49 protein-coding genes and 3 pseudogenes (2 of these 52 running past the window's edge) are annotated in these 56,924 nt (G+C 72.7%); 28 read left to right on the top strand and 24 right to left on the bottom strand.

The features are described 5' to 3' along the window. The 7 genes from HEP81_RS30010 to HEP81_RS30045 form a co-directional block, all read left to right on the top strand. A protein-coding gene (locus tag HEP81_RS30010; RefSeq protein WP_037658274.1) for an FAD/NAD(P)-binding protein crosses the window boundary here: on the top strand, window positions 1-1,365 show its 3' portion. Its footprint begins 393 nt before the window's first position; only the last 1,365 of its 1,758 coding nucleotides appear in the window; the start codon falls outside the window, past its left edge; its stop codon occupies window positions 1,363-1,365. Window positions 1,366-1,394: 29 nt separating this feature from the next. Then, entirely contained in the window at window positions 1,395-2,156 is a 762-nt protein-coding gene (locus HEP81_RS30015; RefSeq protein ID WP_037658275.1) for an amino acid ABC transporter ATP-binding protein, read from the top strand. 983 nt (window positions 2,157-3,139) lie between these two features. Next, window positions 3,140-3,922: a DUF1684 domain-containing protein gene (locus HEP81_RS30025; RefSeq protein ID WP_037658339.1), complete on the top strand. Its 783-nt coding sequence runs from the start codon at window positions 3,140-3,142 to the stop codon at window positions 3,920-3,922. A 213-nt stretch (window positions 3,923-4,135) separates the two neighbouring features. After that, window positions 4,136-5,035, top strand: coding sequence for a S1 family peptidase (locus tag HEP81_RS30030; protein ID WP_037658277.1), 900 nt, complete (start codon window positions 4,136-4,138; stop codon window positions 5,033-5,035). A gap of 352 nt (window positions 5,036-5,387) precedes the next feature. After that, complete coding sequence (locus tag HEP81_RS30035; protein ID WP_037658279.1) at window positions 5,388-6,470, top strand: S1 family peptidase; 1,083 nt, start codon at window positions 5,388-5,390, stop codon at window positions 6,468-6,470. 222 nt (window positions 6,471-6,692) lie between these two features. Beyond that, the gene (locus HEP81_RS30040) at window positions 6,693-10,145 is read left to right on the top strand and encodes a DNA polymerase III subunit alpha (protein ID WP_037658281.1); all 3,453 of its coding nucleotides are present in this window, start codon (window positions 6,693-6,695) and stop codon (window positions 10,143-10,145) included. After that, window positions 10,142-11,170: a DNA polymerase Y family protein gene (locus HEP81_RS30045; protein ID WP_051850314.1), complete on the top strand. Its 1,029-nt coding sequence runs from the start codon at window positions 10,142-10,144 to the stop codon at window positions 11,168-11,170. The genes HEP81_RS30040 and HEP81_RS30045 overlap by 4 nt, the downstream gene beginning before the upstream one ends. Here the strand turns inward: HEP81_RS30045 and HEP81_RS41685 are convergent. Continuing rightward, window positions 11,148-11,298, bottom strand: a pseudogene (locus HEP81_RS41685) (cupin domain-containing protein); the annotation flags it as partial. The gene HEP81_RS30045 and the pseudogene HEP81_RS41685 overlap by 23 nt on opposite strands. A gap of 5 nt (window positions 11,299-11,303) precedes the next feature. Between HEP81_RS41685 and HEP81_RS30050 the strand changes: the two are divergent. Next, window positions 11,304-11,729, top strand: a pseudogene (locus tag HEP81_RS30050) (MarR family winged helix-turn-helix transcriptional regulator). A gap of 158 nt (window positions 11,730-11,887) precedes the next feature. Further along, entirely contained in the window at window positions 11,888-12,748 is an 861-nt protein-coding gene (locus HEP81_RS30055) for an alpha/beta fold hydrolase (RefSeq protein WP_037658283.1), read from the top strand. Window positions 12,749-12,763: 15 nt separating this feature from the next. Here the strand turns inward: HEP81_RS30055 and HEP81_RS42210 are convergent, their stop codons facing one another. Then, entirely contained in the window at window positions 12,764-12,898 is a 135-nt protein-coding gene (locus tag HEP81_RS42210; protein ID WP_086808153.1) for a hypothetical protein, read from the bottom strand. A 110-nt stretch (window positions 12,899-13,008) separates the two neighbouring features. Between HEP81_RS42210 and HEP81_RS30060 the strand changes: the two genes are divergently transcribed. Next, the gene (locus HEP81_RS30060; RefSeq protein WP_037658285.1) at window positions 13,009-13,629 is read left to right on the top strand and encodes a class I SAM-dependent methyltransferase; all 621 of its coding nucleotides are present in this window, start codon (window positions 13,009-13,011) and stop codon (window positions 13,627-13,629) included. Between the two features lie 19 nt (window positions 13,630-13,648). Here HEP81_RS30060 and HEP81_RS30065 read toward each other — a convergent pair whose 3' ends face one another. Next, window positions 13,649-14,149 (bottom strand): ribonuclease FAU-1 family protein, encoded by a 501-nt coding sequence (locus HEP81_RS30065; protein ID WP_037658287.1) that lies wholly within the window; start codon window positions 14,147-14,149, stop codon window positions 13,649-13,651. Next, the gene (locus tag HEP81_RS30070; protein WP_037658289.1) at window positions 14,130-15,059 is read right to left on the bottom strand and encodes a GNAT family N-acetyltransferase; all 930 of its coding nucleotides are present in this window, start codon (window positions 15,057-15,059) and stop codon (window positions 14,130-14,132) included. Before HEP81_RS30070 ends, HEP81_RS30065 begins: the two co-directional genes overlap by 20 nt. A gap of 71 nt (window positions 15,060-15,130) precedes the next feature. Here HEP81_RS30070 and HEP81_RS30075 point away from each other — a divergent pair, with 71 nt between their 5' ends. Next, window positions 15,131-15,499, top strand: coding sequence for a GntR family transcriptional regulator (locus tag HEP81_RS30075; RefSeq protein WP_037658290.1), 369 nt, complete (start codon window positions 15,131-15,133; stop codon window positions 15,497-15,499). 33 nt (window positions 15,500-15,532) lie between these two features. Here HEP81_RS30075 and HEP81_RS30080 read toward each other — a convergent pair whose 3' ends face one another. Together HEP81_RS30080 and HEP81_RS30085 are read right to left on the bottom strand one after the other, a co-directional pair. After that, window positions 15,533-16,303 (bottom strand): DUF72 domain-containing protein, encoded by a 771-nt coding sequence (locus HEP81_RS30080; protein WP_037658292.1) that lies wholly within the window; start codon window positions 16,301-16,303, stop codon window positions 15,533-15,535. A gap of 15 nt (window positions 16,304-16,318) precedes the next feature. Further along, on the bottom strand, window positions 16,319-17,413 hold the full coding sequence (locus HEP81_RS30085) for a DUF5925 domain-containing protein (protein ID WP_037658343.1): 1,095 nt from the start codon (window positions 17,411-17,413) through the stop codon (window positions 16,319-16,321). 119 nt (window positions 17,414-17,532) lie between these two features. On the opposite strand from HEP81_RS30085, the gene HEP81_RS30090 reads away from it, so the two are divergent. Beyond that, a complete protein-coding gene (locus tag HEP81_RS30090) occupies window positions 17,533-18,894 on the top strand; it encodes a glycoside hydrolase family protein (RefSeq protein WP_037658294.1) in 1,362 nt (453 codons plus the stop codon). A 3-nt stretch (window positions 18,895-18,897) separates the two neighbouring features. Here the strand turns inward: HEP81_RS30090 and HEP81_RS30095 are convergent, their stop codons facing one another. From HEP81_RS30095 to HEP81_RS30115, 5 genes are all read right to left on the bottom strand, one after another. Next, complete coding sequence (locus HEP81_RS30095; protein ID WP_037658296.1) at window positions 18,898-22,389, bottom strand: lipopolysaccharide biosynthesis protein; 3,492 nt, start codon at window positions 22,387-22,389, stop codon at window positions 18,898-18,900. Next, a complete protein-coding gene (locus tag HEP81_RS30100) occupies window positions 22,382-23,191 on the bottom strand; it encodes a polysaccharide deacetylase family protein (protein WP_037658298.1) in 810 nt (269 codons plus the stop codon). The genes HEP81_RS30095 and HEP81_RS30100 overlap by 8 nt, the downstream gene beginning before the upstream one ends. After that, window positions 23,184-24,176, bottom strand: coding sequence for a glycosyltransferase family 2 protein (locus tag HEP81_RS30105; protein WP_037658300.1), 993 nt, complete (start codon window positions 24,174-24,176; stop codon window positions 23,184-23,186). Before HEP81_RS30105 ends, HEP81_RS30100 begins: the two co-directional genes overlap by 8 nt. Continuing rightward, complete coding sequence (locus HEP81_RS30110; protein ID WP_037658302.1) at window positions 24,173-24,994, bottom strand: glycosyltransferase family 2 protein; 822 nt, start codon at window positions 24,992-24,994, stop codon at window positions 24,173-24,175. The genes HEP81_RS30105 and HEP81_RS30110 overlap by 4 nt, the downstream gene beginning before the upstream one ends. Before the next feature lie 391 nt (window positions 24,995-25,385). Next, window positions 25,386-25,760 carry a hypothetical protein gene (locus tag HEP81_RS30115; protein WP_051850315.1) on the bottom strand — a complete coding sequence of 125 codons (375 nt, stop codon included), beginning with the start codon at window positions 25,758-25,760 and terminating at the stop codon, window positions 25,386-25,388. 274 nt (window positions 25,761-26,034) lie between these two features. Between HEP81_RS30115 and HEP81_RS30120 the strand changes: the two genes are divergently transcribed. Continuing rightward, the gene (locus HEP81_RS30120; RefSeq protein ID WP_037658304.1) at window positions 26,035-26,838 is read left to right on the top strand and encodes an SGNH/GDSL hydrolase family protein; all 804 of its coding nucleotides are present in this window, start codon (window positions 26,035-26,037) and stop codon (window positions 26,836-26,838) included. A gap of 606 nt (window positions 26,839-27,444) precedes the next feature. Next, entirely contained in the window at window positions 27,445-27,714 is a 270-nt protein-coding gene (locus HEP81_RS30125; protein WP_037658345.1) for a hypothetical protein, read from the top strand. Between the two features lie 114 nt (window positions 27,715-27,828). Here HEP81_RS30125 and HEP81_RS30130 read toward each other — a convergent pair whose 3' ends face one another. From HEP81_RS30130 to hmgA, 4 genes are all read right to left on the bottom strand, one after another. After that, entirely contained in the window at window positions 27,829-29,049 is a 1,221-nt protein-coding gene (locus tag HEP81_RS30130) for a CaiB/BaiF CoA transferase family protein (protein WP_051850316.1), read from the bottom strand. Window positions 29,050-29,213: 164 nt separating this feature from the next. Next, window positions 29,214-30,371, bottom strand: coding sequence for a type ISP restriction/modification enzyme (locus HEP81_RS30135; RefSeq protein WP_037658306.1), 1,158 nt, complete (start codon window positions 30,369-30,371; stop codon window positions 29,214-29,216). A gap of 26 nt (window positions 30,372-30,397) precedes the next feature. Then, window positions 30,398-31,147, bottom strand: a complete 750-nt coding sequence (locus tag HEP81_RS30140; RefSeq protein ID WP_037658309.1) for a GntR family transcriptional regulator — start codon at window positions 31,145-31,147, stop codon at window positions 30,398-30,400. Window positions 31,148-31,191: 44 nt separating this feature from the next. Beyond that, window positions 31,192-32,502, bottom strand: coding sequence for a homogentisate 1,2-dioxygenase (gene hmgA, locus HEP81_RS30145; protein WP_037658311.1), 1,311 nt, complete (start codon window positions 32,500-32,502; stop codon window positions 31,192-31,194). Window positions 32,503-32,676: 174 nt separating this feature from the next. Between hmgA and HEP81_RS30150 the strand changes: the two genes are divergently transcribed. From HEP81_RS30150 to HEP81_RS30180, 7 genes are all read left to right on the top strand, one after another. Beyond that, entirely contained in the window at window positions 32,677-33,267 is a 591-nt protein-coding gene (locus HEP81_RS30150; RefSeq protein ID WP_037658313.1) for a hypothetical protein, read from the top strand. Between the two features lie 65 nt (window positions 33,268-33,332). Beyond that, window positions 33,333-33,950, top strand: coding sequence for a TetR/AcrR family transcriptional regulator (locus tag HEP81_RS30155; protein WP_037658315.1), 618 nt, complete (start codon window positions 33,333-33,335; stop codon window positions 33,948-33,950). Between the two features lie 92 nt (window positions 33,951-34,042). Continuing rightward, the gene (locus HEP81_RS30160; protein WP_037658317.1) at window positions 34,043-36,289 is read left to right on the top strand and encodes a molybdopterin oxidoreductase family protein; all 2,247 of its coding nucleotides are present in this window, start codon (window positions 34,043-34,045) and stop codon (window positions 36,287-36,289) included. A 137-nt stretch (window positions 36,290-36,426) separates the two neighbouring features. Further along, window positions 36,427-37,086 carry a hypothetical protein gene (locus tag HEP81_RS30165; protein WP_037658319.1) on the top strand — a complete coding sequence of 220 codons (660 nt, stop codon included), beginning with the start codon at window positions 36,427-36,429 and terminating at the stop codon, window positions 37,084-37,086. After that, window positions 37,073-37,708 (top strand): class F sortase, encoded by a 636-nt coding sequence (locus HEP81_RS30170; protein WP_037658321.1) that lies wholly within the window; start codon window positions 37,073-37,075, stop codon window positions 37,706-37,708. The genes HEP81_RS30165 and HEP81_RS30170 overlap by 14 nt, the downstream gene beginning before the upstream one ends. A gap of 87 nt (window positions 37,709-37,795) precedes the next feature. After that, window positions 37,796-39,187, top strand: a complete 1,392-nt coding sequence (locus HEP81_RS30175) for an aldehyde dehydrogenase family protein (RefSeq protein WP_037658323.1) — start codon at window positions 37,796-37,798, stop codon at window positions 39,185-39,187. 16 nt (window positions 39,188-39,203) lie between these two features. Next, window positions 39,204-40,286 carry a Zn-dependent alcohol dehydrogenase gene (locus HEP81_RS30180; protein ID WP_037658325.1) on the top strand — a complete coding sequence of 361 codons (1,083 nt, stop codon included), beginning with the start codon at window positions 39,204-39,206 and terminating at the stop codon, window positions 40,284-40,286. Window positions 40,287-40,392: 106 nt separating this feature from the next. Here HEP81_RS30180 and HEP81_RS30185 read toward each other — a convergent pair whose 3' ends face one another. Together HEP81_RS30185 and HEP81_RS30190 are read right to left on the bottom strand one after the other, a co-directional pair. Next, entirely contained in the window at window positions 40,393-41,115 is a 723-nt protein-coding gene (locus tag HEP81_RS30185) for an ArsR/SmtB family transcription factor (protein WP_421673941.1), read from the bottom strand. 47 nt (window positions 41,116-41,162) lie between these two features. After that, entirely contained in the window at window positions 41,163-41,804 is a 642-nt protein-coding gene (locus HEP81_RS30190; protein ID WP_037658348.1) for a TetR/AcrR family transcriptional regulator, read from the bottom strand. 67 nt (window positions 41,805-41,871) lie between these two features. Here HEP81_RS30190 and HEP81_RS30195 point away from each other — a divergent pair, with 67 nt between their 5' ends. The 3 genes and pseudogenes from HEP81_RS30195 (at window position 41,872) to HEP81_RS30205 (ending at window position 44,088) form a co-directional block, all read left to right on the top strand. Then, entirely contained in the window at window positions 41,872-43,023 is a 1,152-nt protein-coding gene (locus HEP81_RS30195; protein WP_037658349.1) for an acyl-CoA dehydrogenase family protein, read from the top strand. A 59-nt stretch (window positions 43,024-43,082) separates the two neighbouring features. Then, window positions 43,083-43,367 (top strand): annotated as a pseudogene (locus tag HEP81_RS41695) (YiaA/YiaB family inner membrane protein); the annotation flags it as partial. A gap of 97 nt (window positions 43,368-43,464) precedes the next feature. After that, entirely contained in the window at window positions 43,465-44,088 is a 624-nt protein-coding gene (locus HEP81_RS30205; protein WP_037658327.1) for a TetR/AcrR family transcriptional regulator, read from the top strand. Between the two features lie 26 nt (window positions 44,089-44,114). Here the strand turns inward: HEP81_RS30205 and HEP81_RS30210 are convergent, their stop codons facing one another. After that, window positions 44,115-44,576 carry a MaoC family dehydratase gene (locus tag HEP81_RS30210; RefSeq protein ID WP_037658329.1) on the bottom strand — a complete coding sequence of 154 codons (462 nt, stop codon included), beginning with the start codon at window positions 44,574-44,576 and terminating at the stop codon, window positions 44,115-44,117. Window positions 44,577-44,828: 252 nt separating this feature from the next. Further along, complete coding sequence (locus HEP81_RS30215; RefSeq protein ID WP_182786078.1) at window positions 44,829-45,938, bottom strand: IS630 family transposase; 1,110 nt, start codon at window positions 45,936-45,938, stop codon at window positions 44,829-44,831. 48 nt (window positions 45,939-45,986) lie between these two features. Between HEP81_RS30215 and soxR the strand changes: the two genes are divergently transcribed. After that, the gene (gene soxR, locus HEP81_RS30220) at window positions 45,987-46,445 is read left to right on the top strand and encodes a redox-sensitive transcriptional activator SoxR (RefSeq protein ID WP_037661899.1); all 459 of its coding nucleotides are present in this window, start codon (window positions 45,987-45,989) and stop codon (window positions 46,443-46,445) included. A gap of 45 nt (window positions 46,446-46,490) precedes the next feature. Here the strand turns inward: soxR and HEP81_RS30225 are convergent, their stop codons facing one another. The 3 genes from HEP81_RS30225 to HEP81_RS30235 all read right to left on the bottom strand — a co-directional run bounded on the left by HEP81_RS30225 (window position 46,491) and on the right by HEP81_RS30235 (window position 49,105). Beyond that, the gene (locus HEP81_RS30225) at window positions 46,491-47,555 is read right to left on the bottom strand and encodes an RNA ligase (ATP) (protein ID WP_037661901.1); all 1,065 of its coding nucleotides are present in this window, start codon (window positions 47,553-47,555) and stop codon (window positions 46,491-46,493) included. Between the two features lie 98 nt (window positions 47,556-47,653). Continuing rightward, window positions 47,654-48,382: a 3-keto-5-aminohexanoate cleavage protein gene (locus HEP81_RS30230; RefSeq protein WP_037661903.1), complete on the bottom strand. Its 729-nt coding sequence runs from the start codon at window positions 48,380-48,382 to the stop codon at window positions 47,654-47,656. Window positions 48,383-48,502: 120 nt separating this feature from the next. Then, the gene (locus tag HEP81_RS30235; protein ID WP_037661904.1) at window positions 48,503-49,105 is read right to left on the bottom strand and encodes a hypothetical protein; all 603 of its coding nucleotides are present in this window, start codon (window positions 49,103-49,105) and stop codon (window positions 48,503-48,505) included. A gap of 220 nt (window positions 49,106-49,325) precedes the next feature. Here HEP81_RS30235 and HEP81_RS30240 point away from each other — a divergent pair, with 220 nt between their 5' ends. Beyond that, window positions 49,326-52,127, top strand: a complete 2,802-nt coding sequence (locus HEP81_RS30240) for a penicillin acylase family protein (protein ID WP_037661912.1) — start codon at window positions 49,326-49,328, stop codon at window positions 52,125-52,127. A 34-nt stretch (window positions 52,128-52,161) separates the two neighbouring features. On the opposite strand, the gene HEP81_RS30245 is transcribed toward HEP81_RS30240, so the two are convergent. After that, window positions 52,162-53,454, bottom strand: a complete 1,293-nt coding sequence (locus HEP81_RS30245; protein WP_037661914.1) for a lipase family protein — start codon at window positions 53,452-53,454, stop codon at window positions 52,162-52,164. Window positions 53,455-53,541: 87 nt separating this feature from the next. Then, window positions 53,542-54,801 (bottom strand): exo-beta-N-acetylmuramidase NamZ family protein, encoded by a 1,260-nt coding sequence (locus HEP81_RS30250; protein ID WP_037661917.1) that lies wholly within the window; start codon window positions 54,799-54,801, stop codon window positions 53,542-53,544. A gap of 123 nt (window positions 54,802-54,924) precedes the next feature. Here HEP81_RS30250 and HEP81_RS30255 point away from each other — a divergent pair, with 123 nt between their 5' ends. Both HEP81_RS30255 and HEP81_RS30260 read left to right on the top strand, forming a co-directional pair. After that, a complete protein-coding gene (locus tag HEP81_RS30255; RefSeq protein ID WP_106980052.1) occupies window positions 54,925-55,698 on the top strand; it encodes an SDR family oxidoreductase in 774 nt (257 codons plus the stop codon). After that, a protein-coding gene (locus HEP81_RS30260; RefSeq protein WP_037661919.1) for a class I adenylate-forming enzyme family protein crosses the window boundary here: on the top strand, window positions 55,695-56,924 show its 5' portion. The gene runs 444 nt beyond the window's last position; only the first 1,230 of its 1,674 coding nucleotides appear in the window; it begins with the start codon at window positions 55,695-55,697; its stop codon lies off the right edge, out of view. The genes HEP81_RS30255 and HEP81_RS30260 overlap by 4 nt, the downstream gene beginning before the upstream one ends.

The following is a 56,924-nucleotide window of genomic DNA, read 5'->3' on the forward strand; positions in this document are numbered from 1 at the left end:
GCGCTGCGCGTCGGCGGCCCCCGCGAGGGGCGCCAGCAGGTCTGGCTGGAGGGCAGGGCGCGCCCCCTCCTCGCCGACCTGGTGATCCTCGCCGTCGGCCACCTCGACGCCGAACTCGACCAGGAACAGGCCGCGTTGGCCGCGTACGCCCGGACGCACGACCTGGTCCACCTGCCGCCCGACTTCACCGCCGACACCGACCTGTCCGCGCTCCAGCCCGGCGAACCGGTGCTCGTGCGAGGCTTCGGGCTGGCCTTCGTCGATCTGATGGTGCTGCTCACCGAGGGCCGCGGCGGCCGGTACGACGGGGACACCTATCTGCCCTCGGGACGGGAGCCGGTGCTGTACGTCGGCTCCCGGCGCGGGGTGCCGTACCACTCGAAGATCGGCTACGACTGGAGCGGCGACCGGCCCCCGCTGCCGCGCTTCCTCGGTCCGGCCGAGATCGCGGAACTGCGGTCCAGGCCGGGCGGGTTCGACTTCCGGCGCGATGTGTGGCCGCTGGTCGAGAAGGAGCTGGGCTTCGCCCACTACCACCGGCTGTTCACCGCCCACCCGGAACGCACCACGAGCGGCTGGGCCGACTTCGAGGAGAAGTACGCGGCCGCCGACGGCTCCGCCGAACGGGACGCGCTCGCCGCCGCCTCCGTACCGGACCCGGCCGACCGGCTCGACCTCACCGCGCTCGACCATCCGCTGGCCGGGGTGCGGTACGCCTCGCACGAGGACCTCCAGGACGGGCTGCGCGCCTATATCGAGGCCGATCTGTCCAGGCGCCACGACCCCTCCCACAGCGCCGACCTGGGCGTCTTCCTCGGGTTGCTCTCCGTCTACGGGCAACTGGTGCGGCTCGGGGGCATCGGGCCCTGGTGGCACGGGTTCTTCAGCTATCTGGCGTCCGGGCCGCCCGGCCCCCGGCTGCGGCAGATGCTCGCGCTGTCCCGGGCGGGGCTGCTGAGGTTCCTCGGCGCCGAGATGGCCGTCACCGCCGAGGACGGGGTGTTCCGGGCGGCCGGACCCACCGTGCCCGGGTACGCGGTCACGGCACGGGCACTGGTCGAGGCCCGGCTGCCCGAGCCCACCGTCGCCCGCGCCCGCGACCCCCTGCTGCGCGAACTGCACGCCGACGGCGCCGCCGAGACCCCGGAGGGGCTGCTGCGGGTCGACCCCCGCGACGGCCGCCTCCTCGACGGCGCCGGGCGCCCGCACCCCCGCCGCTTCGCGCTCGGCCCCTACACCGACGCCCGGACCCCCGGCGCCTTCACCCGGCCGCGCACCGGCGGACCCGCCTTCCGGCAGAACGACGCCACCGCGCGGGCCGTACTGGCCTTCCTGCGCGCCGGAGCCGGCCGCGCAGCCGCCTGAACTTCCCCTATATATAAAGGAATTGACCCATGACCGTCATGGTCGACATCCGGTCGGTGCACAAGAGCTTCGGCCCGCTCGATGTCCTCAAGGGCATCGACCTCCAGGTCCGCACCGGCGAGGTCACCGTCGTCCTCGGCCCCTCCGGCTCCGGCAAGTCCACGCTGCTGCGCACCATCAACCACCTGGAGAAGGCGGACCGGGGCGAGATCACGGTGGACGGCACTCCGATCGGCTACCGGCGCGCCGGTGACCGGCTGCACGAGCTGCCCGAACGCGAGGTACTGCGCCGCCGCACCAAGATCGGCTTCGTCTTCCAGAACTTCAACCTCTTCCCGCACCTCACCGTCCTGGACAATGTGATCGAGGCGCCGGTGTCCGCGCTGAAGCGGCCCCGCAAGGAAGCGGAGGAGGACGCGCGCCGGCTCCTCGCGCGGGTGGGGCTCGCCGACAAGTCCGCCGCGTATCCACGGCAGTTGTCCGGCGGGCAGCAGCAACGCGTCGCCATCGCACGGGCGCTGGCGCTGAAGCCCCGGCTGCTGCTCTTCGACGAGCCGACCTCGGCGCTCGACCCCGAACTGGTCGGCGAGGTCCTCGACGTCATCCGCGATCTCGCCGCCCGGGGCACCACGATGATCGTCGTCACCCATGAGATCGCCTTCGCACGGGAGGTCGCCGACACGGTGGTCTTCATGGCCGACGGCCGGATCGTCGAGCAGGGCCCGCCCGCCGCGGTGCTGGACGCGCCGCGTGAGGAGCGGACCCGGGCGTTCCTCGCGAAGGTGCTGTGAGGATGGGCGGGCGGTACCGCCGAGGGATGCTGCATCTCGCCGCCGCCCTCGACCTCGCGGACCACCCCGGCACCGGCCCCCGCACCGAACTGGTACGGCTCGCCGAGCACGGCCGGCTGGACTTCGTGACCCTGGACGGCCCCGGGGGACGGCCGGGACCCGAGACGCTGGACCTGGTGTCGGCGATGGCGGCGGCGACCCGGCGGATCGGGCTGGTGCCGAGGGGGACGGAGATGTCCGGCCTCCTGGACCGGGTCGCCCAGGGGCGGGCGGGCCGGTGGATCGAGGCGCCCGACGCGGGGTCGGGGTCGGGGTCGGGGGAGGCGGGCCGGGCGGCCGGGGTCGCTGAGGCGGGCGAAGCCCCCTTTCTCGCCGGTGAGTCGGGGGACCGTCCGGCGGATGGCGCCGGAATCCGTGACGAGGGATCCGGCCCCGATCCGTCGTACCGCCTCGCCCCGCTCCACATCGTCGACGCGAGCACCCGGGGCGCCCGGGCCCTCGCCGCCCGGTACGCCGATGTGGCCCTGGTCCGCGCCGCGACCCCGGCGGGGGCCGCCGCCGTACGCGAGGAACTGCGGGTCCTAGCGGCGAAGTCGGGGCGGGAGCCCGGCGCCCCGCGGGTCCTGGTGAGCCTGCGGGTCGACCTCGGCGGCGGGGAGTGCGCGGCCGAGCCGGGCCATGGCGGGGGCGGCCCCCGGCCCACCGCGCAGGGCCCGCTGTACCGGGGCGGCCCGGTCGATCTCGCGGACCTGCTCGCCGCCTGGCACACCGAGGGCGCCGCCGACGGCTTCCACCTGGTCCCCGTCGAACCCCGCCGCGACCTGGAACGGCTGGTCAACGGCACGGTGGCGTTACTCCAGCACCGCGGCCTGTTCCGCACCTTCTATCCGGGGGGCACCCTGCGCGAGCACCTGGGCCTGGCCCGCCCCGCCCCGCACGCACCGGGGCCGAAGAAGACACCGCACACAAAGAGATGGAACGGCATGGCAATCGACGCGTTCGACGCATGGAAGCAGTGGCGGGAGAAGCGGGAGGAGTCGGTCACCGCACCCTATGGACCGCTCGCGCTGACCGGCACCCACTGGATCGAGGACCGGCCGGAGGGGCGACTTCCGGACATTCCAGGGATTTGGCTGGCGGATGGCGAAGGCATTGTGCTGACGGCCACCGAGAGCGACGGACTCCAGGTGGACCGCCGCCCCTTCACCGGGGAGATCCGGCTGACCGCCGACACCGGCCCGGAGGCCGCAGCCCGCGTCTCGCTCGGCGAGAAACGGCTGGTCGTCCTGGTACGTGAGGGCAGTTGGGGGGTGCGGGTCTACGACCCCGGCGCCGAGGCCCGCCGGGCCTTCCGGGGCATCGCGGCCACCGAGTACGACCCCGGCTGGTCGGTGCCGGGCCGCTTCACACCGTACGAGGCGCAGCGCGTCCTGCGGCTCGGCAACGCGGACGGCAGGACCCGCGGGTTCGCCCTCGCCGGTGAACTCTCCTTCACCCTGGCCGGCCGGGAGCGGACGCTGGCCGTGGCGCGGCAGGGCGAGGGCCCGCTGTGGGCGGTGTTCGCCGACGCCACCAGCGGCGACACCAGTTTCCGGTTCCGCTTCCTCTACCCACAGGCGCCGGACGCGCAGGGCCGTACGACCGTCGACTTCAACCGCGCCCAGCTGCCGCCCTGCGCCTTCGCCGATCACTTCCTCTGCCCCCTCCCGCCGCCCGGGAACACGCTGGACACAGCGGTGGAGGCGGGGGAGCGGACACTGCGCTGACGCCAACGGGAGTTAAAGCGACGGCCGTTGGGCAAAGGAGGGCTAAAGTCCGACGGCCGAAAGGCACCCTTGTGCGTACCGGGCGGTCGGCCGAATACTCCCCTCAGCGCTTGTCAGGGACATGTATAACCGCAACCCGGTCTCGACCCTGACTGCGCCTCACCGGGCCCCGACCCCACGCGGGCCCCCGACTCCCCTTGGAGGGAACGAAAAGTGAGGATCAAGCGCACCACTGCCCCGACCGGCTCGGCGAGACGGACCCGGCTGATCGCCGTGGCCGCGGGCTTCCTGGCCGCCGCGGCGTTCGCCGCCCCCACGGCGAACGCCAGCGACGCCCACACCTTCAGCGCCGCGCAGCTCACCCAGGCGAGCGACTCGGTGATGAAGGCGGACATCCCCGGCACCGCCTGGGCCGTCGACGCCAAGAACAACCATGTCGTCGTCACCGTCGACGACACGGTCTCCCAGGCCGAGATCGCCAAGATCAAGAAGCAGGCCGGCGCCGACGCGGGCGCGCTCACCATCAAGCACACGGCCGGCACGTTCAACAAGCTGATCAGTGGCGGCGACGCCATCTACGGTGGCCAGTACCGGTGTTCGCTCGGCTTCAACGTGCACAGCGGCAGCACGTACTACTTCCTGACCGCCGGGCACTGCGGCCAGGTCGCCTCCACCTGGTACAGCAACTCCGGGCACACCACCACGCTGGGCACCAATGTGGGCTACAGCTTCCCGGGCAATGACTTCGCTCTGGTCAAGTACACCAACTCCTCGATCGCGCACCCGAGCGCGGTCGGCAGCCAGACCATCTCCAGCGCGGCCACCCCGAGCGTGGGCCAGACCGTCTACCGGCGCGGCTCGACCACCGGTACGCACAGCGGCAAGGTCACCGCGCTCAACGCCACCGTCAACTACGGCAGCGACGGCATCGTCTCCGGCCTGATCCAGACCACGGTCTGCGCCGAGGGCGGCGACAGCGGCGGCCCGCTGTACAACGGGTCCGTGGCCTACGGTCTGACCTCCGGCGGCAGCGGCGACTGCACCTCCGGCGGTACGACCTTCTTCCAGCCGGTGACCGAGGCGCTGAGCTACTACGGCGTCACGCTCCCCTAACCGGCCCCGGCTTCGGCCCGGCCGATGTGAGCCCCCGCACATATGCGCCTGTGCGGGGGCTTCTTCATGTCCGGCTTGTGAAGGAAGGGCGACGGCGGCGAAGGAAACAAGCCATGTGCCGTCGTCACGTTCCGATGAAGACCACTCGCCCGTCGTGTTTGCGCCCCGAAATTTCCTCGGTGGTGACGGTGGATCATCGGTGAACGGACGTGCGAGGTCCGTTCCTCGGTGCGTCCGGAACTCGGCCTTGTGGGTTCCCTGTGGGTTTCGGAAGAGTGGGCGCCCGTCAACCAGCCTTCCGGTCGTCGGGTCCCCACAATCCGGCGGTCGTCCCCCCACAGGAGGACATGAGTTGAAGCACCGACGCATACCCAGGCGCCGGCTCCTGATGGCCGGCGCGGGTGTCGCCGCGCTGGCCGCAGCGGGTGTCACCTTGCAGAATGCGAACGCCAGTGAGCCCGCGAAGCCCGCTGTCCAGGCCCGGCCGCTGTCCGCTCCGGCGGCCGCGACGCTGGCCTCCGACCTGACCGCGCACCTCGGTTCGGACACGGCGGGCAGCTACTACGACGCCAAGGCCAGGAGCCTTGTCGTGAACGTGCTCGACAAGACCGCCGCGAAGGCGGTCGAGGCCAAGGGCGCCAAGGCCAGAATCGTCACCCACACCCTCGCCCAACTCGACGGCGCCCGTACGACGCTGAAGAAGGACGCGACCATCCCGGGCACGTCCTGGTCCATCGACCCGGTGTCGAACAAGGTCGTCGTCACGGCCGACAAGTCCGTCACCGGGGCCCGGTGGGACAAGCTGAGCAAGGTGGTCGACGGGCTCGGCGGCACGGCCGAACTCAAGCGGTTCCAGGGCGAGTACAAGCCCTTCATCGCCGGCGGCGACGCCATCAACGGCTCCGGCGGCCGCTGCTCGCTCGGCTTCAACGTGGTCAAGGACGGGCAGCCGTACTTCCTGACCGCCGGGCACTGCACCGCGGACATCTCCAGCTGGTCGGACGCGGACGGCCAGGAGATCGGGCAGAACGCGGAGTCCCACTTCCCGGGCACCGACTTCGGCCTGGTCAAGTACACCTCGGACGCCGCCCACCCGAGCGAGGTCGACCTCTACGACGGCTCGACCCAGAAGATCACCGGCGCCGCCGAGGCCACGGTGGGCATGAAGGTCACGCGCAGCGGGTCCACCACCCATGTGCACGACGGCACGGTCACCGGTCTGAACGCCACCGTGAACTACCAGGAGGGCTCGGTCAGCGGACTGATCCAGACCGATGTCTGCGCCGAGCCCGGCGACAGCGGCGGCTCGCTGTTCTCCGGTGACAAGGCGATCGGCCTGACCTCAGGCGGCAGCGGCGACTGCACCTCCGGCGGGGAGACCTTCTTCCAGCCGGTCACCGCCGCCCTCTCCGCCACGGGCACCACCATCGGCTGACCGAAGCACCGCACGACGTCCCGTCCCGGATCCTCGGGGCGGGATGTCGTGTTTCAGGCCATCGGTCACTCTCCCTCACCCTCGGGTGAAGAATCACTCATCTGTTCGAACGGGCTCGCCGACCAGCGCCGACGAAGCTAGAGTATTCGAAGTATTCGAACGGGCGTACGATGAACGTATCGGGCGTATGGCTGAAAAGGGGTGGAGTGAGGGAGGTGCGGCATGGCGGGCTTCGCCCATCTGCATGTCGCGTCCGGCTACTCCGCCCGCTACGGCGCCGCGCACCCGGAACAGCTGGTGCGCCGCGCGGCCGAGCGGGGCATGACGGCGCTCGCGCTGACCGACCGGGACACGGTCACCGGCGCTGTTCGATTCGCACAGGCGTGTGCGCGGGAGGGGGTGCGGCCGGTCTTCGGCGTCGATCTCGCGGTGGAGGCCCTCGCCCCACCGCCACCCGCCCTGCGCCGCCGCACCCCGGCGCGCGGCGGCGCCCATGTGATCGAGCCGCCGCTGCGTGTCGTGCTGCTCGCCCGGAGCCGGGAGGGCTGGGCGCGGCTGTGCCGGATCACCTCGGCCGCCCACGCGGACGCGCTCGGCAACCGGGCGCCGGTGGTGCCGTGGTCGGCGCTGCGGGAGCACGGCGGCCCCGGGCTGCTGGCCCTGCTCGGCCCTCTCTCGGAGCCGGCGCGGGCGCTGTCGGTGGGCCGGGAGGATGTCGCGGTTCGGCTGCTGGCGCCGTGGCGGGAGGTCTTCGGGCGGGAGGTCCGGCTGGAGGCCGTCGCGCAGAAACGTCCCGGCACGGGTCCCGGCTCCCTTCGCCTCGCCGCCCGCACCCTGGCACTGGCCGACCGCACCGGTACGACCGCCGTCCTCACCAACGCCGTCCGCTACGCCGACCCCGCCCAGCACCGCCTCGCCGATGTCCTGGACGCCGCCCGGCTGCTGCGGCCGATCGACCGGCGCCGCCTGGACAGCGGGCAGCGCTGGCTCAAGGACGAGCGGGCGATGACGGTCCTCGCACGCATGATCGCCGAGTGTGCCGGAGCCGATGAGCGCCGGGCCCGCCGACTGCTCGCGGACACCGCCGCCACGGCCGCCGAATGCGCCCTCGACCCCCGCGCCGACCTGGGCCTGGGCACCCCGCACTTCCCCGAGCCCGCGCTCTTCGGCGCCGACCCCGGGGCGGACGGCGCCGCCCGGCTGCTGCGCCGGCGCTGCGCGGAGGGCCTGGCCCGCCGGGGCCTCGACCGCGACCCGGTGGCGCTCGCCCGCCTCGACGAGGAACTCGCCGTGATCTCCCGGCTGCGCTACGACTCGTACTTCCTCGCCGTCGGCCAGGTCGTCGCCGATATCCGGGCCAAGGGCATCCGGGTCGCGGCCCGCGGCTCGGGCGCCGGCTCGCTGGTCTGCCACGCGCTGGGCATCGCCACCGCCAACCCGCTCGAACACCGGCTGCTGTTCGAACGGTTCCTCAGCGACCGCCGGGTCTCGCTGCCCGACATCGACATCGACGTGGAGTCCGCGCGGCGCCTGGAGTGCTACGACACGATCTTCGAGCGGTTCGGCAAGGAGCGGGTCGCGGTCACCGCGATGCCCGAGACCTACCGGGCGCGCCGGGCCCTGCGCGACACCGGCCTCGCCCTCGGCATCGCGCCCGCGGAGGTCGACCGGATCGCCAAGAGCTTCCCGCATCTGCGCGCCTGCGACATCACCGGCGCCCTCGCGGAACTGCCCGAGCTACGGCAACTGGCCGCCGAGGCGGGCCGGTTCGGACCGCTGTGGGAGCTGGCCGAGGGGCTCGACTCGCTGGTCCACGGCATGGCCATGCACCCCTGCGGCGTGGTCATCAGCGACGCGACCCTGCTGGACCGGCTGCCGGTGCAGCCCACCCCGCAGGGCGACTACCCGATGGCCATGGCCGCGAAGGAGGAGATCGAGGCGCTCGGCAACATCAAACTCGACGTCCTGGGCGTGCGGATGCAGTCCGCGATGGCCCACGCCGTCGCGGAGCTCGAACGGACCACCGGCGACCGTATCGACCTGGACGACCCCGAACAGGTGCCGCTGGACGACGTGTTCGCGTTCAAACTCCTCCAGGAGAGCCAGACCCTCGGCCTGTTCCAGCTGGAGTCGCCCGGCCAGCAGGACCTGCTGTCCCGGCTCCAGCCGCGCAACCAGCAGGACGTCATCGCCGACATCAGCCTCTTCCGCCCCGGACCGGTCGCGGGCGGCATGCCCGAGCGGTACATCGCCGCCCGGCACGGCGGCACCCCGCGGTACGCCCACCCGGACCTGGAGCCGGTGCTCGCCGACACCTACGGCGTGACCATCTGGCACGAGCAGATCATCGAGACGCTGGTGGTGCTGACCGGCTGCGACCGGGCCTTCGCGGAGATCACCCGGCGGGCGCTCGGCGACAAGGAGCGGCTGCCCGAGATCAGGGACTGGTTCCAGCAGCGGGCCCGTGCGCGCGGCTACGGCACGGCGGTCCGTGAGGAGGTCTGGCGGACGATCGAGGCCTTCGGGGCGTACGGCTTCTGCCGGGCGCACGCGGTCGCCTTCGCCGTACCGGCCCTCCAGAGTGCCTGGCTCAAGGCGCACCATCCGGCCTTCCTGCTGGCCGGGCTGCTCGAACACGACCCCGGGATGTGGCCCAAGCGGGTGCTGGTCGCCGACGCGCGCCGGCGCGGGGTGCCGGTGCTGCCCGTCGACGTCAACCGGTCCGCGACCCGGCACACCGTGGAGAAGACCGACGGGGACCGATGGGGGGTGCGCCTCGCGCTGTCCGCCGTGCACGGCATCGGCGAGCAGGAGTGCGCGCGGATCGAGGCGGGGCAGCCGTACGGATCGCTGTCCGACTTCTGGCAGCGGGCCCGGCCCAGTCGCCCGGTCGCCGAACGCCTCGCGGAGATCGGGGCGTTGGGCGCCCTGCACGACGGCCGGCTCACCCGGCGCGATCTGCTGCTCCAGCTCGCCGAACTGCACCGGGCCGCCCGCAACCGGTCCGCGGGCACCGGCCAACTGCCCCTGATCGCGGGGGCCGTCGGCGGTTCCGAGCCGAGCGGGCTGCCGGAGATGACCGGACGCGAGGCGCTCGGCGCGGAGTTGAACACCCTCGGCATCGATGTCTCCAAGCACCTGATGGAGCACCACCACCGGCTGCTGCGCGAGATCGGCGCGACCGACGCGGCGCATCTGGCCGGACTGCGCGCCGGGCAGCAGGTCCTGGTCGCGGGTGTCCGGGCCTCCACCCAGACCCCGCCGATCGCGAGCGGCAAGCGGATCATCTTCGTCACCCTGGAGGACGGCTCCGGCCTGGTCGACCTGGCGTTCTTCGAGGACTCCCACCCGGCCTGCGCCTACACCGTCTTCCACAGCGGGCTGCTGCTGGTGCGCGGCACGGTGCAGGTGCGCGGCACCCGTCGTACCGTCGTCGGCTCGATGGCCTGGGACCTGGACGAGATCGCCGCGGCCCGCCGGGACAACGGTCCCGAGGCCGCGCTCGCCCTGCTCGGCCGGAGCCGTCCGCATCCGACGCCCGCCCAGCCGCGGCGCACCCTGGCCAACGGCACCACCGGCGCCCGGCTGCACCCGTACGCCGATCTGCTGCCCGCGGGCAGCAGATCGGCCGACCTGAAGAAGTTCGGTTACACCAGTCCGGGGAGCGCGGGATGAGCATCCGTCAGCGGCACATCGCCCAGTTGTATCTGCACGGCTCGCTGAACGAGGAGCAGTACGGCCATGTAATCGAACTGGTGTCTGATATCACGCCCCATGTGCAGGAGATGCCGCCCGACGCCGTGCAGTTGGACCTGACCTCGGCGCTGCGGTACTTCGGCCTGTCCCCCTATGACGTGGTCCAGATGACGATGATGCGTCTGAAGGCCCTCTACGGCATCGACAGCAGCGCGGGGCTCGCGGGCAACCGGATGCTCGCGGCGATGGCGGCCGATGTGTCCGCGCCCGGCGAGACCACCTGGGTGCCCGCCGAACAGGCCGCCGCATGGCTGCGCCCCCGGCCGGTCACCGCGCTGCCGGGGATCGGCCGCGGCACGGCGGCGACGCTCGGCCGGTACGGACTGCACCACATCGGCCAGCTCGCCGACCTCTCCCCGGCCACCCTGCAACGCCTGCTCGGCGCGGGCACCGCCCGACTGCTGGCCGAACGCGCCCGCGGCCACGACCCGCGCCCGGTCCTGCCCCGGGAGGCGGCGGACCGGCTGACCGCCGATCTCGTGCTGGACCGGGACTGCCTCGATCCGGCGGAGCGGCACCGGTCCGTCCTCGGGCTCGCCGACCGGATCGGCCAACTCCTGCGCGCGGAGCGGCGGGTGGCGGGCCGGGTCACCCTCACCGTGCGCTACGCCGACCGCAGCTCCAGCACCCGGGCGCGCACCCTGCCGGAGGCCACCGACCACTCGCCCGCCCTCGCCGCGGCGGCCCTCGGCCTGCTGTCCGCCCTCGGTCTGCAACGGGCCCGGGTGCGCGCCTTCACGCTCCGCGCCGACCGTCTCCGTCCGGCCGCCGACGCCTTCCACCAGCTCTCCCTGGACCCCGCCGACACCCGCGCCCGCGCCGTCGAGGCCGCCGCCGACCGTGCCCGCAGGCGCTTCGGACCGGACGCGGTACGGCCCGCGGCGACGGCGCGGCCGGCCCGTGACTCCCGTGGCGGCGGGGTCAGTTGGTCCATGGCGGGGTGAGCAGGCCGCCGTCCGCCGGCTCGGCCGTGAGCCCGACGGAGGTGGTGACCCAGGAGATCGCGGTGTGCTCGGTCCACGCCCAGGGTGGACCCGGCGTTGACGATCACCGTGTCGCCCGCAGAACTCCGAAGCCATGGCCCTGTCCGTCGCCCTGCTCGCCGAGGAGGGCGATCTCACCCAGCGCATCCATGAGGGGGTCGTGGCGCGCGGCTTCGCCGGTCTGCGGCCCGCGCACGGATCGCCTTCGCGCGGCTCGCGCCGGACGGCGCCACCGTCACCGAACTCGCCGCGCACCTCGGGGTGGCCAAGCAGGCGGCGAGCCGGCTGGTGGACGAGGTGGTGCGCAGGGGGTACGCCGAGCTGCGGCCGCATCCGGGGGACGCGCGGGCGCGGTTGATCGTGCTGACCGAGCGCGGACGGGCCTGCACCCGGGCGGCGGAGGCGGCGGCCGAGGTGGTCGGCGGCCGGCGCGAGCTGCTGGGCGAGACGGAAGTGCGGGCACTGTGGGGGGAGTTTGGCGAAGCTCTCGCCCTATGGGCCGGTGCGGCGCGTGTGGTGACGGCACGTCAGGCGGGTGGTTGAGGCGGGAAGTTTTACTTGCGCGTAACTTCCCCCGGAGGCTACCCGCCCGTAACTTGACGAATGAACAGCATCCTCGTGATCCGGATCACAGGGCCAGTCCGCCGTATCCCCCTTGAGCCGCAAGGAGATCACCCGATGCTGCCCTGGAAGCGAGTCCTCAGACCCCTCACCGCGCTGCTGCTGTCCGCCGCCGCGATCGCCCTGCCCGCCACGGCCGCGCACGCCGACACCGCCACCCACAGCGGCTGGAACGACTACTCCTGCAAGCCGTCCGCCGCGCACCCCCGCCCCGTCGTGCTGGTCCACGGCACCCTCGGCAACTCGGTCGACAACTGGCTCGGCCTCGCCCCCTACTTGGAGGCCCGCGGGTACTGCGTCTTCTCCCTGGACTACGGCCAGCTCCCCGGCGTCCCCGTCTTCCACGGGCTCGGCCCCATCGACCAGTCGGCCGCGCAGCTCGCCTCCTTCGTGGACCAGGTGCGCTCCGCCACCGGCGCCGCCAAGGTCGACCTGGTCGGGCACTCCCAGGGCGGCATGATGCCCCGCTACTACCTGAAGTTCCTCGGCGGCGCGGCCAACGTCAACGCGCTCGTCGGCATCGCCCCCGACAACCACGGCGCCACCATCAGCGGCCTGACCAACCTGCTGCCGTACTTCCCCGGCGCCACCGACCTGGTCAAGGCCACCACCCCCGGCCTCGCCGACCAGATACCCGGCTCCGCCTTCCTCACCAAGCTCAACGCGGGCGGCGACACCGTGCCCGGGGTGCGCTACACGGTCATCGCGACCCAGTACGACGAGGTGGCCACCCCCTGGCGCAGCCAGTACCTCAGCGGCTCCGACGTGCGCAACGTCCTGCTCCAGGACCTGTGCCCGCTGGACCTCTCCGAGCATGTGCTGGCCGGCCTGAGCGACCGCATCGTCTTCCACGAGGTCGCCAACTCCCTCGACCCCGCGCACGCCGGCACCACCACCTGCGCCTCCGCCCTCAGCTGACGGCCGGGCGCGGGGTCAGCCGTCGGGCCACCAGGTGCGCGCGATGTCCTTGCGCACCTCGGGGCGTCCCGCCGGACGCTCCTCCGCCTCCTCGCGGATCCGGTGGCCGTCCGTCCTCTTCAGCGGCTTCCGCACGGTCGTACGGCGCATGGCTGCCTCCTTCGGTGCCTACCGGATCCCGCGCGGGGCGGAGGTAGACGCTTGAGGGGAGAGTTCCCCAATTGTCCGGGGCTGTCAGTGGTGTGTGTCACTCTCCGGTCATGACCGATGAGCGTGCGCACAGCGAGACGACCGCCCAGCCGCCGGACTGGGACGCGCGGGCCGCCGGCTTCGACGAGGAGCCGGACCACGGCCTGCGCGATCCCGCCGTGCGGGCCGCCTGGGCGGCCAGACTCCGCTCCTGGCTGCCCGGGCACCCCGCCGATGTGCTCGACCTCGGCTGCGGCACCGGCAGCCTGTCGCTGCTCGCCGCCGAGCAGGGACACCGGGTGACGGCCGTCGATCTGTCCCCGGCCATGATCGAGCGGGCCCGCGCCAAGCTCGCCGGGCACCCGGCCGAGGTGCTGTGCGGACCGGCCGAGACCCCGCCGGTGGGGGAGCGCCGCTTCGATGTGGTCCTCGTCCGCCATGTGCTGTGGACGCTGCCCGACCCGGCCCGGGTGCTGCGGCACTGGCGGGAGCTGCTGCGCCCCGGCGGCCGGTTCGTGCTGGTCGAGGGCGTCTGGGGCGAGTCGCACCCGGTCGGTATACCCGCGGACCGGCTCACCGCGCTGCTGGCGCCGCTGACGGCCGGGGCGCGCGTGGAACGGCTGTCCGGTGACGCCGTGCTGTGGGGGAAGGAGGTGACGGACGAGCGGTACGCGGTGGTGGCGGGCGTCTGAGCGCCGCCGGGCGGGCGGTTCAGGCCAGCAGGTCGCCGAAACCGCCCGCGCGGGCGAGCCGCTCCAGCTCGTCGAGGGCGGCCACGGCGGCCGCGGCCGCCCCCGGATCCCGCTCGGCCAGGCCGCTCGCGGCGAACTCGTCCTCGTCCAGCCGGCGTACGTCCCCGCCGTCGGCGGAGCGCCACAGGTCCAGGTCGAGATCCTCCACCACCAGGTCCGCGCCGGTGCGGACCGCGGGCCGGGTGATGTCGCAGTACCAGCCCTTGACCCGGCCGTCCGCGGCACGGACCTCCTTCACCGCGTACCACCGGTCGCGCCAGTAGTACTCGGTGAACACATCGCCCGGCTCGAAGCGCACGAACCCGAAGTCACGGGTGCCGTCGCCCGCCCAGGGGGCGCGGACCACGACCCGGGTGCCGTCGTCCCCGAGCAGCCCGGCCGGGTAACGGATCTTCGTACGGCCGCCCTTGACCAGGCTGACGCTCAGCTCGGCCGTAGGCTCAGCCGAGTTCGCGGACATGGCGGACCTCCGTCGCACAGATCTCGTAGCCGAGCCACTTGTTGATCGCGATCATCGGATCATTGCCCGCGTCATTGCCCGTGAACGCGTCGGTGACACCGGCGGCGCGGGCCCGGTGCAGGGAGTGCAGCTTGGCGAGCTTGGCCAGACCGCGGCCGCGGTGGGCGCGGGCGGTGCCGGTCATCGCGGTGGAGTACCGGCCGTCGGCGTCGGTGTAGGCGACGGTGAAGGCGACGGGGCGGCCGTCGACGCACGCGGCCATGGTCAGTTCGCGGTTCAGCAGCGGATGGTTCCAGGTGCTGGTCAGCCAGTCGTCGTAGCCCCGGGACTCCAGGTCGAGGTCGCCCGGCTCGTCCGTGAGGGTCTCCGCGTCCAGCTCGAACAGGGGGCGCGGGTCGTCGGCGAACTCGGCGGCCGCGCGCAGCTCCACGCCCGGCGGGGTGGGCGGGAGCGGCGGCAGTTCGCCGCCGGCCAGGTCCAGCCGGAGGAAGTGCGCGGACCGGCCGGCCCGGTAGCCGTGCCGCTCGGCGAAGGCGCGGTTGGCCGGTGCGTCCAGGATCCAGCTGAACACCCTGGTGGCGTCCAGCGCGGCCAGGTACTCCTCGGCCGTGCGCAGCAGCAGCGTGCCCGCGCCGCGGCCAGTCCGGTCCGGCCGGACGTAGATGTTCAGCAGGCCCTGGCCCGGCTCGGTGCTGTCGTACGCCAGCAGGACCTGGGCGGTGCCGACGATCTCGCCGTCCTCCTCCGCGACGAGCGGGCGGTAGCGGGCGTCGGGATGGGTGTGCAGCGTGTTGTGCCGGACCGATTCCGAGGTGAACAGGATGTACGGCAGGGCGAGTCGGCGCACCCGGGCGAAGCCCTCGGTGTCGGCCGGCACGCCGGGGCGCACCTCACGGACGATCAATGTCATGTGGAGGGACCGTACGGGGAGTTGTCCGGGGGGTGCCTCTCATTTTCCCGCGCGTGCGTCAGAATCGGGCTGTGAGCCTGAAGATCCGCATCGATGACAGCGCGCCCCCCTACGAGCAGGTGCGGGCGCAGATTTCCGAGCAGGCACGGTCCGGGGGGCTGCCCGTGGGGTACCGGCTGCCGACCGTGCGGGGGCTGGCCGAGTCCCTGGGGCTCGCGGTGAACACGGTGGCCAAGGCGTACCGGGCGCTGGAGGGCGACGGGGTGATCGAGACCCGCGGGCGCCTCGGCACGTATGTGGCCGCCGCCGGCTCGGCCGCGGAGCGCGAGGCGTCGACGGCCGCGCAGGCGTACGCCGACCGGGCGCGGCGGCTGGGGCTGGGGGAGGAGGAGGCGCTGTCCGCGGTGCGGGACGCCCTGCGGGCGGCTTACGGGGAGTAGCCGCAGGGGTGGGTGGCCGGGGACAGGGGCGCGTCAGTGCCGTCCCGCCGGTTCCGGGAACCTCGTCACCGCCAGGCCCGCCCTCCTCGCCGCCTTCCCGAAGGTCACCGCGTCCGCCACCGCCGCGCCGCCCGGGTCGTTGTTGAAGTAGGCGTGGACGGTCTCGTCGTCGGGGAAGGCCGTGGCGATGCGGTCCACCCAGGTTTCCAGGGCGCGGTGGCCGTAGTGGGGCCAGGGGTGGGCGCGGCCCTGGTGGAAGCGGACATAACCCCAGTCGGTGGTGCGCCACAGTGGGGTGACCGGGCGGGACAGGACGTCGGCCCAGCACAGGGCCGCGCCGCGGGAGACGAGGACCTCGCGCACCTCGGGCGTCCACCAGGAGTCGTGCCGGGGCTCCACCGCGACCCTCGTACCGCGTGGGAAGCAGGCCAGGCAGGCGTCCAGCAGGGCCGGGTCGGCGCGCAGTGTGGGCGGGAGCTGGAGCAGCACCGGTCCGAGCCGGTCGCGCAGGCCAGCCGCGTGGGTCAGCAGCCGGTGCACCGGCTCGGCGGGGTCCTTCAGCCGTCTGATGTGGGTCAGATAGCGGCTGGCCTTGACCGCGACCACGAAATCCGGCGGCACCCGGGACCGCCAGGCGGCGAAATTGTCGTACGACGGCAGCCGGTAGAACGCGTTGTTGATCTCCACCGTGGCGAACAGCCTGGTGTACTCCTCCAGCCACAGCCGCGCCGGGACCCCGGCCGGATAGACGCGGTCCCGCCAGTCCTTGTACTGCCACCCGGAGGTGCCGACCGACAAGGTCATGTCTTCATGAAAGCACTACAGGTACAGCCCCGCGTCCGCGCCGTTGCGCGCCCCCGGTACCGAGGTCGGCGTGGTGCCCCGGCGCAGCGCGTACAGCTCGGCCAGGGTGGCGCCCTCGCGGCCGACGCCCTCCTCCGTGCCGAGCCAGTGCACCGACTCCTCGTGGGTCAGCGGGCCCACCTCGATACGGGCCAGACAGCGGCCGGGGCGGACCACGGCGGGGTGCAGGCGCTCCAGGTCCTCGTTCGTGGTGACGCCCACCAGGACATTGCGGCCCTGGCCGAGCAGCCCGTCGGTGAGGTTCAGCAGCCGGGACAGCGCCTGGCCCGCGGTGTGCCGGGCCTCGCCGCGGATCAGTTCGTCGCAGTCCTCCAGGAGCAGCAGCCGCCAGCGGCCCTTGCCCGCGCCGTCCTCCTCGCCGATCGCGATGTCCATCAGATAGCCGACGTCGGAGAAGAGCCGCTCGGGATCGAGGACGCAGTCCACCTGGCACCAGTCCCGCCAGGAACGGGCCAGGGTGCGCAGCGCCGAGGTCTTGCCGGTGCCCGGCGGGCCGTGCAGCAGCAGGAGGCGGCCCGCGATGTCCTCCGGCGTGGTCTTCATCAGCCGGTCCATCGCCTCGGCGACCGGCGCGGTGTAGTTGGCGCGCACCTCCGACCAGGTGCCGGCCGAGATCTGCCGGGTGGTGCGGTGCGGGCCGCGGCGCGGGGACACGTACCAGAACCCCATCGTCACGTTCTCCGGCTGGGGTTCGGGCTCGTCGGCCGCGCCGTCCGTCGCCCGGTCGAGGATCTCCTGGGCCAGCTCGGCGCTGGTCGCGGTCACGGTGACATCCGCGCCCCGGCTCCAGCGGGAGACCAGCAGGGTCCAGCCCTCGCCCTCGGCGAGGGTGGCGCTGCGGTCGTCGTCCCGGGCGACCCGGAGCACCCGGGCGCCCTCGGGCAGCAGGGTCGCGCCGGAGCGCACGCGGTCGATGTTCACCGCGTGCGAGTACGGCTGCTCGCCCGTCGCGAAACGGCCGAGGAACAGCGCGTCGACGACGTCGGACGGCGAGTCGGAATCGTCGACGTGGAGCCGGATCGGCAGAGCGTCGTGCGGGTTCGCAGGCATGCCGCCATGATCCGCCACCGATGCCCTCCGTGCACGGCATTTCCACCGCTTGTCCCGGGTGTCCCGGGGTTGTCCGAGGTCTGCCCAAGCCCCGGACCGCGCCGATACTGTTGCCCTTGATGGCACGTCATGGGTGGGTATCGGTTGGCCGGCGATGGCGGCTCGGCGCCCTGTTCGGGGGGATAGCGGCGGCGCTCGCCCTGCTGGTGAGCCTGGTCGGCGGACCGCCCGGCACCTCGGCCGCGCCGCGCGGCACCGTGAAGCCGTACGTCGGCTGGGGCTTCACCCACACCCAGTTCAGCGCCGACGAGGGCGCGCCCGCGGCCACCGCCCGGGTGCGGGGGCTCCTCAAGGCGGACGGCGGGACGGCGCAGGACCAGGCGATCATGGGCTGGGGCGCGGACAACCCCGAACCGTCCCCGGGGCACTACGACTTCGCCGCCCTGGACCGCCGGATCGCCTTCGTTCGCGCCTCCGGCGGCACCCCGGTGATCACCCTGTGCTGCGCCCCTGACTGGATGAAGGGCGGCAAGTCCGGGGCGAGCCACACCGACTGGAGCCGGTCGGCCCTGGAGACCGCGCCCGCCCCCGCCCACTACCAGGACTTCGCCGACCTCGCCGCGACCGTGGCCCGGCGCTATCCGGACGTGAAGCACTTCCTCGTCTGGAACGAGTTCAAGGGCTTCTGGGACGAGGCCGCGGGCCGCTGGGACTACGAGGGGTACACCGATCTGTACAACCGCGTGTACCGCGCCCTGAAGGAGACCGGCGAGGACGTCATGGTCGGCGGACCCTATCTGCCGATGGACAGCGTCGCCCCGACCGACCCCGACGCCTCCCGCCAGGTGCGGGGCGACTGGGGTGCGATGGACCAGCGGGTGCTCGACGCCTTCTCCTACTGGAACGCGCACAAGGCGGGTGCCGACTTCACCGTCGTCGACGGCGCCAGCTATCCCAACGGCGGCAGCCCGCGGCCCGACGAGTTCACCGCCACGCAGAAACTGACCGCCGTCAGTGCCTGGGTACGGCGGCAGACCCATGACCTTCCCCTGTGGTGGGCCGAGTACTACGTGGAGCCCGGCGACGGCGACGCCGGCTGGTCCGAGCCGCACCGGGTCGCCGTCCAGGCCACCGGCATGATCGCCCTGGCCGGGGGCGGCGCCGGTGCCGGCTTCTACTGGAACCCCGAGAAGCGCACCGGCACCGCCTGCCCCGGCTGCCTGTGGACCCCGACCGACCGCGCCGACGGAGGGCGGCCGCTGCCCATGTACGACCTGCTGTCCCGGTTCGCCGCCGCCTTCCCGCCGGGCACCCGTCACCGCACGGTCCCCGTCGACCCGGCCACCGCGTCCGACCTGCGGGTCCTCGCGAGCGACCGCGCCGTCCTCGTCGTCAACACCCGCGACCACGCGATCAGTACGCGGGTGGACGGCGACCGGCTCACGCTGCGGCCGTACGAGGTGAAGTGGCTCGACCGCTGACCCTCACTTCAGGGTCAGGAACCGCTGCACCAGCACCGCCAGCACCACCGCAAGCAGCGGCAGGGAGAACCAGAAACTCCCCTGGAGCAACCGCAGTTGGCGCACCCCGGGCCGCACCGCCACCCGCACCACCTCGCGCGCCGCCAGCAGCAGCATCAGGACGACGGCGGACAGCGCCCCGACCACCGACCAGGGCGTCCAGGTCACCCGGGGTCCGATCGGCCCGGGGCGCGGCTCGGGGACCGGGCCCGGGGGCCGCGCGCGCAGGGCGTACACCGTGACGTCGTCGTTGACCAGGACCTTCGTCAGCTCCGGCCGGGCGTCCAGGCTCCGGGTGAGCCGGGGCCCCCAGGCCGTCGGATAGCCCGCGTCCAGCCGCAGATACGTCACCTGGCTCTCGTTCACCAGGAGATACGACTGCGGCCCCGCGCCCTTGAGCGCCTCGACCAGCCCGGACACCCGGGCGGGGTCGGTCGGGGCGAGCATCGGGACGTAGTCGACCCGCTCCATGTCCTTGGCGCCCCACGGCAGCGACGGCGTCACATCGTTGACCGTGTCATTGCTCAGCCACAACAGCCGGACGGTCGGCCGGTCATGGGCGTACACCCAGTTCATCGCCGCGACCTCGCCGGGCCGGGTGCGTTCGAAGGGCTCGTTGCCCCACCGGGCCACCAGGAAGCCCCCCATCAGCAGCAGCCCGGCGAGCAGCGCGACCGCGGGGGCGAGGACCGGCCGCCGTGATCCCGTGGGGCGGGGGAAGAGGGCGAGGGCGCCGAGCAGGGCCGCGCCCGGCACCGCGAACATGAAGACGCGCAGCGCCATTTCACCGCCGTACGACTGCATGCCGAAGCCCAGGAACGGCACGAAGGTGAGGACCGGCAGGGACCGTTCGCGGTACCGGTGCAGGCGCCGGCGCCACCAGCCCCCGCAGGCCAGGGCCAGGACGGCACCGGCCAGCAGCACCCGGGTGTACAGGACCAGCTTGTGGGTCGGATCGCCGCCCTGGATACGGCCGGAGACGGAGGTGGAGACATTGCCGCCGATCCCGCCGATGCCGCCGAAGAGGTCGTCGAAGTGCCCGGACCAGTACGGCTCCGCCATGAAGCCGAGCCAGACGGCGACGAGCACCGCGCACAGCAGGGGCAGCCCGCGCAGCTCGCAGCGGCGCAGCAGGACGAGGGCCGCGAGGACGCCCAGCATCACGAACGGGGTCAGCTGGTGCGCGGGCACGGTCGCGGCGTACAGGCCCAGCGACAGCAGCAGGAGGACGGTCCGCCCGCGCCGGTCGAGCGGCGGGGGTTCCGCCTCGCCGGGGCGCAGCCGTGCCGTCAGGGCCCGGGGCGGGCGGAACCAGACCAGCAGGACCGCCGTGAAGAGCAGATACAGCAGGAAGGTGAAGCCCTGCGGGGAGAAGTAGTCCTGGCCGACCCAGCCGCACAGCACGAACAGCCAGACGCCGGTCCACTTCGCCCGCCAGTCCGCGCGCACCGACCGGACCAGCAGCAACATCGGTGCCAGATAGGCGAGTTGGATCGCCGTCGGCCACCAGCGGATGACCTCCGTGAAGTCGGTGACCCCGCAGGCCCGGCCGACGAACGCGGCCACCGCGAAGAAACCGGGCCAGCTCCAGCGGGCGTCCAGGTCCGGGACGGCCGACCCGGTGCGGTCGATGTAGTCCAGGAAGCCCAGGTGCTGCCAGGCCGTCGCGAACCGCGGCTCGGTCTCGATCACGGCCGGCAGCGCGTGCAGCGACACGACCGTGACGAGCAGTGTCACCATCAACAGGGCCCGGTGTTCCCGGCGTTGCCACAGCAGCCCGGCGAACACCACGACCAGCAGCGCCGCGCCGAGAAGCGTGGGCCACGGCAGCACCGAGACCAGACCCAGGCCGCCCATCCGGTCCAGATCACCCTCCCCGAGCCGCAGGGCGGGGAGCCAGTAGAGAAGGAGGGCGGTGATCAGGAGAAAGGTGAGGAGGAGGGTGGAGCGCAGACGGCGGGCGGGGGGAGCGGGGTCCGGCGCGGGCTCCGGCCCCGCGGGGGGTACGGCCTTCTCGGCGACCCGCTCGCGGGCCCACGCCGGCACCCGGCGCCGTACCGGCTCCTCCTCCCGCAGCCCCAGATCCGCCAGATCCCCGTCCGGCGCCACCGTGTCCGGCACGCCGCCCGCACCCCGCCCGGACCCGGACACCTGCCCCGCCCGCACCGTCCGCCACAGTCGCGGCGCGGCGATCGAGACGATCACGGCCAGGCTGGAGATCTCGGCGACCCCCGCCCCCGCGAGCCCCGTCCGGGGCAGGAGCAGCAGGGTGAGCCCGAGGACCAGGACGCACAACAGGCCCTGGAGCCAGGCGAGTCCGGCGGTGCGGCTCTGGGCGCGCAGCACGGCGAAGTAGGTCTCCATGACGACCCGGAGCAGGGTGCCCACGGCGAACAGGCGCAGCAGCCCGGTCGCCGCGTCCGCGTAGCCCGCGCCGAAGACGCCGAGGATCCAGGGCGCGCCGAGGAACAGCGCGGCGCTGATCGGCAGCATGATCCGGGCCATGCGCCACAGCGCCGCGCGGGCGTTGGCGGCCAGCCGCTCCGGGTCGTGCGAGCCCTCGACGGTGAGGGACGCGCCCATGTTGACGGCGAGCAGATTGCAGGTCCCGCTGATGGTGGTGGTGATGTAGAAGTACGCGTTCTCCGCTGAGCTGACCTGCGCCGCGATGATCACCGGCACCAGATAGACCACGGCGAGCGAGAACAGGGAGCCGGTGTAGTCCCCGGCAAGGAACCGCCCGACCTCCCGCGCGGGCGGCGGCCCGGCCCGCCCGGCGGTCGCCGCGACATGGCGGGGCACCAGGCGCCGGAACACCAGCCAGCCCAGCGGCACCACGGAGGTGGCGATCGCGGCCACCCAGGACACGAAGACCCCGGTGGCCGGCACGGCGACGGCGAACGCGGCGAGCAGCACCAGCTTCACCGCCGAGAACACCGTGTTGCCCACCGGCACCCAGGGCGCGCTGCGCAGCCCGGTCAGCACCCCGTCCTGGAGGGTGAGCAGGTTCCAGGCGACCACGGCCGCCACGAAGCCGAGGCCGGGAAGCAGGCCGTGCAGAAAGCGGTACGAGGGCCCCCAGGCGTCCAGCGTGCCCAGGAACACTCCGGCGGCCAGCGCGACGACCAGTGAACTGCCCGCGTACGTACGGAAGATGAAGCGTCCGGTGCGCTTCCCCGACACCGGGATGAACCGGGCGAGCGCGCCAGTCAAGGTTACCGCGGTGAGCCCGGCGAGCAGCTTCATCGCGGCGATGGCGGCCGAGCCCCGGCCGACCGCGGCATCGGAGTAGTAGTGCGCCGCGGCCAGCCAGAAACCGAGGCCCAGCACGGCGGAGATCCCGGTGTTCAGCATCAGCGCGTACGCGTTGCGCAGCAGCGGACCCCCGCCCGGGGCGCGGGCGGTGCCGGGCGCCTTCGCCGCCTCCGGGCCGGGCGCGGTGGTCGTGTCAGTCACGGGCCCGACCGGCCCTCCAGAGTGCAGGGCCGACCCGCCGTGCCCCGCGCACGAGCGCGTACCCCCGGGTGAGGGCCCGGTCCCGGGCGAAAGTACGGCCGATGTCCTGGCCCCGCAGCAGCCGCGTGAACTCCTCGGCGTCCGTACGGCGGCGCACCGTGACCCGGCGCAGCGCGTACGGCCCCTGGGCGCGGCGGGCGAGCCCGTTGCCGACGGCGAGCGCCTGCGCGTACCCGGCCGCGCGCACCGCCCGGCGCACCCGGCGACTGGAGTAGCCGTAGGGATACGCGAACGACCGTGGGCGCGCCCCGAGTTCACCGGTGAGGATCTCCGTGCACCGGCCCAGCTCCTCGGCCAGCGCCGCCTCGTCCAGCTGGTCCAGCTGGGGATGGGTGTGGCTGTGCCCGCCGATCTCCACACCAAAGGCGGCGAGCCGGCGCACCTGGTGCCAGTCGAGCATGGTGTCGAGGCCGCCCCCGGTGTCGTACGCGCCCCGCAGCCAGCCGGTGGAGACGAACAGGGTGGCCGGGAAGCCGTGCCGGGCGAGCAGGGGCAGGGCGTGCCGGTGCACGCCCTCGTAGCCGTCGTCGAAGGTGATCAGCACCGGGCGCGCGGGCAGCGGCCGGCCGCCGCGCCAGTGCGCCGCCAGCTCGGCGGTGGTGACGGGTGTGCTGCCCGACTCCCTGATGAGGGACATCTGTTCGGCGAAGGCGTCCGGTGTGACGGACAGGGTCCGGGTGGCGGCGCTGGGCGCCGCTGCGACCGAGTGGTACATGAGGACGGGCACCGGCTGGTCACTCATGCGGGCCCCCGGTCCGGTCGCCGGTCCCGGCGGTGGCGTACGACCCACGCCGCGCCCGCAGGCTCCCCACCGCGAACCCTCCCGCGGCCGCGAGCACCCCGGCGACGATGGCGCCCGCACGGCCCGCCCCGCCCGGCCGGCCGAGCAGGGCGTCACGCAGTCCCCGCGCGACACCGGCGGGCAACACCCGGGTGGCGTAGCGGCGTTCTGACTCCAGCCCCTTGGCCGCGCCGACGCTGCGGGCCACCAGGGCCTTGGACAGGCCCTCGGCGTAGGCGCGGGTGCGGAAGTAGGCGAAGTCCTCCCGCACCCGTGGCACCCGGTGGTGGATCACCGCACGGTCGTCGATGAGCAGCACCCCGTCGGGGCGGGCGCGGGTGAGGCGGATGCACAGCTCCGTCTCCTCGCAGCCGAGCGGGCGCCGGCCGCCGTCGCGCCCGATGCCGGTGGCGAAGCCGCCCGCCGCCTCGAAGGCCGTACGCCGGAACGAGGCGTTGCCGCCCAGCACATTGCGCACCCGCACCCGGCCCGGCGGCAGGCCACGGTAGGTGCAGCCCACCACCCAGTCGAACTCCTCCGGGAACCAGGCGGGCCGCCTCCCGGACGCCCACACCGGCTCGGTGCGCCCGCCGACCGCCAGCACCCGGGGGTCGGCGTACGCCTCGGCGAAGCGGCGCAGCCAGTCCCGTTCGGCCACGGCGTCGTCGTCCAGGAAGGCGATCACCTCGCCGCGGGCGGCGGCGATGCCGGTGTTGCGGCCCGAGGACAGGCCGCGCGGACCGGAGTTGGGCAGCACGCGCACGTCCTCGGCCGTCCGGTACGCGCGCTCCAGCCGTTCGCCGAGGGCCGGGTTGTGGTCCACGACCAGAAGGGTCTCCAGGGCCGGGCACGACTGCGCGCGCACCGAGGAGACCGCCGCGAGGATGTCCACCCAGCGGTCCTCGGTGTAGGCGCAGATCACGACGGAGATGCCGGGATCGCTCAAGACACCTCTCCCCGCCGTGCCTTGAGCAGCGGGGAGTGCCGCACCCGGCGGCGCAGGGCACGCCGGTTGGAGCGCTCGCGCAGGATCACCCGCAGCACCCGCAGCCCGTCGCGCACCGCCCGCAGATTGCTGGTGCCGTGGATGCGCAGATACTCGTGGCTCGGGATCTCCTGCACTCTCAGGCCCGCCTTGACCACTCTGATGTTCATCAGCGTCTCGACCTCGAAGCCGGTGCAGTCGAGGTCGATCTTGTCGAGGCAGTGCCGCCAGAACGCGTTGTAGCCGTAGCACAGATCGGTGTAGCGGGCGCCGAACTTGCGGTTGACGACGGTGCACAGCGCCCAGTTGCCGAGCTTGCGCACGAAGGTCATGTCGTCAGTGCCGCCGCCGTTGGCGAAGCGGGAGCCCTTGGCGAAGTCGGCGCCGGAGACCAGCGCGGAGACATAGCTGACGATCTCCCCGCCGTCCGCCGAGCCGTCCGCGTCGACCATCACGATGATGTCGCCGGTGCACGCCTCGAACCCGGTGATCAGGGCGTCCCCCTTGCCCCGGCCGCGCTGCGGGACGACCTTCAGACGCGGCCACAGGGACCGGGCCACCTCGACGGTGTCGTCGGTGGAGTTGCCGTCCACGAGGACGACCTCGTGGATCCAGTCGGGGAGGCTCTTGAAGACGTAGGGCAGGTTCTTCGCCTCGTTCATGGCGGGGATCACGACGCTCACCGGTGGAGTGATCGCCAGATGTGAGGAGATGGGCCGGTAGTGCGTGACGAGCAGCGGTTCGCGGCCCGGACTCGGCGGGCGCAGCGCTGAACTCATGGTTGGTTCCCTCTCGTCCGGTGGGCCGCCCACCCCCGGGCGGCCCGGCTCAGGGTCCGGTTCGAAAGGGGGGTTCTCCTCCGGGGGCGCGGCGAGCGGAACTCCGTACCCCTGGACGAGCTGGCAAAGCTGTCCGGGCCACCGGACGGGCATGGCGGCCGGTCGCGCGGCCCGGCCCGGTCACCGCTCGCGGCCACCGAGCACGGCACCCCCCTACCGCGCTCCGCGACGGACCCACCAGGGCGCCCGGCCCTCCCCGGGGACCGTGCACCGGCGAACCGCCGCGGTTGAGCTGTATGACGGTATTGACGGTTGAGCCCGAAAGGCAAGACCTGGAAGGTGCCTCACCTTTCCCATGATTGGCCCGTTGCGTAACAGTGGCTCACCTTGCTCAGTCTTGTGCGCTTTTACCGGTAATTCGATCCCGGAGCTGCACGAGGAGCAGCAGGGCCAGGCTCAGCACGGCGACGGCGGCCACCCCGCCCCGGACGGACCAGTGGTGCACCGCGAGCATCACCTGGGCCACCAGCATGTCGACGACTACCGCACCCGCGAGTGCGCACAGGGCGCGGGCGAAGGGGTCGAGACCGCGCAGGGCGGCGGCGAGCGCGGCGGCCGGCGCGAGCAACAGGAAGAGCAGTGTGCACGGGCCGCGCAGCGCGGAGTTCGAACCGGTGAGGGCGAGCAGCGCGCCGACCGTCGAGACGGCGGCCGCGGCGCCCGCGAGCAGCGGCGACAGTTCCCTGTTGATCCGTAAGGTGCGCATTGGCGACTTTGCCCCTCGAAGCGCCGGATGCCGGGCTTTAATGTCGCGCAGGCCCGAGGGGGGCGTCAAGGGCGGCCGTCCCCCGAAAAATCCACTGGAGCAGGTGTCTGAGGCGTGGTCAACACAGTTGACATGTACGCGCAATACATAAGCAGTAAATCTTTGAAGACGGTCTTATTGAGAGTCAAAAATTCTTGACATGAACACTTCCGCTCAACGCGCGTAGTTGCTACTTAAGTTGCCGCAGACTTCCTGCCCACCTGGGAGACACACCATGAGACGTTCCCGCCTTGTCGGATTCGTTGCTCCACTCCTCCTTGCTCTCGGCCTCGGCTTCACGCAGGCGGCGTCGGCGCAGGCGGCATCCAACAGCGGTGGCTATGTGGCGCTCGGCGACTCCTACGCCTCCGGCGTCGGCGCCGGCAGCTACATCAGCTCCAGCGGCGACTGCGACCGCAGCACCAACTCCGCGGACTACCTGTGGAACGCCGCGCACAAGCCGGCCTCCTTCGCCTTCAACGCCTGCTCGGGCGCCACGACGGACGATGTGATGGCCAACCAGCTCGGCTCGCTCAACTCCTCCACCTCGCTGGTGTCCATCAGCATCGGTGGCAACGACGCCGGGTTCGCGAGCACCATGCAGACGTGCGTGCTGAACTCGGACAGCACCTGTCTGTCCGCCATCGCCAGCGCGAAGTCCTACATCGCCAACACGCTGCCCGGGAAGCTCGACACCGTCTACAGCGCGATTCACTCCAAGGCGCCCAACGCCCGTGTGGTCGTGGTCGGTTACCCGCGCTTCTACCTGCTCGGCCAGGTCTGCCTCGGTCTGTCCGACACGAAGCGGTCGGCCATAAACGATGCCGCCGACGCCCTGGACAGCACCATCCAGTCCCGTGTCTCCGCCCACGGCTTCGTCTTCGGTGACGTCCGCAGCGCCTTCTCCAGCCACGAGATCTGCTCCAGCAACTCCTGGCTGCACAGCCTCAACGTGCTGGACCTCACCGAGTCGTACCACCCCACCGCCGACGGTCAGTCCGGTGGCTACCTGCCGGCCCTCACCAACGCGGCCGGCTGACCCGAACGGGTGAGCATTCCACGACGTACCATCGGGCCCGCCCGTCAGGGTGAACCGACCCAGCGGCCCGAGGCGTCGACGTAACACCTGGTATCTCCCGGGTGAGCCCGCCGTGTGCACCCGGCGGGGCCGCCCAACACGGCGGCGGGGACTCTGGCCGATGGGGCCTCCGCCGACCGGAGGGCCGAGCGCGTGAGATGGACCACGTTCCCGGCCGCCTCCGCACAGCTTCCTCCGCCCGCGCCGCGACCGGCGCGGGCGGTCGCGGTCGCGGCGACGGGGCGACCGCCGCCGGGCCGCCGCCGGGACCCGTCGTCACCCTGGGGCTCCAGGGAGGCGGCGCGCCCTTGATCGCCAGGGGGCCGGCGCCGGACGGGCGTCACGCGCCGTGACGGCCGCCCCGGACCGGCGAACCGGCGCGCGCCGTCGGCCAGCCCATTGTCCAACTCGCCCTGAAACCGGTCGGATTCGGAGAGTAGTCGGCTTGGGATGGTCAACCGCCTTACGGGGAAGGTGAATCCTGAAGGCGCGATACACGAGTGCCCCGGTGGGGAGATAGGGTTACTCTGCCCGGGGCCGGGTGGACTCGTACGGGTGGGGAGTGACATGGAACAGATAACAGTGCGCAGCAGGGCCAGGGTCCCTGCGATCACCTGCGGGAGCAGCGCGACCAGCTCGCGCCTCGACCGGCATCTGGCGGTGCTGGGCGGTCCTGCCATCCCGCAGCAGAAGACCGTCGAGGCGACCTCGCTGATGCGGGAGCTGACGGCGCGGGACACCCGGCGCACGCACAGCGACCGGGGTGCGCGGGTCCGCAGGGTCTCCCTCTTCGCGCCCCTGCGCCGACTGCGTCGTTCGCTGTTCGGCGGCCACTAGTCCGGTCCTCGACCGGCCGCTGATCCGGCCCCGATCCGGCCACTGATCCCCTTGAGCGCCCTTTGGCGCTCACTGGGCGAACCGACGGTCCTGGACCCTGTCCAGGGCCCGCGCTCAGGCCGCCACACCGTCCCGGCGCAGCGCTGCGATCTCGTCGTCCGTCATTCCCACGGCACGCAGCAGCGCCCCGGTGTGCTGTCCGAGCGCGGGCACGTCGCCCATCCGCGCCTCGCCCCCGCCCGGCAGCGTGAGCGGCGGCAGCAGCGCCCGCAACGGCCCCACCGGCGAACCCACCTGACGCCATCGGTCCCGGGCCGCCAGCTGCGGATGCTCCGCCAGCTCACGCGGATCCCGCAGCCGGGCACAGGCGAGCCCCGCCCGCTCCAGCCGCGCCAGTGCCTCGCCGGTGTCCAGCGCGCCGAGCGCCCGTGCCACCGCCGCGTCCGTCTCCGCCCGGTGCGCGACCCGCGCCGCGTTCGTCGCGAACACCGGGTCCGTCCCCAACTCCGGCCGCTCCAGAACCTGTTCGGCAAGCCGCCGCCACTCCCGGTCGTTCTGCACCGACAGCAGCACCTGGCCGCCGTCCGCCGTCGGATAGGCGTCGTAGGGCGCGATGACGGGATGCGCGAGACCGGTGCGCGCCGGGGGCTCGCCGTCGTGCATCGTGTGGTGCAGCGGATGCCCCATCCACTCCGCGAGCGAGTCCAGCAGGGACACCTCCACCGGACCGCCGCGCCCGGTGGCGCCCCGGCGCACCAGCGCCGCGAGCACCCCCGAGAAGGCGTACATGGCCGCCGCGATGTCCGCCGCCGGGATCCCCGCCTTCACCGGCCGCTCCGGCGTCCCGGTGACCGACACCAGACCCGTCTCGCACTGCACCAGCATGTCGTAGGCCCGCTTGTCCGCGTACGGGCCGTGGGGGCCGTACCCCGAGATGTCCACGGCGATCAGCCGCGGATGGTCCGCGCACAGGGTGGCCGCGTCCAGGCCGAGCCGGGCCGCGGCCCCGTGCGCCAGATTCTGCACGAACACGTCCGCGTCCGCGACCAGCCGCCGTACGACCTCCCGGCCGCGCGGATCCTTCAGATCGAGGGCGAGGGACTCCTTGCCGCGGTTGCACCACACGAAGTGCGAGGCGAGCCCGCCCGCCGCGGTGTCGTAGCCCCGCGCGAAGTCGCCCCCGTCCACCCGCTCCACCTTGATGACCCGGGCCCCCAGATCGGCGAGCTGCCGGGTCGCGAAGGGCGCCGCCACGGCCTGTTCGACGGCGACGACGGTGATGCCCTCCAGGGGGAGCGGCTGGGCTGCTGAGGGATGATCCGCGAGGTGCTCCATGGGGTGGATGATCTCCCCCTCGGGCGGGTCTGTCAGTACGGCGTATGTCACTCACCGCGGCGGTACCGGCGCACCGCGAGCGGCAGGAACACCGCGATCAGGGCGAGGCTCCAGGCGAGCGAACCGGCGACCGGATCCTCGACGCGTACGCATGACCCCGTCCGTCACAGCAGCGCGAACTGGCCTTCCGGGCCCTCCTCGGGGTAGTCCAGGACCGAGGCGGGCAGGTGGCAGGAGTGCGGGGGTGGGAGGACGGACGCGTGGCGCAGGTCCGTCGCGGTGATCGTCGAGGGGATCGCCAAGTCGGCCTTCTGCGGGCGTGCTTCGGCCAGGAGTGCCAGCACGGTGATCAGCTCCAGCAGTTCCGAGGTCCAGGTCTGGAGCCAGGCGGTGGGCCGGATCGCCTCCAGGGTGCCGGGGGTGCCGGGTGCCGTGCGGGCGGTGAACCAGGACTCCAGGACCCGGACCCCGTTCAGCTCGTACTCCCAGGCTCCGGCGGGGACGGGGGAGACGCGGCCCTCGTCCAGATGCAGGGCCTCCTCCTCGGGGTCGTAATGGAGGGTGGCCGGGCGGGGCGGCAGCGGGGCGCGGACGTAGGGGCGGCGGCCGCCGGGGAGTTTGGGGCGGTCGCCGTCGCGGCGCAGCAGCCAGAGCAGCCGGCGGCCCGACTCCAGGCCGGCCGACCAGAGTTCCGCGTCGTCGGTCAGCGGGACCGTGCGGTCGGGGCGGGCCGCGGCCAGGAACCAGGCCGCCAGGTCGAGAGGGGTGACCTGGACGCCCAGACGGGCCGCGAGATGGTCCAGGAGGCCGGGCGCCAGATTGGGGTCCGCGGCGGCCGGGCGGCGGTACAGGGGCCGGATCCGTCCGCTGCGCAGGGTCGGCAGCAGCCCGGTGGCCAGCAGCGGGTGGCGCTCGTCCGGGGTCTCCACCAGGAAGACCTGCCGCTCGTCCGCCACCCGCCACAGCTCCGGGCGGGCCGCGTCGAGCAGCCGGTGGTCCGGGATCAGCCACTGCTCGTCGAAGGGCGCCGCCAGCACCCGTACCGGCTCCGCGCACGGCCCCTCGGCGCGCGCCAGCCGCTCGGTACCGCCCGTCCGGCCCGGCAGCTGGCCCACGGCCGAGTGCAGGGTGCGGGCCCTGCTCGGCTCGAACAGGGCCTCGCGGTCCGGGAGTTCCGCCTTCAGCAGCGCGTCCCAGCGGGCCCGCAGACAGGCCGGATCGGGGGCCGTCGGCCAGGCGCGGCCCGGCCGCGGCGGTGCGACGGACCACGGCATGAGGTCCGCCAGCAGCGGAGCGTCGTCGTCGTACGGCACGCTGGGCATCGTACGGGCCGAGGGCGCGCGGCGGGTCAGGTGGCGTCCAAGGTCACCGTGAAGGAGAAGCGGTCGCCCCGGTAGTGGATCACCGCCACGTCCAGCACCCGGCCCTCGGTGTCATAGGTGATGCCGGTGTAGTGCAGGATCGGGCTGAGCAGCGGGACCTGGAGGAGACGGGCGGTCTCCGGGTCGGCGAGCCGGGCCTCCACCGTGTCCGTGATCCGGCTGATGTCCGCCTTGACGACGTCCCGCAGCACCTTCGTCATCGGCCAGCGGACCAGATCGTCCACGTCGATCCGCTCGGCCAGTTCGGGGCGTACGTGGTTGATGGCGTGGTTGGTCGGCTCGTCGGTCTTCTCGTCGAAGCGCAGCCTGTGGTACGTGGCCACCTCGGTGAGCCCGGGGAAGCAGTCCGTGAGCCCGCCCGGCACCGGCGCGGGCCCGTGCGCCAGCAACTCCGTGCGCATCCCGGACTGCTGGGCCACGATCGCGTCCACCGAGCCCAGCAGCCGCACCGGGGCGCCGCGCCGCGCATCGGGCTCGATGAACGTGCCGCGCCGCCGGTGCCGGCTGATCAGCCCCTCGTCCTCCAGCTCCTTCAGCGCCTGCCGCATGGTCAGCACGCTCACCCCGTAGTGCTCCGCCAGGCGCTCCTCGGTGGGCAGGCGCAGCGGGTCCGCGGGCGAGCGGCCCAGTATCGAGGCGCGCAGCGACTGCGACACCTGGTACCAGAGCGGCAGCTTGCGGTTCAGGACGATCGAGTCAGGGGCGAATGAGGTCACGCTGATATCCGTACCGGTCGGGAACAACGGGCGCAACAGAGGTGTCAGATACGGAAGTTACGCGTCAGGCCCCGCCACACGTCGTCGTACGCCCGCTGGAGGTGGTCGGCGCCGGCCGCGTCCGGGGTGAGCGTCAGCGGCCAGCGGGTCTCGAACATGAAGGCGAGGCCGTCGTCGATCTTCTGCGGCTTCAGCTCGGCCGCGCTCGCCCTGTCGAACGTCTCCCGGTCCGGGCCGTGCGCCGACATCATGTTGTGCAGCGAGCCGCCGCCCGGCACGAAGCCCTCCGCCTTCGCGTCGTAGGCGCCCTCGATCAGGCCCATGTACTCGGTCATCACGTTCCGGTGGAAGTACGGCGGCCGGAAGGTGTCCTCGCCCACCAGCCAGCGCGGCGCGAAGACCACGAAGTCGACGCCGGCCAGGCCCGGGGTGTCCGAGGGCGAGGTCAGGACGGTGAAGATGGAGGGGTCGGGGTGGTCGTAGGAGATCGAGCCGATCACATTGAAGCGGCGCAGGTCGTAGACGTACGGCACATGGTTGCCGTGCCAGGCGACCACGTCGAGCGGTGAGTGGTCGTACGTGGCGGTCCAGAGGTTGCCGCAGAACTTGTTGACCACCTCCACCGGCCCCTCGGTGTCCTCGTGGGCGGCGACCGGCGCGCGGAAGTCCCGTGCGTTGGCGAGGCCGTTGGCGCCGATCGGGCCGAGGTCGGGCAGCCGGAACGGCGCCCCGTAGTTCTCGCACACATAGCCGCGGGCCGACTCGTCCAGCAGCTCCACCCGGAACCGCACCCCGCGCGGGATCAGCGCCACGTGCGCGGGCTCCACACACAGCCGCCCGAACTCGGTGTGCAGCAGCAGCCCGCCGCGCTCCGGGACGATCAGCAGCTCGCCGTCCGCGTCCGAGAAGACGCGCTCCATCGAGGCGTTGGCGTGGTACAGATGCACGGCCATGCCCGCCCGCTGGGTCGCGTCGCCGTTGCCGCCGAGCGTCCACAGGCCCGCGAGGAAGTCGGTGCCCGCGGCCGGCTCGGGCAGCGGGTTCCAGCGCAGCCGGTTGGGGTCCGGCACGGTCTCGGTGAAGGGCGCCGTACGGATCGAGCCGTTGGCAGTCCGGGTGAACCGCGGATGCGCGGCCGACGGACGGATCCGGTACAGCCACGAGCGGCGGTTGTGCGCCCGCGGCTCGGTGAAGGCCGCGCCGCTGAGCTGCTCCGCGTAGAGGCCGAGCGGCGCGCGCTGCGGCGCGTTGCGGCCCTCGGGCAGGGCGCCCGGCACCGCCTCCGAGGCATGCTCATTGCCGAACCCGGTCAGATACGACAGTCCCTCGGCCCTCTTGCGCGCGTCCCCGCTCATGGTCGCCCCCACGCTCCTCTGCGCTTGTTGACTGCATCCGTTTATTCCTATGGGACACCGTAGGAATCAGCGGGGCCGGGCGCAAGAGGGCGGGGCCTCCTCCCTCGGGGGTAGATCGGGAACCCGACTTCAGACGGATTCCCGCGCCCGCCCCCGTGTTCTACGCTCCCGGGCATGTCGTGGACGAAGGAGACCCGAGGACGCCCGGCCGCGCTCGCGGTGTGCCTTCTGCTGACCCTCGGCGCGGCCGGCTGCGGCACCGCGCGCGGGGGCACGGGCCTCGGTCCGGGCGGGGACGCGAGCGCCGGGGCGGCCGGCGCGGACTCGCCCTCGCCCGTCGGCAAGGTCCTCGACGGCACCGACGACAGCGGCCGCCATCTGCGCGAGGCCAGCGGCGGGAACGCCCCCGAGGTCGGCGTCGAGGTCACCCCGGACGCCGCCGACGGCTGGGACGTGCGGCTGACCTTCCGCCACTTCCGGGTCTCCACGCCCGGCGCGCGCCCCACCGCGGTCACCGGGCGCGGGCCCGCCTGTCTCTTCGTGGACGGCCGCCGCGTCGCCCGGCTGTACACGCCCCGGTACCGGCTGCCCGGCCGGCTCGTCCCGCACGGCACCCACCATGTCACCGCCCGCCTGTACGCCGACGACGGCACGGTGTGGGCCGTACACGGCAAGCCGGTCCAGAGCACCGCCGACATCACGGTGTCGGACACCCGGCCGCCGGGGCCCACGCCCGCGGGCGCCGACCGCCTGTCGGACGGCTGAGGGGGGCGCGCACGCGTCTTTCGTACCCTGGGACCAGGTTCACCGGACCCCGGCGGAAAGGCATCATGAAGCCCGTGCCCCACGCGACCTCGCTCCGCCGCGCCCCCGTCCAGCGGCGCAGCGCCGAACGGCTGACCAGGATCCTCGACGCCTGCGCCGAACTCCTCGACGAGGTGGGCTACGACGGTCTGAGCACCCGAGCCGTCGCGGTGCGCGCCGGAGTGCCCATCGGCTCGGTCTACCGCTTCTTCGGCAACAAACGGCAGATGGCCGACGCCCTCGCGCAGCGCAATCTGGAGCTGTACATCGAGCAGGTCATCGGGCGCCTGGAGCGGGCGGCGGCGGGGGACTGGCGGGCCGCGATGGACGCCGTCCTGGACGAGTACCTGGCGATGAAGCGCACCGCGCCCGGCTTCTCCCTGGTCGACTTCGGCAACCAGATCCCGGTCGGCGCCCGCCAGGCGGAGCCCAACAGCCGGATCGCCGACCGGCTTTCCGAACTGCTCGCCGGCTATATCGGCCGCACCCCCGACGAGGCGCTGCGGCGGGCCTTCCTGGTCGCCGTGGAGAGCGCGGACACCCTGGTCCAACTGGCCTTTCGGCTCGATCCGGAGGGCGACGAGGCGATCATCCACGAGACCCGGGAACTGCTGCGCGCCTACCTGGGACGCCTGCTGGACTGACCGGTCGGCCACAGGGGCTCCCCGACATGCCAACCGGTCGGTAGGCTCCGGTGTGTCCGCGCTCCCGCGCCGCCGACCCTCCGGGAGGACCCGTGTCCCGCACCGCCCTGCGTGTCTGCCCGCTGTGCGAGGCCACCTGCGGACTGACCCTCACCATCGAGGGCGCCCGGATCACCGGCGCCCGCGGCGATGCCGAGGACGTCTTCAGCAAGGGCTTCATCTGCCCCAAGGGCGCCGCCCTCGGAGCCCTCGACGCCGACCCCGACCGGCTGCGCACCCCGCTGGTGCGGCAGAACGGGCGGCTGCGCGAGGCGAGTTGGGAGGAGGCGTTCGACGCGATCGCCGCCGGGCTGCGCCCCGTGGTGGAGCGGTACGGCCCCGACGCCGTCGGTGTGGTCCTCGGCAACCCCAACGCGCACACCGTGGCCGGAGCCCTCTACCCGCCGCTGCTGCTCGGCGCCCTGCGCACCCGGAGCCTGTTCACCGCCTCCACGGTCGACCAGATGCCCAAGCATGTCGCCGCCGGCCTGCTGTTCGGCGACGCCCACGCCATCGCCGTACCCGACCTGGACCGCACCGACCATCTGCTGCTCATCGGAGCCAACCCGCTGGAGTCCAACGGCAGTCTGTGCACCGCCCCCGACTTCCCGGGCCGCCTCAAGGCGCTCAGGGCGCGCGGCGGACGGCTGACCGTGGTCGACCCGCGCCGCACCCGCACCGCCCGGCTCGCCGACCGCCATGTGGCGATACGGCCAGGCGCCGACGCCCTGCTGCTCGCCGCGATGGCCCGCACGCTGTTCGCGGAGGACCTGGTCGACCTCGGCGCCCTCGCCCCGCATGTCGAGGGCGTCGCCGCACTCCGCGCGGCGCTCGCCGACTTCACCCCCGAGTCCGTCGCCCCCGCCTGCGACGTCGAGGCGGACGTCATCCGCGCCCTCGCCCGGGAACTCGCCGCCGCCCCGACCGCCGCCGTCTACGCCCGCATCGGCAGCTGCACCGTCCCGCACGGCACCCTCGCCAGCTGGCTGGTCGACGTCCTGAACATCCTCACCGGCAATCTGGACCGCCCCGGCGGCGCCCTCTTCCCGCTGGCTGCCACTGCCAGGGCCCCCCGCCCGGCGGGCCCCGGCCACGGCTTCCAACTGGGCCGCTGGCACTCGCGGGTACGACGACTCCCCGAGGCCAAGGGCGAGTTGCCGCTGGCCGCGCTCGCCGAGGAGATCGACACCGCCACCGAGGAGGGCGAGCCGATCCGGGCACTGATCGTCGTGGCCGCCAACCCGGTGCTCTCCGCGCCCGACGGCGACCGCCTGGACAAGGCCCTCGGCTCCCTCGACTTCATGGTGAGCGTCGACCCGTACCTCAACGAGACCTCGCGCCACGCCCAGGTCGTGCTGCCCCCGCCGCCGCCCTCGCAGAGCCCGCACCACGACTTCGTGTTCAACGCCTTCGCCGTGCGCAACCAGGTCCGCTACAACCGTCCCGCGCTCCCGCTGGAGCCAGGCCGGATGGCCGAGAGCGAGATCCTCGCCCGGCTCACTCTCGCGGCCACCGGTATGCACGGCGCCGACCCCGGCGCCGTGGACGCCCTGGCCGTCGAGCAGACCCTGGCCAAGGCCGTACGGGACCCCGACTCGGCGGCGTACGGCCGTGATCCGGGCGAACTGGCCGGGCTGCTCACCGGTGAGTCCGGCCCCGAGCGCCGGCTCGACCTGATGCTGCGCCTCGGCCCCTACGGCGACGGCTTCGGCGCCAGGCCGGACGGCCTGACCCTGGCCGCGCTGCTCGCCCACCCGCACGGCATCGACCTCGGCCCGCTGCGCCCGCGCCTGCCCGGACCCCTCAAGACCCGCAGCGGCAAAGTGGAGTTGCTGCCCGCACCGCTCGCCGCCGATCTGCCCCGGCTGCGCGCCGCCCGCGCCGAACGCCCTGCGGGGCTCGTCCTCGTCGGCCGCCGCCATCTGCGCTCCAACAACAGCTGGATGCACAACGTGCCCGCCCTCACCGGCGGCTCCAACCGCTGCACCCTGCATCTGCACCCCGAGGACGCGGGGCGGCTCGGTGTCCTGGACGGCGCGGAGGTACGGGTCAAGGGCGCCGGGGGAGAGGTGGTGGCACCGGCCGAGGTCACCGACGCGGTACGCCCCGGCGTGGTCAGCCTCCCGCACGGCTGGGGCCACGGCCGCCCCGGCACCCGGCTCGGCCACGCCGCCACCACGCCGGGCGTCAACGTCAACCAACTTCTCGACGGGAGCCTGCTCGACCCGCTGTCGGGCAACGCGGTCCTCAACGGCATTCCCGTGGAGCTGACCGCGGTGCTCCCCGGCGAGTCGAATTAGTCATATCGTCATATTGCTCCGCCAGGGGGATATCTGACGGCGCGCCGGGCCGCGATGCCGTCGGGCGTCGTGCGCATTGGGCAGAGTCCAGACGAGATCGATTTGTATGAAAATCGTCTGACTCGGAGGAAATGCGTATGCCTACCCGGACATTCTCACGCACCGCCGGTACCCGCGCCGGCGCCACCGTCGTCCTGACCGCTCTCGCCGCGGCGGGTGCGTCGTGGGTGGCGGCGCCGACCGCCATGGCCCAGGGGGAGAACGGCGACATCAGAGTCCACCGGGTCGGCACGCCTTACGGCGTCTCGAAGGACGACCCCGTGGTCTGCCGGTTCTACCTGGACGCCGTCAACTTCGACGTCCTGCCCGTCATCGCCTACACCATCACGCCGCAGCCCCCGCTGCCCACCTCCGCCACCGTCACCGGCACCATCCAGCTCGCCGGGGGCGCCGGGCACACCGACCCGCTGGGCCTCGCGGACGGCCAGTACCGGGTCACCTGGACCGTGGCCGGGGCCCTCAAGGAGAAGGTCTTCCGGGTCAACTGCCGGGAGAACGGCAACCAGGGCGCGCCCGGCCAGATCGACGACCACCAGCAGGAGCACAACGACACCAGCTGGGGCCAGAGCGGCGACCACGGCGGCCCGCAGGGCGGGGTGCACGCCGGCGGCGGCGGTCTCGTCGACACCGCGGCCGCGTACTCCCCGGTGGGTGCCGCCGCGGCGGTGGGTCTGATCGCGGTCGGCGGGGCCGCGTACGTCCGGCGCAACCGCCGTCGCCCCTATGGCGCCGCGTAGGCGCAGACGCAGGCCCTGGTACCGGACCCGCGCCTTTCGCCTCGCCAGGACGGCCGCCCTCACGGCCGTCCTGGTGACGCTCGTCAGCCGGTGCGGGGACGACGGCTCGCCGGACCACACGGAGGCCGTCGCCGCCGGGGCGGATCCAGGCTCGGTCCGCCCGCTGCCCCGGTCCCGGCCCGCCTCCCTGCGCATCCCCTCCCTCGGCATCGACGCCCAGATCGTCGGCGTACGGCTGGGCAAGGACCGGCAGCTGGAGACACCGCCGTTCGACCGGCCCAAGGCGGCCGGCTGGTACGAGGGCGGCGCCACCCCCGGCGAGGCGGGCACCGCGATCGCCGTCGGCCACCGCGACACCCCCACCGGGCCCGCGGTGTTCGCCGCGCTCCCGCTGGTCAAGCCCGGCAAGACGATCGAGGCGCGGCGCGCGGACGGCCGTACCGCCGTCTACACCGTGGACCGGGTGCAGGTCTTCGACAAGTCCGGCTTCCCCGACAAGGAGGTGTACGGCCGCGCCCGCCGCCCGGAGCTGCGCGTGCTCACCTGCGGGGGCCTGTACAGCAGGCGCACCGGGTACAGCAGCAATGTGGTGGTCTTCGCCCATCTCACCGCGACCAGGTGAGTCCGCTCGGCGAGAGTGTCTGGCGCCGGAAAACTATCGCCGCTAGTTTGTGGGGCGGACGACGCGCATCCGCCGGGAGGAAGCAGCATGAAGGCACACGACGGTCTGTACATCGACGGCGGCTGGCGCCCCGCCGTGCGTCCGGACGATCTGATCGAGGTCGTGAACCCGGCCGACGAGCAGGTCATCGCCCGGGTCCCGGCCGCCGGCCCGGACGACGTGGACGCCGCCGTGCGCGCGGCCCGCGCCGCCCTGCCCGGCTGGGCGGCCACCCCGCCCGCCGAGCGCGCGGCCCGGCTGACCGCGCTGCGGGACGCGCTCGCGGCCCGCAAGGAGGAGATCGCCGAGACGGTCACCGCCGAACTCGGCTCCCCGCCCGCCTTCTCGGAGGCCGTGCACGCGGGCCTGCCCATCGCGGTCGCCGGCAGCTACGCCGAACTCGCCGCGAGCCGCCCCTTTGAGGAGAAGGTCGGCAACTCCACCGTCCTGCACGAGCCGGTCGGCGTGGTCGGCGCGATCACCCCCTGGAACTACCCGCTGCACCAGATCGTCGCCAAGGTCGCCCCGGCGCTCGCCGCCGGCTGCACGGTCGTCCTCAAGCCCGCCGAGGACACCCCGCTCACCGCCCAGTTGTTCGCCGAGGCGGTGCACGAGGCGGGCGTCCCGGCGGGCGTGTTCAACCTCGTCACCGGGCTCGGACCGGTCGCCGGACAGGCGCTGGCCGAGCACCCGGACGTGGACCTCGTCTCCTTCACCGGCTCCACCGCGGTCGGCCGCCGCATCGGTGCGCTGGCCGGCGGGGCCGTGAAGCGGGTCGCCCTCGAACTCGGCGGCAAGTCCGCCAATGTGATCCTGCCGAGCGCCGACCTCGCCAAGGCGGTCCACGTCGGCGTCGCCAATGTGATGTCCAACTCCGGGCAGACGTGCAGCGCCTGGACCCGGATGCTGGTCCACCGCGACCGGTACGAGGAGGCCGTCGAACTGGCCGCGGCCGCCGCCGCCAAGTACGGCGACCGCATCGGGCCGCTGGTCAACGCCAAACAGCGGGCACGGGTGCGCGGTTACATCGAGAAGGGCGTCGCGGAGGGCGCCCGCCTCGTCGCGGGCGGACCCGAAGCGCCGCGCGAACAGGGCTACTTCGTCAGCCCGACCGTCTTCGCCGACGTCACCCCGGAGATGACCATCGCCCAGGAGGAGATCTTCGGCCCGGTCCTCTCCATCCTCGCCTACGACGACGAGGACGACGCCCTGCGCATCGCCAACGGCACCGTGTACGGCCTGGCCGGCGCGGTCTGGGCCGGTGACGAGGACGAGGCGGTGGCCTTCGCCCGGCGCATGGACACCGGGCAGGTCGACATCAACGGCGGCCGCTTCAACCCGCGCGCCCCGTTCGGCGGCTACAAGCAGTCCGGGGTCGGCCGGGAACTCGGCGGCCACGGCCTCGACGAGTACCTCCAGACCAAGTCCTTCCAGTTCTAGAGGGAGTCCGCCCACCATGGCCGTACGAGCCGCTGTCCTGCCCGCCGTCGGCGCACCCCTGGAGATAACCGGCATCGAGCTGCCCGACCCGGGCCCCGGACAGGTCCGGGTCCGGCTCGCGGCGGCCGGGGTGTGCCACTCCGATCTCTCCCTGTCCGACGGCACGATGAGCGTGCCGGTGCCCGCGGTGCTCGGCCATGAGGGCGCGGGCACGGTCGTCGCCGTCGGCCCGGACGTCACCCATGTCGCGCCCGGCGCGCCCGTCGTCCTCAACTGGGCGCCCGCGTGCGGAACTTGTCACGCCTGCTCGCTCGGCGAGGTCTGGCTGTGCGCCAACGCGCTCAACGGCGCGGCCGCCGTCCACGCCCACACCGCCGACGGCACCCCGCTGCACCCCGGTCTGAACGTCGCCGCGTTCGCCGAGGAGACCGTCGTCTCCGCGTCCTGCGTGCTGCCGCTGCCGCCGGGGGTGCCGCTCACGGACGCCGCGCTCCTCGGCTGCGCCGTGCTCACCGGGTACGGCGCGATCCACCACAGCGCCCGGGTGCGGCCCGGGGAGAGCGTCGCGGTGTTCGGCGCGGGCGGGGTCGGGCTCGCCGCGCTCCAGTCGGCCCGGATCGCGGGCGCGTCCCGGATCGTCGCCGTCGACGTCTCGCCCGCGAAGGAGGACCTGGCGCGCGGCGCCGGCGCCACGGACTTCCTCCTCGCCTCCGCGACCACGCCCCGCGAGATCCGCGCCCTCACCGGCAAGCAGGGCGTGGACGTCGCCGTCGAGTGCGCGGGCCGGGCGGTCAGCATCCGCGCGGCCTGGGAGTCCACACGGCGGGGCGGCCGTACGACGGTCGTCGGCATCGGCGGCAAGGATCAGCAGGTCACCTTCAACGCCCTCGAACTCTTCCACTGGGGCCGCACCCTCTCCGGCTGCGTCTACGGCAACAGCGACCCCTCCCAGGACCTGCCGGTGCTGGCCGAACACGTCCGCGCCGGCCGTCTGGACCTGTCCGCCCTGGTGACGGAGCGGATCGGCCTGGCGGACATCCCCGGCGCCTTCGAGAACATGAAGGCAGGGAAGGGCGGACGGGCGCTGGTGGTGTTCTGAGGGGGCGAGGTGAAACGCCCCTTGAGGGGCGCGGGGAGCCGCGCGACGAGCCATGACGCGCCCGCACCCGGCGACGCGGCACTCACCCCGCCCCCGGGGCCGAGACTCAGCCCAACTCACCCGGAGAGATCCCCAGCAGCGAGCGAAGCACCCGCTCCCCCTCCCGCGTCACCCGGACCGCCCGCCCGCTCCCGATCCGCTCGCACCACCCCTCGTCCAACGCATGCCGGCAGAGCGCCGCCCCCGCCACACCGGCCAGGTGCGGGCGGCGCTCGGTCCAGTCCAGGCAGCCCCGGGCCAGCGGACGGCGGCCGGTCGGCGTCAGGGAGATCCCCGTCGCCGCGAACCACCTAACGCCCGCGTCCGTCAGCGCGAACCCCGTGTCCTGACGCAACAGCCCCCGCGCGGTCAACGCGTCCGTGAGCGCGATCCCGAGCCGCCCCGCGAGATGGTCGTAACACGTACGCCCCCGCGCCATCGCCGCCCCCGCGCTCGCCGCGCGCAGGGTACGCGCCCGCCCCGCCGCCGGAGGCACCCGCGCCGCGAGATCCTCCACCAGCGCCGCCACCCGCGCGTCGGCCAGCCGCACATACCGGTGCCGCCCCTGGCGTTCCTGGGCGAGCAGCCCGCCCGCCACCAGCTTGCCCAGGTGCTCGCTCACCGTGGACGCGGCCACCCCGGCGTGCCGCGCCAGCTCGCCCGCCGTCCAGGCCCGCCCGTCCAGCAGGGCCAGCAGACACATGGCCCGGGTCTCGTCGGCGATCAGCCCGGCCAGCGCGGCGAGCCCCGCGGCCCGGGGGTTCTCGATCCTGGTCATGCCTCCCAGCATGCGCCCGGGACACTTCGGCCGGTACCGAAGTGTCGTCACAGGACCGCCTAGGCGTCCTGCCGTACCCGCTCGTACTGCTGCGCCAGGCCGTCCAGCAGCGCGCTCAGCCCGGTCTCGAAGGCCCGCTCGTCGATCTTCTCCTGCTGCTCCGCGAGGAGATGGGCCTGCCCGAGATGCGGATAGTCGGCCGGGTCGTACGCGCTGGCGTCGTCCACGAAGCCGCCCGCGAAGGAGCCGAGCGCGGAGCCCATGATGAAGTACCGCATCAGCGCCCCGATGGACGTGGCCTGCGCCGGTGGCCAGCCCGCGTCGACCATCGCGCCGTACGCCGCGTCCGCCACCCGCAGCGCGGCCGGCCGGCGCCCGGGGCCGCGCGCGAGCACGGGGACGATGTTCGGGTGGGCGCGCAGCGCGGCCCGGTAGGAGACGGCCCAGTCGTGCAGCGCGGTCCGCCAGGCCCGGCCGTCCTCGAACATCGACAGATCGACCAGCGCGCTCACCGAGTCCGCGACCGCCTCCAGGATCTCGTCCTTGGTGCGGAAGTGGTTGTACAGCGAGGGCCCGCTCACGCCCAGCTCCGCGGCGAGCCGACGGGTGGAGACGGCCGCCAGACCCTCCCGGTCCACGAGTTCGCGGGCCGTCCGGACGATCCGGTCGGTGCTGAGCAGGGGCTTGCGCGGTCGGGCCATGGCGCACATAGTAGGGCTGGACTCGTAAACTAGCAGTGCTAATTTAAATGGGAGAGGTGATCTCGTGGTGAACCTGGGGCTGAGCGAGGAGCAGGCGGACGTACGGCGGCTCGCGCGGGACTTCGTGACCCGTGAGATCGCCCCGCACGTGATCGCCTGGGACCGGGCCGAGGAGGTCGACCGGGGCATCGTCAAGAAGCTCGGCGAGATCGGCTTCCTCGGGCTGACGATCCCGGAGGAGTACGGCGGCTGCGGCGGCGACCACCTCTCGTACTGCCTGGTCACCGAGGAACTGGGCCGCGGGGACTCCTCGGTGCGCGGCATCGTGTCCGTCTCCCTCGGTCTCGTCGCCAAGACGATCGCCGCCTGGGGGGACGAGGAGCAGAAGCGGCGCTGGCTGCCGGGTCTGACCGCGGGCGAGTACGTCGGCTGCTTCGGCCTCACCGAGCCGGGCACCGGCTCCGACGCGGGCAACCTCACCACCCGCGCGGTGCGCGACGGCGACGAGTACGTCGTCAACGGCAGCAAGATGTTCATCACCAACGGCACCTGGGCGGATGTCGTCCTGCTCTTCGCCCGCTCCACCGACGCCCCCGGCCACAAGGGCGTGAGCGCCTTCCTGGTGCCCACCGACACGCCCGGTCTGAGCCGCCGCCCGATCCACGGCAAGCTCGGTCTGCGCGGCCAGGCCACCGCCGAACTCGTTCTGGAGGACGTGCGGGTGCCCGCCGCCGCGCTGCTGGGCGAGGAGGGCAAGGGCTTCTCGGTCGCCATGTCCGCGCTCGCCAAGGGCCGGATGTCGGTGGCGGCGGGGTGCGTCGGGATAGCCCGGGCCGCCCTGGACGCTGCCGTCGCCTACGCGGGGGAGCGCGAGCAGTTCGGCAAGCCGATCGCCCGCCACCAGCTGGTGCAGGAGCTGATCAGCGACATCGCGGTCGACGTGGACGCGGCCCGGCTGCTGACCTGGCGGGTCGCCGATCTGATCGACCGGGGCGAGCCGTTCGCCGTCGAGTCCTCCAAGGCCAAGCTGTTCGCCTCCGAGGCCGCGGTCCGCGCCGCCAACAACGCGCTCCAGGTGTTCGGCGGCTACGGCTACATCGACGAGTACCCGGTCGGCAAACTCCTGCGCGACGCCCGGGTGATGACCCTGTACGAGGGCACCAGCCAGATCCAGAAGCTGGTCATCGGCCGTTCCCTGACCGGGGTCTCGGCGTTCTGAGTACCGTCTGAGTAGCTGAGCGGATGTGACGCGGGCCGGGTGCGCCGATGCTCTCCCTCATGAGTGACACATCGGTCAAGCAGCAGAGCACGGCCGCCTTCTACGGCCAGGCCGTCGCGTCCTTCGCCATCGCCATGGTGGCCACCTCCGTCGGTATCTTCCGGCTGGACACCGACGCATGGGTGCGCGCGTTCCTCGCGATCGCCGTCCTGTATCTCGTCACCTCCGCCTTCACCCTCGCCAAGGTGATCCGGGACCGCCAGGAGGCCGGGTAGATCGTCAGCCGGGTCGACCAGGCCCGCCTGGACAAGCTCCTCGCCGAGCACGTCCCCTTCGCCGAGAAGCTCGACCCTTCGCACGGCCTCCGGGCTGCTGCGCTAAGCGCTCGCTCACCGTCGGCGGTATGGTGGTGCTCCTGTCACCGAGAGGGGCGTAAGAGCGATGAGTACGGCGGCGGAGACGACCGGCGGCGAGGCGGAGCCGTGGGAAGAGGTCACCCCTGACGCGGCCCGGCGGCTGCTGGTGGCCGCCGTGGAGGCCTTCGCCGAGCGCGGCTACCACGCGACGACCACCCGGGACATCGCGGGCCGCGCCGGGATGAGCCCGGCCGCGCTCTACATCCACTACAAGACCAAGGAAGAGCTGCTCCACCGGATCAGCCGCATCGGTCACGACAAGGCCCTGGACATCCTGCGCACGGCGGCCCGCCGCGAGGGCTCCGCGAAGGAGCGGCTGGCCGACGCGGTCAGCTCCTTCGTCCGCTGGCACGCCGGGCGGCGCACCACCGCGCGGGTCGTGCAGTACGAGCTCGACGCCCTCGGCCCCGAGGCCCGCGCCGAGATCCTCGGGCTGCGCCGGCAGGTCGACGCAGAGGTGCGCGGGATCGTCGAGGACGGCGTCGCCGCGGGCGAGTTCGATGTGCTGGACGTCCAGGGCACCACGCTCGCCGTGCTGTCGCTGTGCATCGACGTGGCCCGCTGGTTCAACATCGACGGGCCACGTACGCCGGAGGCGGTCGGCGAGCTGTACGCCGAGCTGGTGCTGCGGATGGTCGGGGCGAAGTAGCCCCGCCCTGCGGCGACTTCGGGTGTCTACAGGTAGTAGCGGGACACCGACTCCGCGACGCACACCGGCTTGTCGCCGCCCTCGCGCTCCACGGTGAAGGCGACGGCGACCTGGACGCCGCCCGTGACGTCCTCGACGCCGGTGATCGTCGCGGTGGCGCGCAGCCGGGAGCCGACGGGGACGGGGGCGGGGAAGCGGACCTTGTTGGTGCCGTAGTTGACACCCATCTTCACACCGTCGACCCGCATCAGCTGGGGGCCGAAGAGCGGCAGCAGGGACAGGGTGAGATAGCCGTGCGCGATGGTCGTCCCGAACGGCCCCGCGGCGGCCTTCTCCGGGTCCACATGGATCCACTGATGATCCCCGGTGGCCTCGGCGAAGAGATCGATCCGCTTCTGGTCGACCTCCAGCCAGTCCGTGTGGCCCAGCTGCTCGCCCACGGCCGCCTTCAGCTCGGCGGGGGAGGTGAAGATCCTCGGTTCTGCCATGTTCCCGGCCTCTCGATCGTCTGCCTAAGCAACTGCTTAGCATGGTCGGGTGTCGGGTCGATGTCAACGGACAGGCCCCAGGGCCTGTCCGACCATTCCCGTCTGCCGTGCGACGCCATGCACGCACTCTCGCGGCACCGGGCGCAGACCCGAGTACGTCCAGTACGAGGGCCTACGCCCGGCACCCCGAGAGCACGCACCTGACGCCGCGCGGCCGCCCTCCGGGCGACGACGGGAATGGTCGGACAGGCCCTAGTGTCCTGAGTCTTTGATCCGTCGGCAGTAGCTGGCGAGGGATTCGAGGATTTGATCGGCGGTCTTGGTCCAGACGTATGGGCGAGGGTTGTCGTTCCAGTCGGCGACCCAGGCCCGGATGTCTCGTTCGAGGGCCTGGACGGAGCGGTGGACGCCGCGGCGGAGCTTCTTGCTGGTCAGCTCGGCGAACCACCGCTCGACCAGGTTCAGCCAGGACGAGCCGGTGGGTGTGAAATGCAGCTGGAAACGGGGATGGGCCAGCAGCCACTTCTTGATCGTCTCGGTCTTGTGAGTGGCGTAGTTGTCCAGGACGAGGTGCACCTCCAGGCCGGTCGGGATCTCGCGCTCCAGCTTGGCCAGGAACTTCTTGAACTCGGCAGTGCGGTGGCGGCGATGCAGTGAGCCGATGACTTTGCCGGTGGCCGTGTTCAGAGCGGCGAACAGCGTCGTGGTGCCCGCGCGCACGTAATCGTGGCTGGCCCGTTGCGGGACACCGGGCATCATCGGCAGCACAGGCTGAGAGCGGTCCAGTGCCTGGATCTGGGACTTCTCGTCGACGCAGAGCACCAGTGCCCTTTCGGGCGGGTCGAGGTAGAGCCCGACCACGTCGTGGACCTTGTCGACGAAGAATGGATCGGTGGACAGCTTGAATGACTCGGCCCGGTGGGGCTGAAGGCCGAAGGCCCGCCAGACCCGGGAGACGGTGGACTGGGACAGGCCGACCCGCTCGGCCATCGAGCGTGTCGACCAGTGCGTGGCGTTCTTCGGCTTCGTCTCCAGCGTCATCCGGACCAGCTCGGCGACTTGCTCATCGGTGACCGTCCGCTCCCGGCCCGGGCGGGGCGCGTCACCCAGGCCGTCCAGCCGGTCTCTGAGGAAACGGCCCCGCCACTTGGATACCGTCTCCGTGGTCACCCCGGCGGCAGCGGCCACCGAACTGGCCGACCGGGGCAGTCCATCAGGCTCCATTTCGGCGCACGCCAGCACGATTCGGGCCCTCAACGCCAGAGCCTGCGGCGTCGATTGCCCCCGCACCAACCCACCGAGCACCCGCCGCTCGTGATCCGACAACACCAACTCGGCCAGTCTCGGCCCAGGACGTCCCATGTCCTGACCAACGATGGATCAAGGACTCAGGACACTAGGCTCTGAGGGGTGCCGCAGATTCCCGAGAAGATCCATGAGCTGACCGTCGGCCAGCTGGCCGCGCGCAGCGGTGCCGCCGTGTCCGCGCTGCACTTCTACGAGGCCAAGGGCCTGATCACCAGCCGCCGCACCGGGGGCAACCAGCGCCGGTTCAGCCGGGACACGCTGCGCCGGGTGGCGTTCATCCGCGCGGCGCAGCGTGTCGGCATCCCCCTGGCCACGATCCGCTCCGCGCTGGCCGAGCTGCCGGAGGAGCGCACCCCGACGCGGGAGGACTGGGCGCGGCTCTCGGAGGCGTGGCGCGCGGAGCTGGACGAGCGGATCACGCAGCTCAACCGGCTGCGTGACCACCTGACCGACTGCATCGGCTGCGGCTGCCTGTCGCTGGACACCTGTGTGCTGTCCAACCCGGACGACAAGTTCGGAGAGCGGCGGGCGGGGTCGCGGCTGATGGCGGAGGGCCACTGAACCCAGGGCTCAGCGGTCCGGGTCCGGACCCGGACCCGGACCCGGTCACTCGTACTCCGTGCCGCCCTTGCGGGTCAGATACGCCGGACTCACCGCCTTCGCGATCGCGCGGCCGCCGGTCACCGGGCTGTACCGCTCGCCGGCCGGCCGTATCACCACGCCCTCGCGCAGATGCAGCTCACGACCGGAGACCGTCTCCCGGCCGCTCGCGACCGAGAGCACCCGGTCGATGTCGTACGGCCCCTCGTACAGCCGGGGCACCACCGGCAGTTCGCCGTCCAGTACGGCGGTGTCCAGCCAGCGCACGGTGCCCCCGATCTCCGCCGAGACGTCGAACACCGCGTACCCGAGGGTCTCGCGGCGGCCGTCCGCGCCGTACGTCAGATCCTGCACACCCGCGCCGTACACCTCGCCGAAGACGCCGATCCGCCGGGCCCCGAGCCGTTCCGCGAGGCGGGCGGCGGCCTCGGGGACGCCGTGGGCGTGCACGGCGCGCCAGTACAGATTGCGGGGGTCCTCCTTGAGCGCGAGCGACCTGGCGCCGAAGCCCTTGGAGGAGACGTACACCCGCCCCTCGTCGGCGACATACGTCAGCAGGCAGGCCGAGCCGTGCAGCTTCTCGGTGAGCACCACCGGCTCGCCGGGGGTGAAGATGTCCGGATGGCGCTGGATGTTCTCGATGTCGACCCAGGGCAGCAGCTCGGACGCCGGCTCCACCTCACCGTTCATGGTGGGCGGGATCGGCGGCACCCATTTGGTGATGCCGAGCCGCTCCGCGAAGTCCGTGCCCAGGGCGGCCGCGGCGGCGAGATCGACGCCGTCGAGCGCCTTCGGCCGGCACACGAGGCCCTGAGACAGTTCGCCGCGCAGCCGTACCGCCCTGACCCGGTTCGCGGCCGACCCCGCGAGCCGCCCGGTCAGCCCCAGCTCCTCGATCAACTCATCGGGCAGCACGGCCTGTTCGGGGATGTACAGCGCCACCTCCCCACTGCGGAACGCCCCCTTGGCCACCACGGCCCGGTAAAGCCCCACCTGCGCCAGCTCCAGCGCGTCGGCGTTCGGGTGCTCATGGACGGTCAGCACCTCGGCGGTCACCCGCAGCGTGGACATGGAGATCCCCCGTTCCTCACGGCTTTCGACTCCCGCCACTGTCGCGGACACCAAACCCGTGGAACGAGCCAATTCCCGCCTGCTACTGTCCCGTCGGCCTACGGCGCGCGCCGGGCCGAGCCGTACTGGAGCAGGCCCTCCGTCACCAACCGGGCGTTGGACGCGACCCGTTCGCCGTCCGGCAGCAGCAGGGTGTCCTCCAGGCCGATCCGGGTCGCCAGGCCGAGCCGGGCGGCGAGGCGGAGGACGGGCCAGGTGCCGCCCTCCTCGCCGTGCAGGAGGAGCGGGCGGCCGTGCGCCTTACCCAGGGCGGCCAGCAGAGCGCGGGCCGAGGTCTCCGCCGTGGCCGGGTCCGGGTCCATGACCTCCGCCAGGACGCGCAGGACCCGGGGGCCGAGGGCGGAGACGGTGAAGCGGGCCGCGCCGTCCGTGCCGGACCAGATGCCCGCCTCGACGGCCACGCCCCGCTCCAGCAGCAGGGCGGCCAGCTCCTCCGCGCCCGGTTCATGCCAGTTGACCGAGGCGAAGTCGGGCAGCGGGGACCAGGAGCGCACCCGGGCGAGCCGGGCGGCGGGGTCGGGTTCGGCCCAGGCGCCGGTGGTCACCCCGATCGGCACCGCGACCCGCTCGCGCAGCGCTTCGAGGACCGGGGTGAGGACGCGGGGGGAGAGGCTGTCGTGCCCGCAGGGGCACTTGGGGTGGACATGGATCTCCGTGGCCCCGGCGGCGACGGCGTCCGCGGCGGAGCGCGCCAGGTCCTTCGGTGACATCGGGACGGCCGCGCCGTGCTCGGCGGTACGGCTTCCGTTCAGACATGCCTGCACCATGCTTCGATGGTGCCAGTCTCCGCCGGTGAGGTCAGCGGAGCGAGATCGGTGGAGCATGGGGGCGCGGCATCCCCTGCGCGGCCCCCGGACATTCCCCTGCCGAGGTCCTCGCCGGCCCGGTCAGGCCGGCATCAGCAGCCGCCCCCGCCTGGCGTACGCCAGCGCCTGCGAGGAGAGCACCGGGCGCGGGACGAGTATCCCGCAGTCGCCGCACACCGGTCCCGAGGACGGCTCATGGTCGAGGCCGTACTTCCATACGAGCCGGTCGGCGCCGCAGACCGGGCAGCTCGCCCCCGGCTCCCGCTCCAGCGCGTCGATCAGCCGGCGCAGCACCTCGGCCAGCGGATCGGAAGGATGCACCCGCGGATCGTCGCACCAGGCGACCCCGAAGCCGCCCCAGGTCAGCCGGTGCCAGTCGTCCACACTGCCCGGCCGGCGCAGCCCGTCGTGCTTCTCGCGGCGGCGGCGCTCGGTGAACTCGCTCTCGTAGCGGAGCCAGACGGAGCGGGCCTCCTCCAGCTCCTCCAGTGCGGCCACGAGCCGCGCCGGGTCGGGGGAGCGGTCCTCGGGACCGAACCCGGCCCGCGCGCACAGATGGTCCCATGTCGCCCGATGCCCGTAAGGGGCGAACTTCTCAAGGCACTTGCGCAGCGAATAGCGCCGCAGCGCCAGATCGCAGCCCGGATCGCGTACCTGTCTCGCCAGACTCCGGAAACCGGCCATCGCCCTGCACCTCCGTCACACCTGCACCTGCTCCGCGGCCACTTCGGCGTCGTCGTACGGACGTCGCCTGATAGACGTGTCGACAGGCGCTTCGGCTCCATCTCTTCTCGCGCTTGTTCTGCTCGGCCTTCCCGCAAACTCAAAAAGTTGACGCATGTTCATCTTCAACTTCGGGGATACCGGCGGTAACGTTCGCGCACCCCAGTCGCTAGGAGCTGCCATGCCACGGCGCACCCCACGGACCGCCCTTGACAGAGTGAGAACGTTCCGCCGACTCCCCGGGTTCCTGAAGACGGCGTCGGTATGCGTTCTGATAGCCGGACTTGTCTCCCCCATTACCCAGAGCGCCGCCGCAGCGGCCACCTCCGCGTCCCCCGCGGCCGCCGCGAACGACTACTGCGGCGGCCAGTGTTCGGACATCCTGCCGCCCGGCGAGAACGGCAACGCCACCCTCGCGCAGATCCTCCTCAACCAGACCTTCGGCACCCAGCCCGGGCACGCCGAGGACCAGCTCGGCCCGTACGCCAACCTGGCCACGGGCTACAAGGGCCTGAGCGACACGACCATCAACAACTTCTTCAACGACGCCTCGTTCGGCGTCCCGTCCGACCAGGTCGCCTCGACCGAGAAGCCGAACGGGCGCAGCGATGTGACGATCGTGCGCGACAAGAAGACCGGCGTCCCCCACATCACCGGCACCACCCGCTACGGCACCGAGTTCGGCGCCGGGTACGCCGCGGCCGAGGACCGGCTCTGGCTGATGGACGTCTTCCGGCACGTCGGCCGGGGCCAGCTGACCTCCTTCGCGGGCGGCGCCGCCGCCAACCAGGGCCTGGAGCAGGAGTTCTACCGCAACGCGCCCTACACCGAGGCGGACCTCCAAGCGCAGATCGACCGCGCCGTGGCGAACAACGGCGCCCGCGGCCAGCAGGCCCTCTCCGACGCCGACGCCTACCTGGACGGCATCAACTCCTACATCGACGCCTCCGACAGCGGTCGTTACTTCCCCGGTGAGTACGACCTGACCGGCCACAAGGACGCGATCACCAACGCCGGCACCATCGACCACTTCAAGATCACCGACCTGGTGGCGCTGGCCTCCGTCATCGGCTCCCTGTTCGGCTCCGGCGGCGGGGGAGAGGTGAACAACGCCCTCTCCCTGATGGCCGCGCAGGACAAGTACGGGGTCGAGCAGGGCACCAAGGTCTGGGAGTCCTTCCGCGAGCGCAACGACCCCGAGGCCGTCCTCACCGTGCACGGCGGCCAGAGCTTCCCGTACGGCGCCAAGCCCGCCACCGCCAAGGGGCAGGCGCTGCCCGACGCCGGCTCGGTGACCCAGGAGCCGCTGGTCTACGACCGCACCGGCAGCGCGGCCACCACCGCCGCCAAGAGCGCCTCCACCACGGCCGCGAAGACGGACCTCAGCTCCGCCCACCGGGGGATGTCCAACGCCCTGGTGGTGAGCGGCAAATACACCGCGAGCGGCCATCCGATCGCCGTCTTCGGACCGCAGACCGGTTACTTCGCGCCGCAGCTGCTCATGCTCCAGGAGATCCAGGGCCCGGGCATCAGCGCCCGCGGCGCCTCCTTCGCGGGCCTGAGCATGTACGTCGAACTCGGCCGCGGCCAGGACTACTCCTGGAGCGCGACCACCTCCGGCCAGGACATCATCGACACCTACGCCGTCGAGCTGTGCCAGGACGACTACCACTACCTGTACCACGGCACCTGCACCGCCATGGACAAGGTCGAGCAGAAGAACTCCTGGTCGCCCACGCTGGCCGACGGCACCGCCGCCGGGTCGTACACCATGCGGGTCTGGCGCACCAAGTACGGTCCGGTGGAGTACCGGGCGACCGTCGGCGGCAAGAAGGTCGCCTACACCAGCCTGCGCTCCTCGTATCTGCACGAGGTCGACTCGATCATCGGCTTCCAGATGCTGAACGACCCCGGCTACATCAAGGGTCCCCAGGACTTCCAGAGCGCGGCGCAGCACATCAACTACACCTTCAACTGGTTCTACGCCGACTCCCAGCACACCGCCTACTACAACAGCGGTGACAATCCGGTCCGCGCGGACGGCGTCGACACAGAGTTCCCGGTGTGGGCGCAGCCCGCCTACGAGTGGAAGAACTGGAACCCGGACACCAACACGGCCGACTACACCGCGTCCTCCGCCCACCCCAACTCCGTAGACCAGGACTACTACGTCTCCTGGAACAACAAGCAGGCCAAGGACTACACCACGGCCTCTTGGGGCGACGGCTCCGTGCACCGCGCCAATCTGCTGGACGACCGGGTGAAGAAGCTGGTCGCGGCCGGTGGAGTGACCCGCGCCCAGCTGGTGCAGGCCATGGCGTCCGCGAGCGTCAGCGATCTGCGCGCCGAGGACGTGCTGCCCGAGCTGCTCCAGGTGATCGACTCCTCGCCGGTGACCGACTCCACGGCCGCCGACGCGGTGAACAAGCTCCAGGCATGGGTGACCGCGGGCGCCCAGCGCACCGAGACCAGCGCCGGCTCCAAGACGTACGCCAACGCCGACGCGATCCGCATCCTGGACGCCTGGTGGCCGCTGCTGGTCAAGGCCGAGTTCCAGCCCGGCCTCGGCAGCGATCTGTACAACGCGCTCACCAGCAACCTGGCCATCGACGAGGCCCCCTCCGCCGGACACGGACCGACCGGCTCGCACGCCGGAAGCTCCTTCCAGTACGGCTGGTGGAGCTATGTCGACAAGGACATCCGGTCGGTGCTCGGGCAGAACGTGCAGGGCCCCCTCGCCGCGAAGTACTGCGGCAACGGGGACCTGGGCGCCTGCCGGGACGCCCTGATCAGCACCCTCAAGCAGGCCGCCGGGATGACCGCGGCCCAGGTCTACCCGGGCGACTCCGTCTGCTCCGCCGGTGACCAGTGGTGCGCCGACTCGATCGTCCAGCGCACGCTGGGCGGCATCAAGCACGGCAACATCAGCTGGCAGAACCGGCCGACCTTCCAGCAGGTCGTGGAGTACACCTCGCACCGGTGACCCCGGGACCGAGCGAGCGGTGACTGGCGGCGGGTCAGGCGATCCGGCCCGCCGCCAGCACCACCCGGGCCAGTTCGGGATGCAGGATGTCGCTGTGCGCCCCGGCCGGCGGACCGCCCCGGCGGACCACCGCGGCCGCGTCCACGTTCACACACCCCGACGCGGGCAGCCGGCCCGCCAGTGCGCCGGCCAGATCCAGTCGCGCCGTGCCCGGTACCGCCTGTACCCCGTCATGGCCCAGCGCGCCCCACCGGGGGCCCAGCACGGCCGCGATCTCGTTGCCCAGGCAGGACCGGTCGTCCCCCGCGAGCCGCGAGGCCAGCGGATAGAAGGTGCCGAGCGCCGCGTCGAAGTGCGAGTGGCAGCACACCAGCGGACCGTCGATCCGCCGCTGCTGATCCTTCAGCGCCCCCGACTTGTGCGGGTCGTCGGGCAGCCGGTCCGCGAACACATAGTGCGAGAAGGCCCCTTCGAGCAGCGTCAGGGACTTCACCGGGCGCGCCTGACCGGGCAGCCCGCGCAGCGCGAACGCCACCAGGCGGCCGCCGAAGCTGTGCCCCACCAGATGCACCCGCACCCCCGGCGCCTTGGCCGCCAACTTCCCCAGCAGCGGCCCGAGTCCATGCTCGCCGATGGTCCCGGCCCGCCCCTTCATCTGGTAGTACGCCGCCTGCCGCAGCAGCTCCTTCGCGCCCTCCCAGGGGTTGGGCAGACTGAATCCCTCGGTGCCGCCCGGCGCCGCGACCGCGGCCAGCGCACCGGCGAACTCGGCGCAGGCGGTGGCGGTTTCCTCGGTGAACACGGCCGGCTCGCCGTCCTCGTCGGTGTCGGCCGCCGTGCTCCCCGCCCCGTCCGCCAGCAGCCGCACCAGCCGCCCGAACTCCGTCAACCCCGCGTCCCCGTCCGGCCGTTCGTCGAGCAGCCGGGCCACCTGGTCGATGACGTCCGCCCGGCCCGGGAAGGCGATGAGCAGCCTGCGCCGGGTGTCCTGGTCCAGCGCCGGTCCGGGCGCCGCGTCCGTCGCCACCACCGACCTCGGGAAGTCGGGGATCGGTTCGTCGCTGAACCGCATCGACGGCCAGACCACCCCGACATATCCGAGGTGCGCCCTGGGCGCGAGTCCCGGGAACGGGGCGAAGAAGCGGCGGTACAGGGCGGTCGCGGCCGAACGGTCCTCGTTCCAGCCGTGTGCGAAGACGACCAGGTCACGGACGCCCTGTTCCGTGACCTGGGCCAGCAGGTGATCGCGTTCGGGCGGGTCGACGTCCCCGCTCGCGTCGAAGGTCAGCTCCCAGTAGGGAGACACGCTCATCCCGGAATCCGCCATGTCAGGCTCCCTCGCCCCGCGGAGAACGACACGTTACTCGGTGTAATTGTCCCGCGACGCAGTGGAGTTGAAACCGGTTCGCGTGTCTCACCTGTACAGCAGGTACTCCTCTCGGATCCGCCGGAACGCGGCCAGCTCCTGCCGCCAGGCGCCCGTCACCTCGTCGGTGTCCGCGCCCGCGTCGATCATCGTGCGCACCCGGTCCGAACCGGTGAGCTTGTCGATCCAGTCGTCCGACCGCCAGGCGAAGCCGTCCCAGACCTCGCGCGCGGTCACCAGCAGGGCGATCCCGGTACGCACCGGGTCGTAGGCCGCCCGGTCCGTCACATGGATCTGCACCCCGCCGGCCGTCTTCCCCTCGAACTTGGAGAACGTGGGCGCGAAGTACGCCTCCCGGAACCGCACCCCGGGCAGCCCCAGCGCGTTCGCGGCCGCCGCCCAGCGGCCGTCGATGCCCTCGGCGCCGAGGAGTTCGAACGGCCGGGTGGTGCCGCGGCCCTCGGAGAGGTTCGTGCCCTCGAACATGCAGGTGCCCGAATACACCAACGCCGTGTCCGGGGTGGGCATGTTGGGGCTCGGCGGCACCCAGGGCAGCGCCGAGGCGTCGTAGAAGTCCGTGCGCCGCCAGCCCGTCATCAGCACGGTCTCCAGGGGGACGGACCCGCCGAGGAACTCCTTGTCGAACAGCCGGGCCAGCTCCGCGACGGTCATCCCGTGGGCCTGCGCGATCGGCTGCCGGCCGACGAACGTGGCGAACTCCTTGTGCAGCACCGGACCTTGGGCCTCGCGGCCGGTGACCGGGTTCGGGCGGTCGAGCACGACGAACCGTTTCCCCGCGAGCCGGGCGGCCTCCATGCAGTCGTACAGCGTCCAGATGTACGTGTAGAAGCGGGCACCGACGTCCTGGATGTCGAAGACGATCGTGTCGACGCCGGAGGCGGTGAAGACATCGGCCAGCGGCTGACCGCTCTTGAGATACGTGTCGTAGACCGGCAGGCCCGTCTCCGGGTCGTCGTAGCGGCCCTCGGAACCGCCGGCCTGCGCGGTGCCGCGGAAGCCGTGCTCAGGGCCGAAGACCGCCGTCAGCCTGACGAGGGGGCTCGCGTGCATCGCGTCGACGATGTGCCGGGCGTCGCGGGTGATGCCGGTGGGGTTGGTGACGATGCCGACCTTCTGGCCGTGGAGGAGCCGGTAGCCGTCGGCCGCGAGCCGCTCGAAGCCGGTGCGGAAGGACTCGCGGTGCCGGGGGGACGCGGCCACGCCGGGGGACGCGGACTCCCCGGGGGAGGCGGCCGGTACGGCGGCCAGGGTGGCCGTGGCCAGGAGGTTTCTTCGGGACAGCTGCATGGGACCTCCGTTGGTGCGGAAGGTGCGGGCCTCTAGAGGTTGGTGCGATGGCCCTTCCTTCACACATACCGACCGGTTAGTCTGGCCGCGCTGAGCCGAGTCGCGTCGTGTCGAAGGAGACCGATGGTGGAAGCCATGCAGGATGCGGGAGTCGTCGTCACCGGGGCCGGTGGGGGGATCGGGGCCGCGCTGGCCCGCAGGTTCGCCGGGGCCGGGGCCCGGGTCGTGGTGAACGACCTGGACGGGCGAAAGGCGAAGGCGGTGGCCGAGGAGATCGGCGGGACCGCCGTGCCCGGGGACGCCTCCGCGATCGTCGAGGAGGCCCGGGACGCGCTCGGCGGGACCATCGACGTGTACTGCGCCAACGCCGGGGTCGGCTTCTCCGACGGCGACATCGCCGGGCCGCTGGACGAGCGGTCCTGGGCGCTGGCCTGGGACGTCAATGTGATGGCCCATGTCCGCGCGGCCCACACCCTGCTGCCGCACTGGCTGGAGCGGGGCAGCGGCCGGTTCGTCACCACCGTGTCCGCCGCCGGACTGCTCACCATGGTCGGCGCCCCCTCCTACAGCGTCACCAAGCACGGCGCCTACGCGTTCGCCGAGTGGCTGTCCCTGACGTACCGCCACCGCGGTCTGAAGGTGCACGCGATCTGCCCGGAGGGCGTGCGCACCGACATGCTCGCGGCCACCGGCACCGCGGGCGAGGTGGTGCTGGTGCCGACCGCGATCGAGCCGCAGGACGTGGCCGACGCGCTCTTCAAGGGCGTCGAGGAGGACCGCTTCCTGATCCTGCCGCACCCGGAGACCGGCGCCCGCTACCAGGTGCGCGCGGCGGACCCCGAGCGCTGGCTGGCCGGCATGAACCACCTCCAGCAGAAGGTGGAGGAGGTCTCGTGAGCGACTCCCCGTACGCGGCCAAGCCCTGGCTGGCCCTGCTGAACGAGGCCCAGCGGGTCCCCGTCGCCCCGGCCGACTCGCTGGTGCACGCCCTGCGCGCCGCCGCCGCGAAGGCGCCCGAGCGCACCTTCCTCGCCTACTTCGACGCCCGCCTGAGCTACCGCGAGGTGGACGAGCTGAGCGACTCGATCGCCGGACATCTCGCCGCGCGCGGACTGGAGCGCGGCGACCGGGTGGCCGTACTCCTCCAGAACTCCCCGCACTTCGTGCTCGCCGTGCTCGGCGCCTGGAAGGCGGGCGCGACCGTGGTACCGGTCAACCCGATGTACAAGTCGGCCGAGGTCGGCCATGTGCTGCGGGACTCCGAGGCCACCGCGCTGATCTGCTCCGACCGGGCGTGGGAGGCGTACCTGCGGCAGACGGCGGCGGACTCGCCGGTGCGGATCGTGCTCACCGGGTGCGAGCTGGACTTCCAGACCCGCGACGACCAGCGGGTGCTGGCCTTCGAGCGGCTGCCGGCGGCCCCCGACGCCGAGGACCTGGTGGCCGTGGCCCGGCAGGGCGGACGGGTGCCCGAGGGGCGGGACCCGGGACCCGGCGACATCGCGCTGATCAGCTACACCTCGGGGACCAGCGGCACCCCCAAGGGCGCCACCAACACCCACGGCAACATCATGTACACCGTGGAACGCCAGCGCACCGGGCTCCCGCTGCCCGAGGGGCCGGTCTACTTCGCGCTCGCGCCGCTGTTCCACATCACCGGCATGGTCTGCCAGTTCGGCGCCTGTCTGAACAGCGCGGGCACCCTGGTGCTCGCCTACCGGTTCGAACCGGGCGTGGTCCTGGAGGCGTTCGCCGAGCACCGCCCGGTGTTCACGGTCGGCCCCGCCACCGCCTTCATGGCGCTCGGCGCCCACCCCGGGGCGGGCCCGGAGCACTTCTCCTCCTTCGTGCACCTCGCCTCCGGCGGCGCCCCGCTGCCGCCCGCGCTGGTGGAAGGCTTCCGGGCGCGGTTCGGGGCGTACATCCGCAACGGGTACGGGCTCACCGAGTGCACCGCGCCCTGCGCCTCCGTGCCCTCCGGTCTGGAGGCGCCGGTCGACCCGGTCTCCGGGACGCTCGCGGTCGGCCTGCCGGGACCGGACACGCTGGTGCGGATCGTGGACGAGAGCGGCGCGGACGTGCCGTTCGGCGAGCAGGGCGAGATCGCGGTGCGCGGGCCCCAG

This window comes from Streptomyces griseofuscus, assembly GCF_014673495.1.
GTDB classification, from domain to species: domain Bacteria; phylum Actinomycetota; class Actinomycetes; order Streptomycetales; family Streptomycetaceae; genus Streptomyces; species Streptomyces murinus.

Coding starts and splice junctions, on each gene's coding strand:
- HEP81_RS30015 (WP_037658275.1), top strand. CDS start 1,395: ATGACCGTCATGGTCGACATCCGGTCGGTGCACAAGAGCTTCGGCCCG.
- HEP81_RS30025 (WP_037658339.1), top strand. CDS start 3,140: ATGGCAATCGACGCGTTCGACGCATGGAAGCAGTGGCGGGAGAAGCGG.
- HEP81_RS30040 (WP_037658281.1), top strand. CDS start 6,693: ATGGCGGGCTTCGCCCATCTGCATGTCGCGTCCGGCTACTCCGCCCGC.
- HEP81_RS30045 (WP_051850314.1), top strand. CDS start 10,142: ATGAGCATCCGTCAGCGGCACATCGCCCAGTTGTATCTGCACGGCTCG.
- HEP81_RS30055 (WP_037658283.1), top strand. CDS start 11,888: ATGCTGCCCTGGAAGCGAGTCCTCAGACCCCTCACCGCGCTGCTGCTG.
- HEP81_RS42210 (WP_086808153.1), bottom strand. CDS start 12,898: ATGCGCCGTACGACCGTGCGGAAGCCGCTGAAGAGGACGGACGGCCAC.
- HEP81_RS30060 (WP_037658285.1), top strand. CDS start 13,009: ATGACCGATGAGCGTGCGCACAGCGAGACGACCGCCCAGCCGCCGGAC.
- HEP81_RS30065 (WP_037658287.1), bottom strand. CDS start 14,149: ATGTCCGCGAACTCGGCTGAGCCTACGGCCGAGCTGAGCGTCAGCCTG.
- HEP81_RS30070 (WP_037658289.1), bottom strand. CDS start 15,059: ATGACATTGATCGTCCGTGAGGTGCGCCCCGGCGTGCCGGCCGACACC.
- HEP81_RS30080 (WP_037658292.1), bottom strand. CDS start 16,303: ATGACCTTGTCGGTCGGCACCTCCGGGTGGCAGTACAAGGACTGGCGG.
- HEP81_RS30085 (WP_037658343.1), bottom strand. CDS start 17,413: ATGCCTGCGAACCCGCACGACGCTCTGCCGATCCGGCTCCACGTCGAC.
- HEP81_RS30090 (WP_037658294.1), top strand. CDS start 17,533: ATGGCACGTCATGGGTGGGTATCGGTTGGCCGGCGATGGCGGCTCGGC.
- HEP81_RS30100 (WP_037658298.1), bottom strand. CDS start 23,191: ATGAGTGACCAGCCGGTGCCCGTCCTCATGTACCACTCGGTCGCAGCG.
- HEP81_RS30110 (WP_037658302.1), bottom strand. CDS start 24,994: ATGAGTTCAGCGCTGCGCCCGCCGAGTCCGGGCCGCGAACCGCTGCTC.
- HEP81_RS30115 (WP_051850315.1), bottom strand. CDS start 25,760: ATGCGCACCTTACGGATCAACAGGGAACTGTCGCCGCTGCTCGCGGGC.
- HEP81_RS30120 (WP_037658304.1), top strand. CDS start 26,035: ATGAGACGTTCCCGCCTTGTCGGATTCGTTGCTCCACTCCTCCTTGCT.
- HEP81_RS30125 (WP_037658345.1), top strand. CDS start 27,445: ATGGAACAGATAACAGTGCGCAGCAGGGCCAGGGTCCCTGCGATCACC.
- HEP81_RS30130 (WP_051850316.1), bottom strand. CDS start 29,049: ATGGAGCACCTCGCGGATCATCCCTCAGCAGCCCAGCCGCTCCCCCTG.
- HEP81_RS30135 (WP_037658306.1), bottom strand. CDS start 30,371: ATGCCCAGCGTGCCGTACGACGACGACGCTCCGCTGCTGGCGGACCTC.
- hmgA (WP_037658311.1), bottom strand. CDS start 32,502: ATGAGCGGGGACGCGCGCAAGAGGGCCGAGGGACTGTCGTATCTGACC.
- HEP81_RS30150 (WP_037658313.1), top strand. CDS start 32,677: ATGTCGTGGACGAAGGAGACCCGAGGACGCCCGGCCGCGCTCGCGGTG.
- HEP81_RS30155 (WP_037658315.1), top strand. CDS start 33,333: ATGAAGCCCGTGCCCCACGCGACCTCGCTCCGCCGCGCCCCCGTCCAG.
- HEP81_RS30165 (WP_037658319.1), top strand. CDS start 36,427: ATGCCTACCCGGACATTCTCACGCACCGCCGGTACCCGCGCCGGCGCC.
- HEP81_RS30170 (WP_037658321.1), top strand. CDS start 37,073: ATGGCGCCGCGTAGGCGCAGACGCAGGCCCTGGTACCGGACCCGCGCC.
- HEP81_RS30175 (WP_037658323.1), top strand. CDS start 37,796: ATGAAGGCACACGACGGTCTGTACATCGACGGCGGCTGGCGCCCCGCC.
- HEP81_RS30180 (WP_037658325.1), top strand. CDS start 39,204: ATGGCCGTACGAGCCGCTGTCCTGCCCGCCGTCGGCGCACCCCTGGAG.
- HEP81_RS30185 (WP_421673941.1), bottom strand. CDS start 41,115: ATGCTGGGAGGCATGACCAGGATCGAGAACCCCCGGGCCGCGGGGCTC.
- HEP81_RS30190 (WP_037658348.1), bottom strand. CDS start 41,804: ATGGCCCGACCGCGCAAGCCCCTGCTCAGCACCGACCGGATCGTCCGG.
- HEP81_RS30205 (WP_037658327.1), top strand. CDS start 43,465: ATGAGTACGGCGGCGGAGACGACCGGCGGCGAGGCGGAGCCGTGGGAA.
- HEP81_RS30210 (WP_037658329.1), bottom strand. CDS start 44,576: ATGGCAGAACCGAGGATCTTCACCTCCCCCGCCGAGCTGAAGGCGGCC.
- HEP81_RS30215 (WP_182786078.1), bottom strand. CDS start 45,938: ATGGGACGTCCTGGGCCGAGACTGGCCGAGTTGGTGTTGTCGGATCAC.
- HEP81_RS30225 (WP_037661901.1), bottom strand. CDS start 47,555: ATGTCCACGCTGCGGGTGACCGCCGAGGTGCTGACCGTCCATGAGCAC.
- HEP81_RS30230 (WP_037661903.1), bottom strand. CDS start 48,382: ATGGTGCAGGCATGTCTGAACGGAAGCCGTACCGCCGAGCACGGCGCG.
- HEP81_RS30235 (WP_037661904.1), bottom strand. CDS start 49,105: ATGGCCGGTTTCCGGAGTCTGGCGAGACAGGTACGCGATCCGGGCTGC.
- HEP81_RS30240 (WP_037661912.1), top strand. CDS start 49,326: ATGCCACGGCGCACCCCACGGACCGCCCTTGACAGAGTGAGAACGTTC.
- HEP81_RS30245 (WP_037661914.1), bottom strand. CDS start 53,454: ATGGCGGATTCCGGGATGAGCGTGTCTCCCTACTGGGAGCTGACCTTC.
- HEP81_RS30250 (WP_037661917.1), bottom strand. CDS start 54,801: ATGCAGCTGTCCCGAAGAAACCTCCTGGCCACGGCCACCCTGGCCGCC.
- HEP81_RS30255 (WP_106980052.1), top strand. CDS start 54,925: ATGGTGGAAGCCATGCAGGATGCGGGAGTCGTCGTCACCGGGGCCGGT.